Origin of the sequence: Pseudomonas sp. CFBP 13602 (assembly GCF_014842725.1) — a bacterium.
GTDB lineage: Bacteria > Pseudomonadota > Gammaproteobacteria > Pseudomonadales > Pseudomonadaceae > Aquipseudomonas > Aquipseudomonas baltica.
In genome coordinates, this window is the sequence record NZ_JACYVT010000006.1 from 168,325 (window position 1) to 225,728 (window position 57,404).

At 62.7% G+C, this 57,404-nt stretch carries 48 protein-coding genes and 2 pseudogenes (2 of these 50 only partly in view); 33 read left to right on the forward strand and 17 right to left on the reverse strand.

Features of this window, described 5'->3' with window-relative positions:
• Positions 1–502, forward strand: partial view of a DUF72 domain-containing protein gene (locus IFU31_RS14160; protein WP_446731039.1) — the 3' portion only. 227 nt of this gene lie to the left of the window's left edge; only the last 502 of its 729 coding nucleotides appear in the window; its start codon lies beyond the left edge, outside the window; its stop codon occupies positions 500–502.
• Between the two features lie 281 nt (positions 503–783).
• Here the strand turns inward: IFU31_RS14160 and IFU31_RS14165 are convergent, their stop codons facing one another.
• The gene (locus tag IFU31_RS14165) at positions 784–1,938 is read right to left on the reverse strand and encodes a MalY/PatB family protein (protein ID WP_192103354.1); all 1,155 of its coding nucleotides are present in this window, start codon (positions 1,936–1,938) and stop codon (positions 784–786) included.
• A gap of 214 nt (positions 1,939–2,152) precedes the next feature.
• On the opposite strand from IFU31_RS14165, the gene IFU31_RS14170 reads away from it, so the two are divergent.
• Complete coding sequence (locus IFU31_RS14170) at positions 2,153–3,181, forward strand: hypothetical protein (RefSeq protein ID WP_122715619.1); 1,029 nt, start codon at positions 2,153–2,155, stop codon at positions 3,179–3,181.
• A 116-nt stretch (positions 3,182–3,297) separates the two neighbouring features.
• Here IFU31_RS14170 and IFU31_RS14175 read toward each other — a convergent pair whose 3' ends face one another.
• Both IFU31_RS14175 and IFU31_RS14180 read right to left on the reverse strand, forming a co-directional pair.
• Positions 3,298–3,648 (reverse strand): helix-turn-helix domain-containing protein, encoded by a 351-nt coding sequence (locus IFU31_RS14175; protein ID WP_122477607.1) that lies wholly within the window; start codon positions 3,646–3,648, stop codon positions 3,298–3,300.
• Entirely contained in the window at positions 3,648–3,947 is a 300-nt protein-coding gene (locus IFU31_RS14180; RefSeq protein ID WP_185793154.1) for a type II toxin-antitoxin system HigB family toxin, read from the reverse strand. Before IFU31_RS14180 ends, IFU31_RS14175 begins: the two co-directional genes overlap by 1 nt.
• A 285-nt stretch (positions 3,948–4,232) precedes the next feature.
• Here IFU31_RS14180 and IFU31_RS14185 point away from each other — a divergent pair, with 285 nt between their 5' ends.
• The 5 genes and pseudogenes from IFU31_RS14185 to IFU31_RS14205 all read left to right on the forward strand — a co-directional run bounded on the left by IFU31_RS14185 (position 4,233) and on the right by IFU31_RS14205 (position 8,864).
• Positions 4,233–6,332, forward strand: coding sequence for a TonB-dependent receptor family protein (locus tag IFU31_RS14185; RefSeq protein ID WP_192059773.1), 2,100 nt, complete (start codon positions 4,233–4,235; stop codon positions 6,330–6,332).
• 35 nt (positions 6,333–6,367) lie between these two features.
• Positions 6,368–6,781 (forward strand): NUDIX hydrolase, encoded by a 414-nt coding sequence (locus tag IFU31_RS14190; RefSeq protein ID WP_122477614.1) that lies wholly within the window; start codon positions 6,368–6,370, stop codon positions 6,779–6,781.
• 73 nt (positions 6,782–6,854) lie between these two features.
• Positions 6,855–7,292: pseudogene (locus IFU31_RS14195) on the forward strand (NUDIX hydrolase); the annotation flags it as partial.
• Between the two features lie 21 nt (positions 7,293–7,313).
• A pseudogene (locus IFU31_RS14200) lies at positions 7,314–8,264 on the forward strand (GNAT family N-acetyltransferase); the annotation flags it as partial.
• A gap of 72 nt (positions 8,265–8,336) precedes the next feature.
• Positions 8,337–8,864 (forward strand): GNAT family N-acetyltransferase, encoded by a 528-nt coding sequence (locus tag IFU31_RS14205; RefSeq protein WP_240998783.1) that lies wholly within the window; start codon positions 8,337–8,339, stop codon positions 8,862–8,864.
• A gap of 111 nt (positions 8,865–8,975) precedes the next feature.
• On the opposite strand, the gene IFU31_RS14210 is transcribed toward IFU31_RS14205, so the two are convergent.
• Positions 8,976–9,650, reverse strand: a complete 675-nt coding sequence (locus tag IFU31_RS14210; protein WP_043190299.1) for an MgtC/SapB family protein — start codon at positions 9,648–9,650, stop codon at positions 8,976–8,978.
• 598 nt (positions 9,651–10,248) lie between these two features.
• Between IFU31_RS14210 and IFU31_RS14215 the strand changes: the two genes are divergently transcribed.
• The 10 genes from IFU31_RS14215 (at position 10,249) to IFU31_RS14260 (ending at position 26,118) form a co-directional block, all read left to right on the forward strand.
• Complete coding sequence (locus IFU31_RS14215; RefSeq protein WP_192103356.1) at positions 10,249–12,444, forward strand: TonB-dependent receptor family protein; 2,196 nt, start codon at positions 10,249–10,251, stop codon at positions 12,442–12,444.
• 536 nt (positions 12,445–12,980) lie between these two features.
• Complete coding sequence (locus tag IFU31_RS14220) at positions 12,981–15,128, forward strand: TonB-dependent receptor family protein (protein ID WP_244657678.1); 2,148 nt, start codon at positions 12,981–12,983, stop codon at positions 15,126–15,128.
• Positions 15,129–15,142: 14 nt separating this feature from the next.
• A complete protein-coding gene (locus IFU31_RS14225) occupies positions 15,143–16,861 on the forward strand; it encodes an ABC transporter substrate-binding protein (RefSeq protein ID WP_192103360.1) in 1,719 nt (572 codons plus the stop codon).
• Complete coding sequence (locus IFU31_RS14230; RefSeq protein ID WP_192103362.1) at positions 16,858–17,793, forward strand: ABC transporter permease; 936 nt, start codon at positions 16,858–16,860, stop codon at positions 17,791–17,793. Before IFU31_RS14225 ends, IFU31_RS14230 begins: the two co-directional genes overlap by 4 nt.
• A 49-nt stretch (positions 17,794–17,842) precedes the next feature.
• A complete protein-coding gene (locus IFU31_RS14235) occupies positions 17,843–19,129 on the forward strand; it encodes an acyl-CoA dehydrogenase family protein (protein ID WP_192059765.1) in 1,287 nt (428 codons plus the stop codon).
• A 20-nt stretch (positions 19,130–19,149) separates the two neighbouring features.
• Positions 19,150–20,481 (forward strand): LLM class flavin-dependent oxidoreductase, encoded by a 1,332-nt coding sequence (locus tag IFU31_RS14240; RefSeq protein ID WP_192103364.1) that lies wholly within the window; start codon positions 19,150–19,152, stop codon positions 20,479–20,481.
• A gap of 33 nt (positions 20,482–20,514) precedes the next feature.
• The gene (locus IFU31_RS14245) at positions 20,515–21,567 is read left to right on the forward strand and encodes an NADP(H)-dependent aldo-keto reductase (RefSeq protein WP_192103366.1); all 1,053 of its coding nucleotides are present in this window, start codon (positions 20,515–20,517) and stop codon (positions 21,565–21,567) included.
• Between the two features lie 27 nt (positions 21,568–21,594).
• The gene (locus IFU31_RS14250; RefSeq protein ID WP_192103368.1) at positions 21,595–22,485 is read left to right on the forward strand and encodes an ABC transporter permease; all 891 of its coding nucleotides are present in this window, start codon (positions 21,595–21,597) and stop codon (positions 22,483–22,485) included.
• Positions 22,482–24,140 (forward strand): dipeptide ABC transporter ATP-binding protein, encoded by a 1,659-nt coding sequence (locus tag IFU31_RS14255; protein ID WP_192103370.1) that lies wholly within the window; start codon positions 22,482–22,484, stop codon positions 24,138–24,140. The genes IFU31_RS14250 and IFU31_RS14255 overlap by 4 nt, the downstream gene beginning before the upstream one ends.
• A gap of 154 nt (positions 24,141–24,294) precedes the next feature.
• On the forward strand, positions 24,295–26,118 hold the full coding sequence (locus IFU31_RS14260) for an ABC transporter ATP-binding protein (protein WP_240998763.1): 1,824 nt from the start codon (positions 24,295–24,297) through the stop codon (positions 26,116–26,118).
• Between the two features lie 109 nt (positions 26,119–26,227).
• Here IFU31_RS14260 and IFU31_RS14265 read toward each other — a convergent pair whose 3' ends face one another.
• Both IFU31_RS14265 and IFU31_RS14270 read right to left on the reverse strand, forming a co-directional pair.
• A complete protein-coding gene (locus IFU31_RS14265; protein WP_122477635.1) occupies positions 26,228–26,512 on the reverse strand; it encodes a type II toxin-antitoxin system RelE/ParE family toxin in 285 nt (94 codons plus the stop codon).
• Entirely contained in the window at positions 26,502–26,744 is a 243-nt protein-coding gene (locus IFU31_RS14270; protein WP_122477637.1) for a CopG family ribbon-helix-helix protein, read from the reverse strand. Before IFU31_RS14270 ends, IFU31_RS14265 begins: the two co-directional genes overlap by 11 nt.
• Positions 26,745–27,058: 314 nt before the next feature.
• On the opposite strand from IFU31_RS14270, the gene IFU31_RS14275 reads away from it, so the two are divergent.
• Genes IFU31_RS14275 through IFU31_RS14295 form a run of 5 tightly spaced genes read left to right on the forward strand, consistent with a single transcriptional unit; the run spans position 27,059 to position 33,551 of the window.
• A complete protein-coding gene (locus IFU31_RS14275; protein WP_192103372.1) occupies positions 27,059–28,726 on the forward strand; it encodes an ABC transporter substrate-binding protein in 1,668 nt (555 codons plus the stop codon).
• The gene (locus IFU31_RS14280) at positions 28,723–29,715 is read left to right on the forward strand and encodes an ABC transporter permease (protein ID WP_192103375.1); all 993 of its coding nucleotides are present in this window, start codon (positions 28,723–28,725) and stop codon (positions 29,713–29,715) included. Before IFU31_RS14275 ends, IFU31_RS14280 begins: the two co-directional genes overlap by 4 nt.
• Positions 29,712–30,575, forward strand: a complete 864-nt coding sequence (locus tag IFU31_RS14285) for an ABC transporter permease (RefSeq protein WP_192103376.1) — start codon at positions 29,712–29,714, stop codon at positions 30,573–30,575. The genes IFU31_RS14280 and IFU31_RS14285 overlap by 4 nt, the downstream gene beginning before the upstream one ends.
• Complete coding sequence (locus IFU31_RS14290) at positions 30,572–32,284, forward strand: dipeptide ABC transporter ATP-binding protein (RefSeq protein ID WP_122477644.1); 1,713 nt, start codon at positions 30,572–30,574, stop codon at positions 32,282–32,284. The genes IFU31_RS14285 and IFU31_RS14290 overlap by 4 nt, the downstream gene beginning before the upstream one ends.
• Positions 32,285–32,330: 46 nt before the next feature.
• Entirely contained in the window at positions 32,331–33,551 is a 1,221-nt protein-coding gene (locus tag IFU31_RS14295) for an acyl-CoA dehydrogenase family protein (protein ID WP_192103378.1), read from the forward strand.
• 157 nt (positions 33,552–33,708) lie between these two features.
• On the opposite strand, the gene IFU31_RS14300 is transcribed toward IFU31_RS14295, so the two are convergent.
• On the reverse strand, positions 33,709–34,809 hold the full coding sequence (locus tag IFU31_RS14300; RefSeq protein WP_192059752.1) for a sigma-54 interaction domain-containing protein: 1,101 nt from the start codon (positions 34,807–34,809) through the stop codon (positions 33,709–33,711).
• 473 nt (positions 34,810–35,282) lie between these two features.
• Between IFU31_RS14300 and IFU31_RS14305 the strand changes: the two genes are divergently transcribed.
• From IFU31_RS14305 to IFU31_RS14320, 4 genes are all read left to right on the forward strand, one after another.
• A complete protein-coding gene (locus IFU31_RS14305) occupies positions 35,283–36,095 on the forward strand; it encodes an energy transducer TonB (RefSeq protein WP_192103380.1) in 813 nt (270 codons plus the stop codon).
• Between the two features lie 80 nt (positions 36,096–36,175).
• Positions 36,176–36,901 carry a MotA/TolQ/ExbB proton channel family protein gene (locus IFU31_RS14310; RefSeq protein ID WP_192103382.1) on the forward strand — a complete coding sequence of 242 codons (726 nt, stop codon included), beginning with the start codon at positions 36,176–36,178 and terminating at the stop codon, positions 36,899–36,901.
• A 1-nt stretch (position 36,902) separates the two neighbouring features.
• Positions 36,903–37,304, forward strand: coding sequence for an ExbD/TolR family protein (locus tag IFU31_RS14315; RefSeq protein ID WP_122477651.1), 402 nt, complete (start codon positions 36,903–36,905; stop codon positions 37,302–37,304).
• A gap of 326 nt (positions 37,305–37,630) precedes the next feature.
• Positions 37,631–38,089 carry a YfcE family phosphodiesterase gene (locus tag IFU31_RS14320; protein WP_192103384.1) on the forward strand — a complete coding sequence of 153 codons (459 nt, stop codon included), beginning with the start codon at positions 37,631–37,633 and terminating at the stop codon, positions 38,087–38,089.
• Between the two features lie 10 nt (positions 38,090–38,099).
• Here IFU31_RS14320 and lldD read toward each other — a convergent pair whose 3' ends face one another.
• On the reverse strand, positions 38,100–39,233 hold the full coding sequence (gene lldD, locus IFU31_RS14325; RefSeq protein WP_192103386.1) for an FMN-dependent L-lactate dehydrogenase LldD: 1,134 nt from the start codon (positions 39,231–39,233) through the stop codon (positions 38,100–38,102).
• A 255-nt stretch (positions 39,234–39,488) separates the two neighbouring features.
• Here lldD and uvsE point away from each other — a divergent pair, with 255 nt between their 5' ends.
• Both uvsE and IFU31_RS14335 read left to right on the forward strand, forming a co-directional pair.
• Entirely contained in the window at positions 39,489–40,508 is a 1,020-nt protein-coding gene (gene uvsE / locus IFU31_RS14330) for a UV DNA damage repair endonuclease UvsE (protein ID WP_122477657.1), read from the forward strand.
• A 148-nt stretch (positions 40,509–40,656) separates the two neighbouring features.
• On the forward strand, positions 40,657–43,014 hold the full coding sequence (locus tag IFU31_RS14335; protein ID WP_192103388.1) for a glycoside hydrolase family 65 protein: 2,358 nt from the start codon (positions 40,657–40,659) through the stop codon (positions 43,012–43,014).
• Between the two features lie 24 nt (positions 43,015–43,038).
• On the opposite strand, the gene IFU31_RS14340 is transcribed toward IFU31_RS14335, so the two are convergent.
• Positions 43,039–43,737, reverse strand: coding sequence for an SOS response-associated peptidase family protein (locus IFU31_RS14340; protein WP_192055370.1), 699 nt, complete (start codon positions 43,735–43,737; stop codon positions 43,039–43,041).
• Between the two features lie 95 nt (positions 43,738–43,832).
• Here IFU31_RS14340 and IFU31_RS14345 point away from each other — a divergent pair, with 95 nt between their 5' ends.
• Both IFU31_RS14345 and umuC read left to right on the forward strand, forming a co-directional pair.
• A complete protein-coding gene (locus tag IFU31_RS14345; RefSeq protein ID WP_122477662.1) occupies positions 43,833–44,261 on the forward strand; it encodes a LexA family protein in 429 nt (142 codons plus the stop codon).
• The gene (umuC, locus tag IFU31_RS14350; RefSeq protein WP_192059741.1) at positions 44,248–45,525 is read left to right on the forward strand and encodes a translesion error-prone DNA polymerase V subunit UmuC; all 1,278 of its coding nucleotides are present in this window, start codon (positions 44,248–44,250) and stop codon (positions 45,523–45,525) included. Before IFU31_RS14345 ends, umuC begins: the two co-directional genes overlap by 14 nt.
• 59 nt (positions 45,526–45,584) lie before the next feature.
• Here umuC and norR read toward each other — a convergent pair whose 3' ends face one another.
• On the reverse strand, positions 45,585–47,171 hold the full coding sequence (gene norR, locus IFU31_RS14355; protein WP_192103390.1) for a nitric oxide reductase transcriptional regulator NorR: 1,587 nt from the start codon (positions 47,169–47,171) through the stop codon (positions 45,585–45,587).
• Positions 47,172–47,295: 124 nt separating this feature from the next.
• Here norR and hmpA point away from each other — a divergent pair, with 124 nt between their 5' ends.
• Both hmpA and IFU31_RS14365 read left to right on the forward strand, forming a co-directional pair.
• Positions 47,296–48,483: an NO-inducible flavohemoprotein gene (hmpA, locus tag IFU31_RS14360; protein WP_192103392.1), complete on the forward strand. Its 1,188-nt coding sequence runs from the start codon at positions 47,296–47,298 to the stop codon at positions 48,481–48,483.
• A 55-nt stretch (positions 48,484–48,538) separates the two neighbouring features.
• Positions 48,539–49,618, forward strand: coding sequence for an NAD(P)H-dependent flavin oxidoreductase (locus IFU31_RS14365; RefSeq protein WP_192103394.1), 1,080 nt, complete (start codon positions 48,539–48,541; stop codon positions 49,616–49,618).
• Between the two features lie 108 nt (positions 49,619–49,726).
• On the opposite strand, the gene IFU31_RS14370 is transcribed toward IFU31_RS14365, so the two are convergent.
• Both IFU31_RS14370 and IFU31_RS14375 read right to left on the reverse strand, forming a co-directional pair.
• Entirely contained in the window at positions 49,727–50,764 is a 1,038-nt protein-coding gene (locus IFU31_RS14370; protein WP_192103396.1) for an LLM class flavin-dependent oxidoreductase, read from the reverse strand.
• A 72-nt stretch (positions 50,765–50,836) separates the two neighbouring features.
• Complete coding sequence (locus IFU31_RS14375) at positions 50,837–51,322, reverse strand: flavin reductase family protein (RefSeq protein WP_122477673.1); 486 nt, start codon at positions 51,320–51,322, stop codon at positions 50,837–50,839.
• A 236-nt stretch (positions 51,323–51,558) separates the two neighbouring features.
• On the opposite strand from IFU31_RS14375, the gene IFU31_RS14380 reads away from it, so the two are divergent.
• On the forward strand, positions 51,559–52,962 hold the full coding sequence (locus IFU31_RS14380) for a purine-cytosine permease family protein (protein WP_192059734.1): 1,404 nt from the start codon (positions 51,559–51,561) through the stop codon (positions 52,960–52,962).
• Between the two features lie 85 nt (positions 52,963–53,047).
• Here IFU31_RS14380 and IFU31_RS14385 read toward each other — a convergent pair whose 3' ends face one another.
• The 5 genes from IFU31_RS14385 to ribBA all read right to left on the reverse strand — a co-directional run.
• Complete coding sequence (locus IFU31_RS14385) at positions 53,048–54,202, reverse strand: ABC transporter ATP-binding protein (protein ID WP_192055362.1); 1,155 nt, start codon at positions 54,200–54,202, stop codon at positions 53,048–53,050.
• Positions 54,203–54,211: 9 nt separating this feature from the next.
• On the reverse strand, positions 54,212–55,021 hold the full coding sequence (locus IFU31_RS14390) for an ABC transporter permease (protein WP_122477679.1): 810 nt from the start codon (positions 55,019–55,021) through the stop codon (positions 54,212–54,214).
• A 6-nt stretch (positions 55,022–55,027) separates the two neighbouring features.
• A complete protein-coding gene (locus IFU31_RS14395; protein WP_122477681.1) occupies positions 55,028–55,966 on the reverse strand; it encodes an ABC transporter permease in 939 nt (312 codons plus the stop codon).
• Positions 55,951–56,976 carry an ABC transporter substrate-binding protein gene (locus tag IFU31_RS14400; protein ID WP_122477683.1) on the reverse strand — a complete coding sequence of 342 codons (1,026 nt, stop codon included), beginning with the start codon at positions 56,974–56,976 and terminating at the stop codon, positions 55,951–55,953. The genes IFU31_RS14395 and IFU31_RS14400 overlap by 16 nt, the downstream gene beginning before the upstream one ends.
• A 95-nt stretch (positions 56,977–57,071) precedes the next feature.
• Positions 57,072–57,404: the final stretch of a bifunctional 3,4-dihydroxy-2-butanone-4-phosphate synthase/GTP cyclohydrolase II gene (ribBA, locus tag IFU31_RS14405; protein WP_122477684.1), read on the reverse strand. 816 nt of this gene lie beyond the right edge of the window; only the last 333 of its 1,149 coding nucleotides appear in the window; its start codon lies off the right edge, out of view — the gene reads right to left on this strand; its stop codon occupies positions 57,072–57,074.

The following is a 57,404-nucleotide window of genomic DNA, read 5'->3' on the forward strand; positions in this document are numbered from 1 at the left end:
GCTTGAAGAGTGCGCTGTGGCCTTGGACGAATTCCTGGCGCAGTGCGGACAGCTTGGCGACAAACTCGGTTGCCTGCTGGTGCAGTTGCCGCCTTCGCTGGTGTTCGACGCTCAGGTTGCCGAGGACTTTTTCAGTTGCCTGCGCGAGCGATTTGTCGGGCCGGTGGTGGTCGAGCCTCGTCACCTTTCCTGGGTCGAGGCCGAGCCGCTGCTGCAGGCGCAGCGTATTGCGCAGGCGGCTGTCGATCCTTCGCGCATCGCCACCGACCCCACCCCCGGTGGCTGGCGCGGCTTCCGATATTGGCGGCTGCATGGCTCGCCGCGCATCTACCACGACGCGTACGACGCCGAATATCTCTCACGCTTGCGCGTGATTCTGGCTGAGGCCGCCGCAGACGCCGAGGTCTGGTGTGTGTTCGACAACACCGCCTCGGGCGCCGCGCTCGCCAATGCATTGGATATACGGTATCCGCCCCGGCGGTGCTGCGGTGTGTCTGGGTAAACGCGTTGAAGCCGGACGCGGCTCGCGCCGCTGCTACAGGGGGTGCGTCGGGTGCGGATGCGGCTGCTGTGCGTGTAGCAGCGGCGCGAGCCGCGTCGGCGGTGCCTGCGGTGTGTCTGGGTGAACGCGTCGAGGCCGGACGCGGCTTGCGCCGCTGCTACAGGGGGTGCGTCGGGTGCGGATGCGGCTGCTGTGCGTGTAGCAGCGGCGCGAGCCGCGTCGGCGGTACCTGCGGTGTGTCTGGGTGAATGGGTTGAAGCCGGACGCGGCTCGCGCCGCTGCTACAGGGGGCGGTTTTGCAGGCTGCGTTCGATGCGGGCGAGGCCTTCGGTCAGCAGCGAGCGCGGGCAGCCGAAATTGAGCCGCACGAACTGTTCCAGGCCTGCACCGAAATCCGTGCCGGCGCTCAACCCCACGCGCGCCTGCTGAAGGAAAAAGCGCTGCGGGTTTTCCAGGCCCAGGGCCGAGCAGTCCAGCCAGGCCAGGTAGGTACTTTGCGGCGCATGGACGACGATGCCCGGCAGGCGCGCGCGAATCGTTTCCAGCAGATAGTCGCGGTTACCCTGCAGGTAGATTTTCAACTGCTGCAGCCACTCGCCTGGCTGCGCATACGCGGCGTGGGTAGCCTCCATGCCCAGCGGGTTGACGCTGTCGACCATGCCCACCCGCGCAGCATCGAAGCGCGCGCGCAACTCAGCATTCTGAATCACTGCGAAGGCCGTCTTCAACCCGGCCACGTTGTAGGTCTTGCTGGCTGACATGAGGGTGATGGTGCGCTCGGCGACCTCAGGCGACAGCGAGGCAATCGGGACATGACGGCGGCCGTCGAACTGCAGGTCGGCATGGATCTCGTCGCTGATGATCAACACATTCTGCGCTACGCAGGTGTCGGCGATGGCCTGGAGTTCGTCGCGCGAATAAGTCTTGCCCAGCGGATTGTGTGGATTGCTGAGAATGAACGCTGCGCTGTCGCCCAGCGACTGTTGCAGGCGGTGCGGGTCGCAGGACCATTCACCTTGCGCATCGGCGGTCAGCGGGACTTCGATGCTGCGCATCTTCCAGTGCCCGGCCGCTTCGCGCAGCGGCGGGTAGTTTGGCGTATGCACCACCACGCCGGCGCCTTCGGCCACCAGACCATGCAGGGCCATGTTGACCCCCGGAACCACGCCGGGCAGGACCACGATGTCCTGCGTCTGCACCTGCCAGTCATAGTGATCGCGCAGGTAATCGACCAGCACCTGACGCAGCGCTTCGGACGGCATGCTGTAACCCAGGACAGGGTGCGACAGCCGCGCCTGCAGCCGTTCGATGACTGCCGGTGGCGCAGCAAAATCCATGTCGGCCACCCACATGGGCAGCACGTCTTCCGGGTAGCGGCTCCATTTGGTGCTGCTGGTGCCAGTGCGGTCGAACAGCGTGTCCAGGTCTGTGCTCATCATGTGCTCGGGGCTGCAATACGTGAAAATTGAAGGGCTTGTAGCGGCATACTACTCAGCGCAAAGGTGACAGGCTACCGATGGCGGACGATATGGCACATTCGTACGTAAAAAGATATTCAGGGTTTTTTTCAAACTTTTTCACTTGCGCCTGGGTCATTGCAGTAAGCGGGTGCTCATACCCGCTCTGCCATTGACCCCAAGGACTACCATCATGATCCGCGATGACCGTATCGCTCCAGACGGCTACACCACCCCGGTCTACCATGACCACGCCACGACCGCGCCGTTGCTCAAGCGAATTTCGTGGAGTGCCATTCTGGCCGGTGTGGTACTGGCCATGGTTGTTTCGCTGTTGTTGAACCTGTTGGGTACGGCCATCGGTACGGCCACCATCGATCCGATGCAGGAAGCCAATCCGCTGTCCGGGATCGGTACCGGTGCCGGCATCTGGGTAGTTGTCAGCGCCGTCATTTCGCTGTTCGTAGGTGGTTGGGCTGCAGGTCGTCTGGCACAGCGCGAAGGCGCGTTTCACGGTCTGCTGGTATGGGCAAGCGTTTCGCTGATCACCGTCTACCTGGTGTCCAGTGCAGTCACCGGTGTCGTCCGTGGCGGCCTGAACCTGGCCGGCAGCGGCATGTCGGCGCTGGGTAGCGGTATCGCCCAAGTAGCTCCAGCGCTGGGCGACAAGATCCAGGATCAACTGCGCGCACAGGGCATCGACTTCAACCTGGACGATATCCAGGGTGAAATCGAGTTGGCCATGCGTCAGACCGGCAAAGCCGAACTGAACCCCGACAACGTCAAGCAGGAAGCTCAGGCTACTCAGCAGGATGCTCAGAACACTGCTCAGCGCAGCGCCGAGAATCCTCAGCAAGCCGACAACCAGTTGGGTGGTCTGATGGACCGCATCAAGGCCAAGGGTGACCAGGCTTGGGATGCTGCCGACCGTCAAGCACTGGTCAATCTGATCAAGGCTCGTGGCAACAAGACCGACGCCGAAGCCAACCAGATCGTCGATCAGGCTCAGGCCAGCTATCGTCAGGCTTACGCCAAGTATCAAGAGCTGAAGGCTCAGGCCGAGCAGAAAGCCCGTGAAGCTGCCGAAGTGGCTGCCAAGCGTGTTTCGCAAGGCGCCTGGATCCTGCTGATCACCCTGGTGATCTCGGGTCTGGTATCGGCCGGTGCCGGTGTACTGGGTCGTCGCACTCAGCCACCTGCCAAGGTTGTTGCTGCGGTCTAATTGATCTGCGCAAATAACACGGTTGTAGAAAAGCCCACGCTGACCTGGTCAGCGTGGGCTTTTTCTTGGGCTACGAACATGCGATTCGAAGCCAGTAACATTCGACTGAAGAAAGGCTAGCCCAGTAGGCTTTCGTAGGGAATGTTCATCCCGACATGCAGGCGCTTGATCATCGCAAGACTCAAGGAGCGTTTGGCGTTCAATACCTCAGACACACGCCCACTCGAGCCGATGAAGGGCTCCAGATCGCGCATACTCAGGCCTTGCTGGTCCATTCGAAATTTTATCGCTTCGATAGGATTGGACGGGCCGATAGGGTAATGCTGGTCCTCGTATTTCTCGATAAGTATAGCGAGGACTTCCAATTCGTCGGCACTAGCAGTACCGGGCTGCGCACCCCACAGCTCCTCCATGCGAACAAATGCCTTCTGAAGGTCTGTCTCGTTACGGATGGGTTTGAGATTCATCAGATGGTCTCCACGTCGATCTGGTCATACTGGGCATGAGTGCCAACGAACTTTAACCATGCAATCTGGTGGTTGTAGTCGATCGCTACGACCAAGCGATATTTGTTGCCTGCTATGTTGAAAACGACCCTGCCTGCTTTGATGATGCTCGCTGTGCCGATCTCAGCTTTTAGCGCCTGAGGGGTAAGCCAGTTGGCGTTGATCATGAGATTGTGCCACTCAATCAACGGCCGTTGCGCGTCACCGTGTCCGCTCCGCTCCCAGAATTCCCGCAATGTTCGCTTGGCAATGACTCTCATGATAGATGCGGATCTCCCTTTTTGGGAGGATTTTCTGGATCAATTGCATGAGGGTCAAGTGGTGTTCTGGTGCCGCATGTGTCCCGACCGATCCCTTTGCACCGCCGGTACTGTCGCTGAGCCAACAGCAGAAGGACAGGTTGCACGATAACGATCGCTGCGCTGCTATCGCGAGCCCAGCCTATGGGGTTTTACCTTTGGCACGATAGCTGCTGAAGCCCCCTGCGAGCGCGACTATACGAATAGAGGCTCCTTCTCTTTTCGTAGCGTTCAGGAGCTTCATTCATGGGTTCAACATCGGGCCGCAAGCCCAGTGGTTCATATCGTGCTTTTGTATCGAGCAGCGTGGCATTGTTCACCGCCACCAGTTTGGGTCTGGCCCACGCGGAGGATACGCAGCTGTCCACGGTGGTGGTGACGGGCGCGGCGCGCAGCGAGGCGCAAAAGGCCAAGGTCGAACTGGACAAGACTCCCGGTACCACCGCAGTCGTCGACATGAAAGAGGTCGAGAAAGGCCGTGCCTCCAATGCCGAAGACGTACTTGCGCTACAACCGGGGGTGTTCGCGCAGGCCACCAGCGGCACCGGTGCCAACAAGATTTCGATTCGCGGTTCGGGTTTGAATACCTTCTATCAGGGGTATGCCCTGGGCATCAAATTCCTCTACGACGGACTGCCGATCACCGGGCCGGGCGGGACTCAGGAAGACCTGCTGAACATGGCCGCAGTCGATCACACCGAAGTGCTGTACGGCGCCAACGCCTTCAAGCACACGGCGCTGTCGCTGGGTGGCGCGATCAACTTCGTCAGCCGTACCGGACGCACGTCCCCAGGCAACTACGCACGGTTCGAAGTCGGCAGTTTCGGCTACCGCAAGCAGCAACTGAGTACCGGTGGCGTGGTCGGCGACAGCGACTACTACGTCAGCGTGCTGCACAACGAACGCGACGGCTATCAAGACAATACGGCCAACAAGGGCCGCGACCTGATCGCCAACTTCGGCCATGTGTTCAGCCCCAAACTGGAAACGCGTTTCTTCCTGCGCTACCGCGAAGAACAGCTCACCAATGGCAACACCCTGACCCGAGCGCAGCTCAAGCACGATCCGCGCAGCAATGACGTCCCCACTGGTCGCAAGAAGGACGGCACCACCTTGCTGGGCAGCAACACCACCTACAGGTTCGACGACGACTCGACCCTGGAAGTGGGCCTGGGTTACAACGACTACCCGTTGCTCAACGGCTGGCGGTATTCGGTCTCGCCGCAGGACTGGCGCTCCAAGGACACCAGCGTAGTGCTGCGTTATCGCCGCGCCCACGATGAACTGTTCGGCCTGCCCAGCGACAGCAGCATCACCTTCAGCAATACCCTGGCCTACCTGGGCGATGTCAAATCCCACAGCCGCAGCACCGGGCAACTGTTGCAGTACACAAAGTACACCGGCTCGCGCGACAGCGTGCTGGCGCTGGGCAACGAGTTGCAGCTCAACGACAGAACCTGGCTGTCCACGGGGCTTTCGTTCATCAACATCAAGCGCAAGGCCGAGATCGAATACACCACCGGGGTGAACACCAGCGAGTTTCCCGATGGCGTGAACTACTCCGAATGGGACACCGCGCCGCGGCTGGGGCTGCGGTATGAACTGACTCCAGACATCCAGCTGTTCGGCAACGTCAGCCGCTCCATCGACCCGCCCGTGACCTGGCAGCTGGGCAGCACCGGCTCGCCGTTCATACGCGACGTCAAACCGCAGAAGGCCACCACGGCCGAGCTGGGCGTGCGTGCCAGTGCCGGGATTTTCGATGGCAGCCTGACCTTCTATCGCTCCTGGATCGATGACGAGATTCTGTCCGTGGTGGTGCGTCAGGCCTCGGCCAATCAAGACCAACTGGTGGCTTCGTCCAACGCCAGCCCAACCATTCACCAAGGCGTCGAGGCGGGCTTGAATGCACTGCTGTGGGAAGGCGACAACGGCGATACGCTGAACCTGCGCCAAGCCTACACCTTCAACGATTTCTACTATCGCCACGACAACACCTTCGGCGGCAACGAGCTGCCCAGCCTGCCACGCCACGTGTACCAGGCCGAGCTTCAGTACCAACAGGCCGGAGGCTTTTACGCCCAGCTCAACCTGCGTTCGGCCTCCAGTTACTTCGTCGACTACGCCAACAGTTTCAGCGCACCGTCCTACACCATTCTGGGCGCCCGCGTAGGCTTCGAAGCCCCGAGCAGACGCTGGGACGTGTTCCTGGACATGCGCAACCTGACCGACGAACGCTACGCCACCGCGGCCAACACCACCTACGACGCCCGCGGGCAGGATTCTGCCAACTTCTATCCGGGGGATGCGTTCAACGTCACGACTGGCGTTGCGTTTCGGTTTTGATAGGGCCCTGCTTTGACGATGCATGAGGGACTCGAATGAAGGCTTGCCCGGTGGTCATCCGCTATAGAGAAGGCTTGGAGGTTCTCGCCTTCGAGCACCCTCTAGCAGGGCTGCAGTTGGTGAAAGGGACCGTAGAGGAGGGTGAGACTTCGGCCGCGGCGGCTGGTCGCGAATTGTTCGAAGAGGCGGGCATTCGAGCAAGGGTGGTGCTTGATTTGGGTACTTGGCAGTACACAGGCACCGGTGAGATATGGATGTTTCATCAATGCGAAGCCATTGGTGAACTTGCGGATCACTGGGTGCATTATTGTCAGGACGACCAAGGACATCGTTTTCGTTTTTTCTGGCACCGGCTTGCCAGCCAGCCCGATGAGCGATGGCATAAGACTTTCAGAGACGCACTGCATTTCTTGCGTAGCCGGTTGGCGGTCGAAACCTGTCGCGAATGATTTCTGGGATCTGTAGGCTCAGCACACACCGTCTGCAGGATTTAACGCAGTTACAGCAGAGAGAGAGGATGACATGCGAGAGCGCAAGGCAGCGCGCTGGTTGGTGATAGATCCAGAAGGGAGGGTTCTTCTTTTCAGGTTTCACCATACGGCCGGACCGTTGGCGGGGCAGGACTATTGGGCCACGCCAGGCGGTGGCGTCGAGGAAGGTGAATCCTTCGCGTCGGCGGCAATACGGGAGCTACACGAGGAAACCGGAATTCACGTTGTGACGGCAGGTCCTGTTGTCGCCGAGCGGGATTTTGTGATGCAGATGCCTGATGGAGAATATGTACTTGGCTTGGAGCAGTATTTTGCCGTACGCGTCCTACTGCAGGAGCTGTCTCGTGAAGGGTGGACCCCGCAGGAAGTCGAAGTCGTCGCCGAGTGTCGCTGGTGGTCTGCTGACGAACTCCAGTCTACGCAAGAAACCGTGTGGCCCGAGAACCTGAAAGAGTTGCTTTCGAAGTCCGACAGCGCTGCCTCGCCCGTGGTGATTCGCGTTGCCGCCAGCACGGATGCGCGCGCCTTATCCAGCGTTCATCTGGCCGCCTGGCAGGCGGCCTACCAAGACCTTCTTTCACCGTCCTACCTGCTGGCGCTTGAAGACAAGCTGGAGCAGCGGGCAAACGTGCTACGCGAGGCGATCGTTCAGCGGACAATGTCGTTGTGGGTGATCGAGCGAAGCGGGCAAGTCCTGGGTTGGGCCTCTTTCGGGCCCAGCAGGGATGCTGAGGCGGGTTCGGCTACGGCCGAACTGCGCGCTATCAATCTGCTGCCCGAGGTCTGGTCGCAAGGTCTGGGTCGCCAGTTGTGGGAGGTCATCCAGGAAAACCTCACGCGCGACGGCTACACCGACGTGACCGCGTGGGTATTGGCGGGGAACGAGCGGGCAATCGGGTTCTATCAGGCCATTGGGTTCGTCCGCGAACCTGGCAGCGAGCGAACGGTGGTTGAGGATGGGGAATCTCTGTCACTGGTGCGTTATCGCACCCAGTTGATCCCGCCTCTGGTGCAGACGCCGCTGCTGACGCCTCGTCTTGAAATAGTCGCCCCGAATGTTGCCCTGGCACAGCTCTTGGCGGATGCCTTGAACGCGAGTTACGAAACCCATCGTCTGTTTCTGGTTTGGAGCCGGCCCCGCTGGGAGCTGACCGATACGCTGGACACCCTGCAGCGAGCGCAGAGCGATTTCGTCCGCCACGATGCGGAGAAAAAGTTCTTCCTGCTGACTCGCGAGCACCCGCAGCAACTGGTGGGGTGTATCGGCTTCACCCCCAAGGCCGATGGCTCCCACGAAATAGGCTACTGGGCGAACCAATCGTTGCAGGGCCGGGGTTTGGTGCGCGAAGCATTGACGGCACTGATTGCCCAGTTGCCTGGAACACGTGTGTACCTGACGACGTCTTCAGCCAACGCCGCCAGCCGCCGGCTCGCGGAGTCGGCCGGGTTTCGCCTGGTTCGCACCCTGGTCGGTGATCGTCGATCGGATGTCTTCGGGGTGTGTGACACGCTGGTGTTCAACTGGCCCGTAGTGCGGCCTGCAGCATTCGAAGATGCGGCGCAGATCGCCGATGTGCATATCCGCAGTTGGCAGCAGGCGTATCGTAGTTTGATGGATCAAGCTTATCTGCACGGACTGGACCAGACCTTGCTGCAGAGACAGGCAAACTGGGAACAGAGCATCACGGGGCACGATTCGCAAGTGCAGGTCGCCTCGTTGGCGGACGCTGTCGTTGGCTGGATATCGTTCGGGCCCAGCCGCGACCACGATGCAGACCCTCAACAGGTAGGCGAAGTGATGGCCTTGTATGTGCTCGCCGAGCATTGGGGCTCAGGAGTGGGGCGGCGGTTATGGCTGGCAGCCCTGGCCTGGCTGGCCGAGCAGGGCTATGAAAAAGTCACGCTGTGGGTACTGGTCGAAAACGTACGGGCGATCAGGTTTTATCAAGCTGCTGGACTTGCAGAGGAGCCGGAAACACGACGAACGCTCGAACGCGGCGGGACGAAATTGCAAGAAGTCCGGTACAGCGGCCGTCTTTGACTGAGCGAGGTAGGTTTCATGCAGTTGTATGTCGTTCGTCATGGCGAAACATAGGCCAATGCCGAGCATCGGTATGGAGTACACGCCGTTGCAACTTGACGACCAGGAACATCACTGGCTGGAAGCATCCTCCTGAACCCCATCAATGGTCAGCAGTTGCTCCAGTATCTGCTTGGCCTGCGCGCCTGAAGTGCGTTTGAGTTCGATGGTGATGCTGTCGGTGTCGTCACGGTTGCCTTTTTCGACGATGAACTGCCTGACCTTGCCCGCGCGGTTGCCCATCACCTCGTTGACCTTTTTCAGGGACAGGGTCTGCGATGGCGCGATGAGTTTAATGACGTGGACTTGCACGCGGTTGCGGTAGACCCGTTCCATGGGTTTTATGGCGATCAGGATCACCAGAATGATAAAGGTGGCGGCGGTGCTGACCACGTACAGCCCACCGCCTACCGACAGGCCGATGGCGGCGACCGTCCAGAGGCTGGCCGCCGTGGTGAGTCCGCGAATCACTTCGCCGCGCAGCAGGATCGAGCCGGCGCCCAGGAAACCGATACCTGAAACCACCTGCGCCGCCACCCGCGAGGGGTCGAGTTCGGTGTGCGCCATGGCCAGGGCATCCTGAAAGCCGAACGACGATACGATCATGAGCAGGCACGAGCCCACGCACACCAGCATGTGAGTACGCAGGCCTGCGGCCCACAGCAGCCGCTCGCGTTCGAGTCCGATCAGGCTGCCGAGCAGAGCAGCCAACAGCAGGCGGATACACATTTCCCAATCGGTGAGCATGGTTGACCTCCTTGATAAGGGTGAAGCCCGCCGTCGATGGCGTCGGGTTCCAAATTGACGATAGGCATGCTGACGACTCCAGGCGCTTATTGTTCACGATAAATAGGTGAAGAATTCTTCGCGGACGATGATCACGCCCACGGATGAGTGCGATTGTATTTTTTTTGTAGGAGCGGTCCCCGGCCGCGAAAGGATCGCTGCGGTATGTCAGGTAAGTTGCGGTAAAGCCTTCGCGGCTGATGACCGCTCCCACGGATGAGTACGATTGTATTTTTTGTAGGAGCGGTCCGCGGCCGCGAAAGGATCGCTGCGGTGTGTCAGGCAAGTTGCGGTAAAGCCTTCGCGGCCGATGACCGCTCCCACGGATGATTGATATCAGGTGTTTGTTGACAGGGCTGTAGTGAAGTTTCAAGTGTTCGAATCGAGGCAGTCGTTCATCACCAAGTGTGTGCTGGCGGCCACTTGGCCGCTCTAATGTACGGTTTTAACGAGTTTCAGCCGCCCAATAGCTGGCACGCTCTCTGCTATCACCCTGTTGCCAATAAATAAGCACCGTCTTTTTTCAGGGCGGTGTTATATGAGTCAGCAGGAGCAGGGAATGAACGGGGAAGTCATTGCAACAACCACGGCACGCAGTCGCTTGCCGTCGGCGCTGGGCGCTGGGGCGACATTGCTGTTTATCGGCCAACTTCATGCCGCACAAGTCAGCGAATCGGCCGAGCAGAAGTCGACCAGTCAACTCAGTACCGTAGTTGTTCAGGGTGCCAGACTGGACGAGAACCAACGCGCCGAAACGGCTTTGAAGGAAGTGGCAGGCGGGGTCAACTATGTCGATTCCGCGACCATTGAAAAGGGGCGCGTGTCGACCAGTACCGATATCTTCGCTCTGCAGCCCGGCGTAATCGCCACCCAGGGCGGCGGCAGCAACGACGGCACACGGATTTCCATTCGCGGGTCGGGTATCAACAAGGGCGTGGGTTATTTCCGCGCCGGCATCTTCTACCTGTTCGACGGCCTGCCGGTGTCCGGGCCTGGCGGTACCCCCTATGAACTGTTCGAGCCGTTGGGCCTGAGCCATACCGAAGTGCTGCGCGGCGGCAATGCTTTCGATATCGGCTCGTTGTATCTGGGGGGTGCAATCAACTACGTGACCAAGACCGGCTACAATTCCGCGCCCTTGCAAGTGCGCTATGAGGCCGGTAGCTATGGCTATCAAAAGCGTCAGATCAGTTCAGGGCAAGTGCTGGGCCCGCTCGACTATTACGTCAGCCTCACCGACTCGGCGTCGGACGGCTTTCAGGATCAGACCCAAGGCAAGAGCGCCGGTTTTGTCGGTAATGTCGGCTATCAGTTTTCGCCGCAGTTGAAATCCCGTCTGTACTACCGCTACCGAACCACCGACAACGAGACGCCGGGTTATATCACCCGCGCGCAACTCAAGGATGACCCCGAACAAGCCAACCCGGCCAGCGTGAACGTGCGCGCCCATCGCAAACAGCCAGGCTCGACCTGGGTCGCCAGCAAGACCCAGTACACCTTCGATGACGATTCCAACCTGGAAGTAGGATTGGTCTACCACGACTATCCAATCGACGCGCGACAGGGTGTCAATCGCACGGCCTGGGGCTTCAGCGATTACTCCGCCAGTTTGAAATACGACCGCCTGGATACCCTGTTCGGCAAGAACAGCATCACCCGGTTCAACGTGCTGCGGACCGAGCATTTGAATGCCTATGCCAAGACCAAAGTGCGGATTCCTTCAGGTATCACCGCCAACCTGCCGTCCGGCGCGTTGGTGCGCAAGGCTGAGTACGAAGGCTCCGATACCGTGTTGAGCGCCAGCAACGAAACCGAGTGGATCGACAACACATTGTGGTTGAGTGCAGGACTTTCCGCCGTGGAGTTCCAGCGCAAGGCCAAGGTGTCGTATCCGGTGGGTGGCGAGGCCGACAACCCCAACAACCCCATCGAAAAGAACGACTGGGAGTTTGCGCCCAGGCTGGGGGTGCGTTATCAGATCAACCCCAACTGGCAGCTGTTCGGTAACCTTAGTCGCACGGTCGAGGCGCAGCAGTCGTGGGCTTATGTGTCCGGTGCGCAGGTGTTCACTTCGGGGCCGGCCACCGGGCTCAATTCCGGTGGGCAGAAGCTCGAGCCGCAGATCGCCGATACGTTGGAGTTCGGTACCCGTGGGCAGTTGGGCAACAACACTTGGGACCTGACGTTCTATCGCTCCCATGTGCAGGATGAACTGCTCTCGGTGATCATCAGGGAGGCGACTTCCAGCGCCGATGCATTGACCTCCGAATACAACGCCAGCAAGACCATTCATCAGGGTGTGGAGCTGGGTCTGGATTCTCTGCTGTACCAGAACGACGGCGATGCGTTGCACCTGCGTCAGTCCTATACCTACAGCGACTTCTTCTACCGCGACGACGAGCAGTTCGGCAGCAATCGGTTGCCGGGTATTCCCAAGCACAACTATCAGGCTGAACTGCGTTATGACTTCAGCAATGGCGTGTATGTGGGGGTGAACACTTACTACGCTTCCAAGACGCCGATGGACTTTGCCAATACCAAGGATGCCGGCTCCTACAACCTGTGGGGCGCGATCCTGGGATGGGACTCGCCGAAGAAGGATTGGAATGTCTATCTGGACCTGCGCAACCTGACGGACGAGAAGTATGCCGCGTCCATCAGTCCGGCGTTCAATGCCGGCGGCAATGATGTGCGGGCAATCATCCCAGGGGATGGGTTCGGCGCATATGCCGGGGTGCAGTACAGTTTCCGGTGATTCAATGCCTGCGCAGGAGCGGTCTTCGGCCGCGAAAAGGGCGCTGCGGTGTGTCAGGCATACCGAATCGCGCCCTTCGCGGCCACGGACCGCTCCTACAGGGTCATTTGCCTATCGTGGTAGGAGCGGTCGTCGGCCGCGAAAAGGGCGCTGCGGTGTGTCAGGCATACCGAATCGCGCCCTTCGCGGCCACGGACCGCTCCTACAGGGTCATTTGCCCATCGTGGTAGGAGCGGTCATCGGCCGCGAAAAGGGCGCTGCGGTGTGTCTGGTGTATTGCGGGACCTTCTTCGCGGGCAGAGCCCGCTCCCACAACGGTGATAAGTGTTGCTGGAACAGCAGTCATTAAGCAGTTGCAGCCATTTCAAACATCCAGCCGCTACCTGATATCAATGAAGTTCCCTGTTCAGGGCACTTGGCGATTGGCACGAACACTGCAATCTACAACGTTATCGATGGCGTCGCAGACCTCATCACTCGAGTCCGACTATACCAATAGAAGCTCGCCTTATACTCATTGGGTGGGAGCAACACATTTGAAGTTACATGCCTATACGCCGTCGTTGAACAGTCGGCGCAGTACCGCCTATCGCTATACCGAATTCGCTTCAGGCCTGAGTGCCTGCCTGTTGTTCACTGTCGCTCCTGCCTTCGCCGATACACCAGAGCAACGCTTGCAAACGGTCACTGTGCAGGCCGCCAAGGCGACACCGGTCGAGCAATCCCGTGCGCAGCTCAAGGAAGTGCCCGGGGGCACCAGCCTGGTCGAACAGGCCGAGGTCGACAAAGGGCGCTCCGCCAGCCTCGAAGACACCCTGGCTTACCAGCCAGGGGTGTACGCGCAGTCGGCCGGTGGCAACGACGCGGTCAAGATTTCCATCCGCGGCTCCGGCGCCAATGCATCACCGGGCTACTTCCGCGAGGGCACCAAGTTCCTCTTCGACGGATTGGCATTGACCGGCGCCGGCGGTACTCCGTACGAGCTGCTGGACGGGCAGGGCTTGCAGTACACCGAGATCCTGCGTGGCGCCAATGCCTTCGAGTACGGCGCCTTGTCTCTGGGTGGCGGCATCAATTTCATCACCCATACCGGCTACAGCGCGCCGGGCAGCCAGATCAAACTGGAAGGTGGCAGTTTCGGTTGGCAGAAACAGACCCTTCGCACCGGCGGTGTGGTCGGTGATGCAGACTATTTCGTCAGCGTCGACAACGCTCGACGCGATGGTTATCAGGATTACACCTTCAGCAAGTCCAAGGGAGTCGTGGGTAACTTCGGCTACCGGTTCAATCCGAAACTTCAGACGCGTCTGATCGTGCGCTACCGCGAGGAATTTCACGAGAACGCCGGTGCGCTGACGCGCGCCCAGCTCAAGCACGACAGCACCCAGACCAACGCGGCCACGCGCGCCAGCCGCGGCGACTCGACCAAACGCGGCTCTACCTGGATAGCCAGCAAGACCACCTACACCTTCGACGACGACGCCACCCTGGAATTCGGCGTTGGGTACCACGACTATCCGCAGATATTGAACCGTCGCAGCACGGTCAACCCCAACTACTGGGACTGGAGCGACATCAACGCATCGCTCAAATACACCCGCTACGACCAACTGTTCGGCCTCGACAGCACCACCACCCTGGGCTTCACCAGCACCGAGCACTTGAACGCAGGCGCCAAGACCTATCGCGGCGACAAGGACCTTGGGCTCCTGCAGAAAAACGTCAAGTACGACGGCTCCTTCGACCATGTGTTCACCGTCGGCAACGACCTGGGCCTGACCGATCGGTTGTACCTGACCACCGGCGTCTCGGCGATCCAGATCAAGCGCGACATCGACGTGTCTTTCAGCGATCGGCCCAACACCAGCGGCTTTCCCACGCGCTACGACTACGACGACTGGTTCCTGGCACCGCGTGCGGGGCTGCGTTTTGAACTGACCCCGAACTTGCAAGTGTTCGGCAACGTCAGCCGCTCCGTCGATCCGCCCAGTTCGTGGTCGATCTCCAACTCCGGGGTGACCAACAACTACATCAAGCCGCTGGTGCCACAAACCGCGAACACCGTGGAATTCGGTGTCCGCGGCCAGTCCGAGCGTTTCGACGGCAGCCTGGTGCTGTACCGCTCCTGGGTCAAGAACGAGTTGCTGACCACCCAGATTGCCGCCGCCACCGGCACCAGCGCGGCGATTGTCTCGACATCCAATGCCACCCCGACCATCCACCAAGGTATCGAAGCGGGCCTGACCACCAAGCTCTGGCAGGGCAGCAACGGTGATGTACTCAGCTGGCGCCAGGCCTACACCCTCAACGACTTTTACTACCGCCACGACCCTGCCTTCAGCAAGAACGAGTTACCGGGCCTGCCCAAGCATATCTACCAGGCCGAACTGCAATACCAGTACGCCAATGGTTTCTACGCCGGCGTCAACGTTCGCTCCGCGTCGAGTACGGCGGTGGACTACGCCAACACGTTCAACGCACCGTCGTACACGATCTTCGGCGCACGCCTGGGATACGACGCGCCGAGCAAGAAGTGGCAGGCCTACGTGGACCTGAAAAACCTTGGCGACAAGGATTACGTGACCGCCATCGTACCGGGCTACAACGCTCAGGGGCAGGACACTGCAGCGCTGTATCCGGGGGACGGCTTCGGTGCGTTCACCGGCGTGACCTACAACTTCTGATGGCTGCCCGACCCATGACCTCGACCTTCTTCGGCTGCGCCTTGATCGGCGTGCTGTTCACGCTCTCGGCCTGTTCGCCCGCTGCCGATGCGCCAGCCACACCGGTGGCGCAGGCACCGAGCACCGACGGCATCGTCAATGGCGATCTGATCAGCTACCCCGCTTCCGACTACCACGAAGAGGAACCCGGCAAGCGCGGCGGGACGCTGCGCGTGACCACGGCCGCCGACACCGGCACCTTCGACGTCCATTCGATTTCCCATGGCAACGTGCAGTGGTTGGGGCGAGTGCTGTACGACTGCCTGGTTTACCAGGACGAGGAGGGCAGGGTCTCGCCCTGGCTGGCAAAATCCTGGGAAGTGTCCGAAGACGGCAGGACCTACACCTTTCACCTGCGCGAGGGCGTGACCTTCAGCGACGGGGAGAAATTCAATGCCCAGGCGGTGAAGATCAACCTGGAACACATGCGCGATCCCGCGACCAAGTCGCCCTTGGCGGCAGCCTATATCGCACCGTATGACCAGGGTCGGGTGATCGACGAGTACACCTTCCAGGCGACTTTGCGCGAACCCTATTCGCCGTTTCTCGACGTGCTGGCGCAGTCCTGGCTGGGGATGATTTCGCCGAAGCAGATCCTCGAAGCACCCAAGTCGATCGCCGAGCACCCCGTCGGCTCCGGGCCGTTCGTGCTGCAGAGCTATACCCGCGACCAGGGTGCGGTGTTCACCCGTCGCCCCGGCTACGACTGGTCGCCACCGGTGACTCGCCATCGAGGCGAGGCCTACCTGGATCGCATCGAACTCAGCTTCGTGCCCGAGGCGATGATCCGCTTCACCTCACTCCAGGCTGGGCAGTCGGACCTGACGCTGGATGCGCCGCCGCAGAACGCCAAGGCCATTCGCGCCTCCACCGACCTGACCCTGCGCAGCCGCATTCGCAAAGGCAACCCATTTCGCAGCCTGACGTTCAACGTCGAAAAGGCGCCGTTCGATGACGTGCGGGTACGTCGCGCGGTAGCCAAAGGCATCGACCGCGAGGGCCTGGCCTGGATCATCGGGTTCGGCGAATACCGGGTGAAGGCGGATTTTCTCGCCGCCAATACGCGCTACTACGACCCCATGTACAAGGATGTGCTGGCCTACGACGTCAAGGCCGCCAACGCCTCGCTCGACGACGCCGGCTGGACCGCGCGCGACGAGCAGGGCTATCGCACCCGCAACGGTGAGCGGCTGGGCGCGACCCTGCTGGCAACCGAAAGCGCGAGCTTCTCCAGCAGTGTTGCGGTGGCGATTCAGGCGGACCTGAAGAAGCTCGGTTTCGAGTTGCGCATCGAACTGCTGCCGCTGGCCCAGGTTACCGACCGCCGTTATGCCGGCAACTTCCAGGTCATGGGCGGTGGTTACTGGCACACCAACACCCCGGACGGTCTGTACATCCTGTACCACAGCGATTCCATCACTTCGGAAAAACGCATCGGCCAGAACGGCGGGCGTTTTCGCGATGCCGAACTGGATCGACTGTTGGCCGCAGCCCGACGCAGCCACGACCCGGCTCGTCTCGAACGATTGTACAGCAAGGCCCAGCAGCGCCTGGCCGAACAAGTGCCGGTGGTGCCTTCGTTCGAGAGCCATGTGCTGGTCGCCTACTCGAACCGCCTTGCCGGGGTGATTTTCGACACCTCGCACAACACGGTCTTTCTGCCCAGCCTGTGGCTGCAAACGGAGGCGAAATGAACACTGCTCTGCGCAAGGTGCTCTGGCGCCTGCTGGCTGGTATCGGCGTCCTCTGGGGAGCCGCGACCCTGACTTTTCTGGCCATCAACCTGAGTGCCGGTGACCCTGCACTGGCCATTCTCGGCGGTCCGGAATCCATGCCGACCCCAGAGATGATCGTGCGGGTACGCGCCGAATACGGCCTCGATCAGCCGCTGATCGTGCAGTACTGCCACTATATCGCTCGCTTGGCTCAAGGCGATCTGGGCGAGTCCTATCGTCTGCGCATTCCGGTCACCCGCGCCATTGGTGCGCAGATCGGCGCCACCGTGCAGCTGTCGATCTGCGCGGCGCTGGTGGCGGTGATCCTGTCGGTCATCAGTGCGATCACCACGGCCAAGCGCAGCCCATGGGTGCGCTCGCTGGTATCTGGATCTGAGCTGGTGTTGTCGTCGGCGCCCTCGTTCGTCATCGGCATTCTCCTGCTGCTGGTGTTCGCCTTTCACTGGCACGTGCTGCCACCTTCGGGGTCGGGCAGCTGGCAGTCGTTGATCCTGCCGACCCTGGCGCTGGCCCTGCCGATTGCCGCCGTACTGACCCAGGTGTTGCGCCAGGAGCTGGAAGACATTCTCGACCAGCCTTTCATTGCCATGGCCCGCGCCCGCGGCATGTCCGAGACCGGTGTGCGCCTGCGCCACGCCCTGCGCCATGCCCTGGTGCCGCTGGTGACCCTGGCCGGTTTCGTCTTCGCCAGCCTGCTCGGCGGGGCGGTGGTGGTGGAGCTGCTGTTCTCCCGCCAGGGCATCGGCCGGCTGATGCTCGATGCGGCCAATGCCAAGGACGTGCCCATGGTGCTGGGCATCACCCTGTTGGCAGCGGCGATCTATGTGGCGGTGAACCTGGTGGTGGACCTGGTGAACCACTGGATCGACCCGCGAGTGAGGCCCGCATGACCCGAATTTTCACGGCTGCCAGGCAGCCCGATGACGCAAGGAAAAGACCATGAGTGTTGAACAGCGTACCGGCGGTTTCCCGCTGGCCCCGGACTATGCCCGCCTGCGTGCCCCTTTTGCGCCAATCTTCACGCGCATCGAGGAGACTGCACTGGCCCGCGAACAGCAGCGCGAACTGGCCTTCGAAGCGGTGAGCTGGCTGCGCGAGGCCGGTTTTGGTGCCTTGCGTGTGCCAAGCGAGCAGGGCGGCGCGGGCGCCACCCTGCCGCAGTTGTTCGAGCTATTGATCGAGCTGGCCGAGGCGGACTCCAACCTGCCGCATATCCTGCGCGCGCATTTCGGCTTCGTCGAAGGCCGCCTGTCCCGCGATGAAGCCGAGTCGCAGGCGTACTGGCTGGCCAAGGTGGTGGCCGGTGACCTGTGGGGCGCGGCCATGGCCGAGCGCACCGACACCAGCAAACAGAGCGTGACCCTGACGGCCGAAAGTGAGCAGCGCTGGCGCCTGGACGGCAAGAAGTTCTACTGCACCGGCACCCTGTACGCCGACTGGATCGCCGTGTCGGCGCTGACCGGTGAAGACTTCGTCAGCGTCTCGGTGCCCACCACCGCGCCAGGCGTGAGCCGCGACGACGATTGGGACGGTTTCGGCCAGCGCCTGTCGGGCAGCGGCACCACGCGTTTCGACAATGTCCCGGTGCCGTCCGAGTACGTGTTGCGTCGCTATGCGGCCGGCGAGCAGCGTCCCGAGTCCTATATTTCTGCCTTCTATCAGCTGTTTCACCTGGCGACATTGGCCGGCATTGCCCGCGCGGTGCTGCGCGACGCCAGCGAGTTCGTCCAGGGCCGGACCCGTGCCTTCGGTGTGCCGGGCCAGTCCAGTCCCAAGGACGATCCACTGGTGCAGCGTGTGGTCGGCCGCCTGTCGAGCCTGGCCTATGCCGCGCAGACCCAAGTACTGGCGGTGGCGCAGGTGCTGCAGAACGTCCACGAAGCCGAACGCGCCGGGCAGGCCAGTGAAGCCCACTACACCGAGGCCGAGGTGCGCGCCTTTCAAGCCCAGCAGATCGTTCTGGAGCAGGTACTGGAAGCCACCACGTTGTTGTTCGAGGTGGGCGGTGCATCGGCCACCAGCCAGTCGCGGCGCCTGGACCGGCACTGGCGCAACGCGCGCACGCTGGCCTCGCACAATCCGGCGATCTACCGCGAACGGGCGCTGGGCAACTACTACCTCAACGGCATCAGCCCGAATGCCGCCTGGCGCGCTTCGCAGGCCGAGCACGCCGCCGCCCGATCCGAGCCGGTCGCTGCTCTGCACGACGAAGCCAGCGCCGTCTGAACCGTCTTCAAGGAACCACCATGAGCCCCAAACCGCAAATGAGCATCGGCATGAACATCCTCGGCTTCGGCTCGCACTCCGCCGCCTGGCGAATGGGCGAGGTGCCGGCCAATGCCTACCTGGATGCCGAGTACTACTGCAACATCGCGCGCATCTCCGAGCGTGGCACGCTGGACGCGATCTTCCTCGCCGACGGTCCGGCATTGGGCGGCGACGTGGCGCAGCACCCGGCCGGGCGCCTCGAGCCCACGGTACTGCTGACGGCCGTGGCCCTGGCTACGCAACGCATCGGCGTGATTGCCACGGCATCGAGCACCTATAACGACCCGTTCAACCTGGCCCGGCGTTTCTCTTCGCTGGACCATATCAGCGGCGGCCGAGCGGCGTGGAACGTGGTGACCAACGCTGGCGATGCCGCCGCGCAGAACTTTGGCCTGGCCGGTGCGCCGCTGCACGTGGACCGCTATGCACGCGCCGACGAGTTCATCGACATCACCCTCAAGCTGTGGGACAGCTGGGAGGACGACGCCATCATCGGCGATGCCGTCAGCGGCCGTTTCGCCGATCCGGCCAAGGTGCACGCGCCCGATTTCGTCGGCAAACACTTTTCGGTCAAGGGTCCGCTCAACCTGCCGCGCTCGCCCCAGGGCCGGCCGGTGTTGGTGCAGGCCGGCTCGTCCGAAGGTGGCAAGGCGCTGGGCTCGCGTTATGCCGATGCGATCTTCACCACCCAGACCACCCTGGAAGACGGCCAGGGCTTCTATCAGGAGATGAAAAACCGCGCCCGGCAATGGGGGCGCAACCCGGCGCACCTGAAGATCATGCCAGGGCTGTCGACGGTGATCGGCAGCACCGAGGCCGAAGCTCATGCACGTTTCGATCGCCTCAACGATTTCTACGGCGAAGAAGGCCTGCTGTATCAGGTGGCCGCGCGGGTGGGGTTGAGCGTCGCCGAGCTGGACCCCGATGCGCCGTTGCCCTGGGACAGGATCGGCCCGGTGGCATCCTTCGAGCGCGGCTCGCACGGGTTTCTCGAAGCCCAGCTGAACCTGGCGCGCCGGGAAAACCTGAGCATTCGCCAATTGTCGCGGCGCATTCTGGTCGGCCACCGCTTGCTGGTCGGCACCCCGGAGCAGGTCGCCGACACCCTCGAGCATTGGTTCCTGGCCGGTGCTGCCGATGGCTTCAACATCATGCCGGACATGTTTCCGTCCGGCGTCGAAATCTTCGTCGATGAGGTGGTGCCGCTGCTGCGCCAGCGCGGTGTTTTCCGCCACGAGTACAGCGGCCACACCCTGCGCGATCACCTGGGCCTGCCGTATCCGGCCAGCCAGTACGCACGCAGCGCCTGAACCTTTCATGCCCGCAACGGACCGATTCGAACCATGAAATATCGCACCCTTGGCAATACCGATCTCAACGTCAGCCTGCTGGGCCTGGGCACCATGACCTGGGGGCATCAGAACAGCGAGCAGGACGCCCATCGGCAACTGGACCTGGCCCTGGCGCACGGCGTCAATCTGATCGACACCGCAGAGATGTACCCCACCCCGACCCATGCCGAGACCTGGGGCAGCACCGAGCGCTTCATCGGCACCTGGCTGCAGCGCAGCGGGCGCCGCGCCGACATCGTGCTGGCCAGCAAGATCATCGGCCCACCGCGCCAGCCGGGCACCGGCGGGCATATCCGCGACGGCCTGACCCGCCACGACCGTGCCAACATCACCGCAGCACTGGACGGCAGTCTCAAGCGCCTGCAGACCGATTATCTGGACCTCTACCAACTGCATTGGCCCGATCGCACCACCAACATCTTCGGCCAGCGTGAATACCCGTACGTCGACGACAGTGGCAGCGTCGCCATCGAAGAGACCCTGGAGGTGCTCGGCGAACTGGTCAAGGCCGGCAAGATCCGTCACATCGGTGTGTCCAACGAGACCCCTTGGGGCGTTGCGCGCTTTCTGCAGCAGGCCAAGCAGCGCGGGCTGCCGCGCATCGCCAGCGTGCAGAACCCCTACAGCCTGTTGAATCGGCTGTACGAAGGCGGGCTGTCGGAGTTCAGCCATCGCGAAGGGGTAGGGCTGCTGGCCTATTCGCCGCTGGCGTTCGGCACGCTTACCGGCAAATACCTGAACGGCGCGCGACCCCAGGGCTCGCGGCTGACTTCGGTGTACCGCACCTTCAACCGCTACGACAGCGAGTCGGCCAGCCGCGCCATCACTGCCTACGTGCAGTTGGCCAATGACTATGGCTACACCCCTGCGCAATTGGCGCTGGGCTTCGTCGCCCGGCAGCCGTTCGTCAGCAGCGTGCTGACCGGGCAGACCAGCGAAGCGCAGTTGCAGGACAACTTCAGCGCGCTGGACATCGAGTTCACCCCGACCCTGCTGGACAAGATCGCCGAGATCCATCGCGCGACCCCCAACCCGGCGCCTTGATCGGTACCAGCCCTACGGAGAATCGCCATGGCAATCAGCTCATCACTCACGGTGCTGGGTCCTGTACCCGCAGGTACCCTGGACGCCGGTATCGGTCATCGTCGCGCTCGCACGCGATTGCGACCCGGCCTGGTGCTGGCCGGTGCCTTCGTCCTACTGCTGGTGGTGGCGGCGATTGCACCGGGCCTGCTAACCACGGTAGACCCGCTCGACGCCGTGGCACGCCATGCGTACCGAGCGCCCGACGCCGTGCACTGGCTGGGCACCGACGAAAACGGCCGCGACGTGCTCAGCCGCCTGATCCATGGCGTGCGTCCGTCGCTGCTGCTGGGTTTGGCGGCCACGGCCATGGGTTTGGCGCTGGGCACCTTGCTGGGCCTGGTTGCAGGCCTGGGGCCGCGCTGGCTCGACGCCGCAGTGATGCGTGCGGTGGACGTGCTGCTGGCGTTTCCGGATCTGTTGCTGGCCTTGGTGATCATCACCTTTTTTGGCCAGGGCACGTTGAACATGATCATTGCCGTCGGGATCGCCAGCGTGCCGCGCTACGCCCGCCTGGTGCGTGCGCAAACCCAGGTGGTGCGCGGTGCTGGCTACGTGGAAGCGGCGACGACGCTGGGCCTGGGTCGCGCGGCGGTGATCTGGCGACACGTGCTGCCCAATGCGATCAAGCCGATCCTGATCCTGGCCACCATCGGCATCGGCGGCAACATCACCGCTGGGGCGGCCTTGAGCTTCCTGGGTTTCGGCGCGCCGCCGCCCGCGCCGGAGTGGGGCACCATGCTCGCCATCGGCCGCAACTTCCTCGCCAACGCATGGTGGCTGGTGGCCTGGCCGGCGCTGGCGATCACCTTCACCGTCATCTCCATCACTGCCATTGGCCGTGAACTGCTGCGTCGCAGCGAAGGAAAGCGCTTATGAATGCCATCGTCCACCCGTCGCAGCCGCTGCTCGACGTGCAAGACCTGCACGTGGCGTTCAGCGCCCACGCGCAACCGGTGATCCGCGGCATCAGCTTTCAGCTGGCCGCCGGCGAATGCCTGGCGCTGGTGGGCGAGTCCGGCTCGGGCAAGAGCGTCACCTCGCGTACCTTGGCCGGACTTACCGGCGCGCATTCCGAAGTGCAGGCCCGGCGCTTGTCGTTCGCCGGGCGTGATCTGCGCACGTTTCGCGAAAAGGACTGGTTGCAGCTGCGCGGCGCCCAGTTGGGTTTCGTCATGCAGGATGCGTTGGGGGCGCTGGACCCGCTGCGGCGAGTCGGTCAGGAAATCGCCGAGCCGTTGCGCCTGCACACCGAGATGAAGCGCCGGCAGCGCGAGTTGCGTGTCATCGAGCTGTTGCGTTCGGTCGGCGTTCCCGAGCCCGAACTGCGCGCACGCCAGCATCCGGGCCAGTTGTCGGGAGGGCTGCGCCAGCGCGCGTTGATTGCCTCGGCCATCGCCTGCAACCCCCGCTTGCTGATCGCCGACGAACCCACCACGGCGCTGGACGCGACCGTTCAGGCGCAGGTCATGAGCCTGCTCGAATCGCTGCGCGGCGAGGACACCGCCATGCTCATCGTCAGCCATGACCTGGCGGTAGTCGCGCGCCTGGCCACCCGCATAGCAGTGATGTACCGCGGGGTGATCGTGGAGCAGGGCAGTGTCGACCAGATCCTGCGCGACCCTCGCCATCCCTATACCCAGAGCCTGTTGGCAGCCGGTACCGCGGTGCATTTCCGCCGCGCCTACGGCGACTCGGCCGCGGCCGCTGCGACGCCTGCAGCCGGTGAAGTCCTGCTGCGAGCCGAGCACCTGAGCAAGTCTTTCCAAGGCCCGGACGGGCGTGTGCGCACGGTGGTGGCGGATGTTTCGCTGCGCCTGGAGCGCGGTCGTACGCTGGGTATCGTCGGCGAGTCCGGTTCGGGCAAGACCACCCTGACGCGGATGATCCTGGGGCTGGAGCGTCCCGACAGCGGCGACGTGTGGATCGACGGCCAGCGCTGGTCCGATCTGGACAACGCCCAGCAAGCTCGGGTCCGGCACAGCATTCAGGTGGTGTTCCAGGATCCGCTCGGCTCGTTCGATCCGCGCTATACCGTGCAACGGGTCTTGTTCGAAGCGCTGCAAGTGGCGGGGCATCCACGGGCGACCTGGGACGCTCGGGCCGAGCGCTTGCTGGCGCTGGTGAAAATGGATGCTGCGGTGCTCGATCGGCGGCCCATCGAATTGTCCGGCGGGCAGCGTCAACGCGTTGCGATCGCCCGCGCACTGGCGGCCGAGCCACAGATTCTGGTGTGCGACGAGCCGGTGTCGGCGCTGGATGTGTCGGTGCAGGCGCAGATTCTGCAATTGCTCGACGATCTCAAACACCGGCTGGGGCTGGCGTGCCTGTTCATTTCCCATGATCTGGGGGTGATCAACCACGTCAGCGACCATGTGCTGGTGATGAAGGACGGCGAAGTGGTGGAGGCGGGCGCAGTGCGCCAGGTCCTCGACCGGCCGCAGCACCCTTACACCCAAGCCCTGCTCAGCGCCGTACCGACCTTGCAGACCGGCGCCCTGCGCGCGCTCACCTATCTGCCCCTGGCGATCTGAACGAACACCCCGGACGCGGCTCGCGCCGCTGCTACACGGTTTGCGCGTTCCTCTGTAGCAGCGGCGCAAGCCGCGTCGGCGGCATACGCGGTGCACCAGTAGAAACGCAACACCCCAAACGCGGCTCGCGCCGCTGACACTTGGAGACTATCGTTTGAAACCCTCGTACAAGGATCGTCAACACGCCCTGCGCAGCTGGAACATCCAGTCGCTGCCGGACACGCCCTTTGCCTTTGCCCGCTTCTTCGTCGGCCATTTCCGCGGTTGGTACCTGGCGATTCTCCTTTTGCAGGTCGTGGCGGTCACTTGCACGGTGCTGGTGCCCTGGGTGCTGGGGCAGATCACCCGGGTGGTGAGCAACGCCAGCGCGGCTACCCTCGACTGGCAGACATTGAGCCAACCTCTGCTGCTGTTCGCCGGCCTGTTGCTGCTGGAAATGCTGTGCACCCGCGGCGCCACCGGTGCGCACATCCGGGTGCTGCCGCTGCAGCGACGCACCGTGACCCATGCGGTTTACGCTTACCTGCAGCGTCACTCCCATCGCTTCGTCAGCAGCGAATTCGCCGGCGCCCTGGCGCACAAGATCTCCGAAGTCTCCATGGGCGTAGGCCAGGCGCTGGCGCTGTTGCTGTTCGACCTGATTCCGTTGCTGGTCACCCTGACGCTCGCCGTGGCGGTGCTGGCTACGGCCTCGGTCTGGCTGGCGCTGTTCATGTTCGGCTGGTCGGTGGCGTTCATTGCCGTGTGCTATTTCCTGGCCAAGCGCAGCCATCCGTTGTCCCAGCAATACTCGGCAGCGCGCAGCACCAGCAACGGCAAGGTGGTGGATGCGGTGTCCAACCTGACCAACATTCGCCTGTTCGCCCGGCACTCGTTCGAGCATCGCTACCTGGGCGATTACCTGGACCGCGAGCTGAAAGCCGCAGGCCGTTCGTTTGGCTACATGGAGAAGATTCGCTGGTTCCAGTCGATCTGCGGGTTGTCGCTGAAGGTCGGCATGCTGCTGATCGCCCTGTACCTGTGGCGCCTGGGCAGCATCGACATCGCGACCTTCGTGATGGCTACCAGCCTGTCGCTGTTGATCATCACCGACGTGGCCAACCTGTCGCGGCGCTTCCTGGACTTCTTCGAGGCCACCGGCAACATCGCCAATGGCGTGCGCACCCTGATCCGCCCCCATGAAGTGGTGGATGAGCCCGATGCCCAGCCGCTCGCCGCCGTGCGCGGCGCCATTGAGTTTCGCGACGTGAGCTTCGGCTATTCACCGCAGAAACCGGTGTTCGAACACCTGCAGTTGTCGATCCCGGCGGGACAGCGGGTGGGTTTGGTCGGCACGTCCGGTTCGGGCAAGTCGTCGCTGCTCAATCTGCTATTGCGCCTGTACGACGTCAATCAGGGCCAGGTGTTGATCGACGGCCAGGATGTGCGCAGCGTGACCCAGCATTCGCTGCATCAGCAGATTGGCCTGATTCCTCAGGAGCCGGGCCTGTTTCACCGCAGCATCGCCGAAAACATCAACTACGGTCGTCTGGATGCCAGCCCGCAGGAACTGGCACAAGCCATCCACCGCGCCGGCGCCAGCGCGTTCATCGATGGTATGGACCAAGGCGCTGATTCGCTGGTCGGCGAACGCGGTGTGAAGCTTTCCGGCGGCCAGCGCCAACGGATCGCCATCGCCCGCGTGCTGCTCAAGAACGCACCGATCCTGGTGATGGACGAGGCGACCTCGGCGCTGGACTCGATCACCGAGCGTTTCATTCAGGAGAAACTCGACGAAATCATGCAGGACAAGACCGTGATCGTCGTGGCCCACCGGCTCTCGACCGTCGCCCACCTGGACCGCATCCTGGTGTTCGAGGACGGCCGTATCATCGAAGACGGCTCCCACGATGACCTGCTGGCAAAGCAGGGCCAGTACTTCCGCCTATGGAGCCGCCAGGCACAGAACGCGTACGACGAAGAAGTCGCATCGGCTTAGCCTGATCGTGATTCGCCGCAGAATAGCGGTGTGTGGGGCGAGTTATGTGCCTGCTGAAGCTATTGCACAGCGAGGGCATTCAGGATTGCCCTCGCCAAGGTCGTGCACGTCACCAGTTGGAGCGTGGCCGCTGCCTTGTGTGGAAGATCCCGAGGATCTGCAGGCGATCGCCACAAATCCGGTACGGAATCAGATAGGACCAGTTCGGAACCGCCCACTCGCGTGTGTGTTTGACCCGACCCTCGCGTCCCATCGTAGGAAACTGCGCGAGTTTATCAACACTTGCGAAGATTGCATCTGCGAAATCATCTGCAGCTTTCGGATTTTCCAACGCAATGTAGTTGGCTTCGTCCTCTAGGTTCTTGAGGGCCTTTTCCAGCCATTCAACCCTCATTCCGACTCCAACGCCGGGCACGCATGGCCGCTACTCGTTCCTCATCGGCAAATTTGCCGTTGTCGGCTTCCTTTACCGCCTGCTCGATTTGCGCTGTCAGTGTTTTTTCATGTTCGATGTAGTCGCGAAGGACGTCCATGGCTAGATAGCTCGCGCTCTGGCCATGGCTCTTGGCAAGGTCCGAAAGAGAGTTGGACAGATCTTCCGGAAGGTTCAGCGATATACCGGTCATGGCAACCTCGGCGTTGAGTGGTGGTGAATATATTACACCGCAAAACCCCTTGAGCATTGGCGGGTTGTCGCGAGGTATGTATGAAGCCGCTCGCGACAGCGGCTTTTTCCGACGGTAGTCAAATCAAATAATCCAGCACTCCAAAGGCTCCGGCGCAGCAACTGTCTGCCAGGCAACACCCATTCAACAAAATGCCTCGTCCCTTCATTCACACAGCGCTGGAAAGCCCCGCAACAACGGGGCGGAGCAGTCGGCATGGCTTGTGCAATCACCCCTTGTGAGCTTCAGCATCGACACAAGGCGCAGCCCGACCCATGCCAGACATTCATCCGCGTTCTTCTGCAAGGCCCCATGGCGGTATCGCGTGGGCCGGTTTGTTGGCCGTCAGCTTGCTGCTGGGCGGTTGCGACAACCATCCCACCAATGCCGCACGCACCGACACCCCCGTCAGCGGCGGCACGTTGATCTATGCCACCGACCGCGAGCCGACCTGCCTGGACCCGCATGTAGCCGGCGACATGCCGCAAGTGTTTCTCGCCCAGCAAGTCCTCGATTCACTGGTGTCGATGGATGCCGAAGGTCATATCGGGCCATGGCTGGCGAAAAGCTGGGAGATCTCTCCCGACGGCCTGACCTACACCTTCCACCTGCGCGACGACGTGCGCTTCACCGACGGCACGCCGTTCAACGCCGCGGCGGTGAAGGCCAACCTCGACCACATGGCCAACCCCAAGACCCAGTCGAGCACCGCGGGCGGCTACATCCGTCAATACCAGCGCACCGATGTCCTCGACGGCTACACCGCCCAAGTGCACCTGGCCACACCCTACGCGGCATTCCTGGAAGTGCTCGCGCAAGGTTTTCTCGGCATCGAATCCCCCGAAGCGCTACTGCGCTCGCGTGATGTGAACTGCGAAAGCCCGGTAGGCACCGGCCCCTTCAAGGTGGTGCGCTGGGACCGTCAAAGCCAGGTCGTGCTTGAACGCAACCCGCACTATAACTCGGCGCCGCCCACGGCCCGGCACCAGGGGCCAGCGTATCTAGAGCGCATCGTCTGGAAGTTCATCCAGGAGCCGTCCGTGCGTTTCGCGTCGCTGCAGGCCGGTGAAGTGGACGTGATCGAAGCGCTGCCACCCGAATCCCACGAAGCGGCGCGGCGCAACCCGGACTTGCAACTGATCATTGCCCAGCGCCCCGGCAACCCCACCAACGGCACCCTGAACATCCGCCGTGCGCCGTTCAACGATATCAAGGTGCGCGAGGCCTTCGTGCGCAGCGCCGACATCGAAGGTGCCTTGAAAAGCGTCTACTTCGGCGAGTTTCCCCGCGCCGGTGGTCCGCTGAGCAACGCCACGCGCTTCTACAGCCCCGACTTCGAACACGCCCAGGATTACGATCCGGCGCGCGCGGCACAACTGCTCGAGGAAGCCGGCTGGACCCGTCGCGACGAGGACGGCTATCGCCTCAAGGACGGCAAGCGCCTGCAGGTGAGGGTGATCCTCGGCAACCGCACGCCGCCATCGGAATTCACCTTGTGGGAGCAGGTTCAGGCCACCACGCGGCAGGCCGGCATCGAACTGATCATGGAGCAGATGAGCGATGTGCAGGCGACCAAGCGCCAGGCCGATTGGGACTACGACATCCGCGTCGGCTACTGGAATACCAACACCGCCGACGTGCTGCGGATCATCTTCAGCAGCGCGTTCATCCAACCTGCGGGTGTCGGCGGCTATCACCAGAACACCGCAGGCTTCAGCGATCCGCAGTTCGACGATCTGGTGCAACAGGCACTGGCCACTCAGGACGCCAGCCAACGCCAGGCGTTGTACCGCCAGGCGCAAGCCGTTGCCTCCAGCCACTACCTGCAACTGACCACCTACCCGCAAAGCACTCGGCTGGGCATCTACAAGACGACCCAGGGGGTTCGTCTGGAACCCTCGCTGGCCGTGACCTACCTCTATGACGCCTGGGTGAACAAATGACCACGACACGCGTAACCGTCGCGCCGCCGGACCCGCGCCGCCAGCGTTTGCTTCGCCTGGGCCGCCGCGCGGCCGTGCGCCTGGGCGGTGGACTGCTGGTGTTATGGGCGGTCGCGACGCTGACCTTCTTCGCCCTGCGGCTGATGCCGGGCGATCCAGTGCAAGCCATTCTGGGTGGACCCAGCGGCAACCCGACCCCGGAAACCATCGCCGAGGTCACCCGCGAGTACGGCCTGGACCGGCCCCTGGCGGTCCAGTACGGGCTGTATCTGCTGCGCCTGGTGCAGGGCGATCTGGGCGTTTCCTACTCCCAGCACATGCCGGTCACGCGGGTACTGGCCGAGCAGGCCGGGGCAACCCTGGAACTGACGCTCAGCGCGCTGCTGCTGGCGTGGCTGCTGGTGCTGGCCCTGACCGTGTTCAGCGCAGGTCGTCGCAGTTGGGTCGGGCGCCTGGCGTCCCTGGCTGAAACCCTGTGCGCCGCCCTACCGCATTTCTGGCTGGGCATCGTGCTGCTGGCGGTGTTCGCCTTCGGCCTGCGCCTGTTCCCACCGGCAGGCAGCGACGGCTGGCGGACCCTGGTGCTGCCGACGATAGCGCTGGCGGTACCGCTGGCTGGGTTCATCGGCCAGGTCACCCGCGAATCCCTGGAGCTGACCCTGGAGCAACCCTTCGTGCTGACCGCGCGCACCCGTGGCCTGAGTGACGTGGCGGTGCGCTTCAAGCACGCGCTGCGCCATGCCGTCTTGCCGGGGGTGTCACTGTCGGGCTGGGCGATCGGCGCGCTGATCAGCGGTGCCGTGGTGATCGAAGTGATCTTCTCGCGCAGGGGGCTGGGCCGTCAGTTGTATCAGGCGGTGCAGCTTCAAGACTTGCCGTTGACCATCGGCATCAGCCTGGTGGTAGCCGCCGGTTACGTGCTGGCCAACATTCTCGTCGACCTGGTGTACCAGTGGATCGACCCACGGCAGAAGGAAACCCTGGCATGAGCGATCTGACCCTCGAAAGCCCGGCGCGGCCGCTGCGTAGCCAACGTCGACCGCGTCGGATTCACCTCGGTGCAAGCCTGTCTATCGCCTTCCTGGCGCTGGTGATCGTGGCCGCGCTGGTACCGCAGCTGTTCGCTCACGGCGACCCGCTGGCCATCGTCCCGCGCGACGCCTTTCATCCACCTGGGTGGGCGCATTGGTTCGGTACCGACCAGTCCGGTCGCGACATCTATTCACGGGTGATCCACGGCGCGCGCCTGTCGCTGTTCGTTGGCCTGGCCGCGACGGCCCTGGCGATGAGCATCGCCATTGCCCTCGGTCTGCTGGGCGGCCTGGGCGGGCTGCGCACCGACCGCGGCGTGGGCTGGTTGCTGGAAGTGCTGTTCGCCTTTCCCAGCCTGGTGCTGGCGTTGCTGTTCGTGGCCATCTTCGGCAGCGGTATCGGCCCGCTGATCATCGCCACTGGCCTGGGCGCGGCGCCCGGGTATGCGCGGATGGTCCGTGGCCAGGTGCTGGCGGTGCGCAACGCCGGCTACATCGAAGCGGCGCGCGCCCTGGGCCACCCGACTCGCCGCATCATCCGGCGACAGCTGCTGCCCAACGCCATGCGCCCACTGATCGTGACCCTGACCATGGGCGTCGGTCAGGCCATCGTCTGGGCCTCGGCGTTGAGCTTCCTCGGCCTGGGCGCGCGGCCGCCGACGCCGGAGTGGGGCACCATGCTGTCGATGGGCCGCGACTTCATTGCCAACGCCTGGTGGCTGACGTTTTTCCCCGGGCTCTTCATCGTTCTCACCACCTTGTCGACCACCGTTGCCGGTCGCTATCTGCAACAACGCCTGGAGGGTCGCCTGACATGAGCCACAAGACGCTGATCGTCGAAGGCCTGAGCGTCGAGTTCGCCGGGCAGAGTGTGGTGCGTAACCTGTCGTTCACCTTGCCGCCGGGCAAGACCCTGGCCTTGGTCGGCGAATCCGGATCGGGCAAGAGCGTCACTGCGCGCAGCCTGATCGGCCTGGCCGGGGAGGGCGCGCAGGTGCGGGCACGGCGCCTGCAATATGGCGATCTCGACCTGCTGGCCTTGAGCGACCGCCAGTGGCGTCGGGTGCGCGGCAAGGACATCGGCTTCGTTCTGCAGGATGCCTTGGTTTCGCTCGACCCGCTGCGGCCGGTCGGCAAGGAAATTCTCGAAGTATTGCAGACCCATGGTTGGGGCGACCGTGCCTCCCGTGCCGGGCGGGTGCTGCAACTGCTGGAACGGGTCGGCGTACCGGAACCGGCCCTGCGTGCCCGCCAGCGCTCTGGCGAGTTGTCCGGCGGCCTGCGCCAGCGTGCGTTGATCGCCAGCGCCCTGGCCCTGGATCCTGGGCTGGTGATCGCCGACGAGCCGACCACCGCACTGGACGCTACCGTCCAGGCGCAGATTCTCGGGGTACTGCAGGAGATCAAAGCCCAAGGCAGTTCGTTGCTGATCATCAGTCACGATCTGGCGGTGGTGGCGCAATTGGCCGACGAGGTACTGGTGCTGCAGCACGGTGAAGTGGTGGAGCAGGGCAGCATGCATCAGGTGCTGACCGCGCCGCGCCATCCCTACACGCGCAGCCTGCTCGATGCGGTGCCGGCCGAGCATGCGCGTGGCACTCGGCTCAGCCCAGGTGAGCGTACCGCCACGATCGCCCGCACGCCGTGCCTCGATCAGCCGGTGCTGTTACACGCCCGTGGCCTGGGCAAGCGCTACGTAGGGCCTGATCAACAGGTACGCCAGGTGGTCGACGGCGTCGATTTCGAACTGCGTGCCGGCCAGACCCTGGGCATTGTCGGCGAATCCGGTTCGGGCAAGACCACCGTGGCGCGCATGGCCCTGGGGCTGCTCGAGACAGACGATGGCCAGGTGCGTTTCCTCGATCAGCCGTGGAACGGCAGCGCCGACGCACGGGTCGCCGAAAGCCAGCGCCGAGCGCTGCGGCGTGACATCAGCGTGATCTATCAGGACCCGCTCAGTTCGTTCGACCCGCGCTGGAACGTCGGGCAGATTCTTGCCGATGCGCTGGACGTGGCCGGCGTCGTCACCGCCGAACAAGCGCCGCACATCCGCCGCCTGCTGCAACAGGTGCGCCTGCCTGCCGAGCTGGCCGCGCGTCGGCCCCTGCAGTTGTCCGGTGGCCAGCGCCAGCGGGTGGCGATTGCCCGCGCCATTGCCAGCAACCCCAAGGTCATCGTCTGCGACGAGCCGGTATCGGCACTGGATGTCTCGGTACAGGCCCAGGTGCTGGATCTGCTCGCTGATCTGCAAGCCGAGCTGGGCCTGGCCTACCTGTTCATTTCCCATGATCTGGGCGTCATCCGCCATGTCAGCGACGAGGTGCTGGTGATGCGCCATGGCCAGGTGGTCGAGCACGCGCCGGTCGAGCAGTTGTTCGAGTCGCCACAGCACCCGTATACGCAACGCTTGCTGGGAGCGGTGCCACGGCTGCCCAGTGCCGGCGTGCCGTTGCAGGTGCCCCCACTGGAGCCGGAAAACGCCGTGCTGCTGTTCGATGAATCCCGCTTGTGGAAGATCGCCATCTGAAGGCGTCGCGCTGCTCCTTACACCCATTTCAAGACAGGAACCGTTCATGACTCAAGCTGCGAAAGTCACCCCTTCCACTGCACCCGAAGCGCCGCTGAGCGTGGCACAGTTGCTGGCACGCGCGGAGCAACTGCTGCCGGACATCGCTGCCGGCGCCGCGGCGCGCGAACGTGATCGTCAACTGCCTTACGAGGCCGTCGCGCAGATTGCCCAGGCGTTGCTCTATACCCTGCGTATTCCCGCTCGTTACGGCGGCCCTGGCGGCTCGGTCAAGGACGTCATCGGCCTGCTGGTGCGCATCGCTTCGGCAGATTCCAATGTGGCTCAAGCGCTGCGGCCAGGTTTCGCTTTCATCGAAGGGCTGCTGGTGTCCCGAGCCGAAGGCGCCGAGCAGGAACGTCAGCTCTGGTTCGCCCGTTACCTGCAAGGGGCAGTGCTGGGCAATGCCGGATGGGAAGTAGGCGGTGTCAACGGCGCGATCAGTGCGCGCATCGTGCGCGAAGGCGACCACTACCGCGCCAACGGCAGCAAGTTCTACAGCACCGGGTCGCTGTACGCCGACTGGATCAGCGCGGTGGCGTTGGACGAGCACGACCAGCCAGTGTCATTCATGCTGCCCCGTGACCGCGAAGGGTTGGTGCTGCTGGATGACTTCGATGCCATGGGCCAACGCTTGACCGCCAGTGGCACGACGCGCCTGGACAACGTGCAGGTGTATGCCCATGAAGTACGCGCACGCACGGTGGAAGAGGGCAAGCGTACGCTGGTGACGCCGTTCCTGCAGTTGTTCCTGGCCTCGGTGCAGGCCGGGATCGCGCGCAATGCGCTGAACGATGCAGTGGCGTTTGCGCGCAATCATGCGCGTCCGATCAAGCACAGCAGTGCCGCTCAATCGGTGGATGATCCGTATGTTGCGTTGAGCGTGGGCGAGATTTCAGCGCGCGCCTATACGGCCGAGGCGTTGGTGCTCAAGGCCGCCGAAGCGATCGATCGCGCCTGGGGGGCCGGGCTCGACCCGGCGGCGGTGGATGAGGCGGCGATCGAGGTCGCGCAGGCGCAATACATCGCCGCCGAATGTGCGCTCAAGGCGGCGGAACGGGTATTCGATGTGGGCGGTGCCTCCACCACAGGGCGTGGTCACAACCTTGACCGGCATTGGCGCAATGCCCGCACGGTGGCCAACCACAACCCTCGCGACTGGAAGGCCGCAGCGGTGGGCACCTGGCAGCTCAAGGGCACGCCACCGCCAACCTCGGGATTGTTCTGAAAGACAGTCGACCCGACATCCACCGTAGGAGCGGTCAGCGGCCGCGAAGGCTTCACCGCGCAGTGCCTGCTACACCGCAACGTCCTTTTCGCGGCCGATGACCGCTCCTACGATTTTCTCTGTATGCAGGAACGGTCAGCGGCCGCGAGTGGCTGGTTCAGATTGACAGCCTGAACACCCGAGCATCGGGCTGATCGGAAACAGCACGCCTTTTGTTCACCGCCAGTTCGCCCATCTTGATCAGCCTGGTGCGGGTCACGTTGCGGCTCAGGCCCAGCAGGTTGGCCGTGTGCACCTGGTTGCAATGGCTGAAACGATAGGCCGAGCGCAGCAGGGCCTCTTCGACTTTCTCGTGGAGATCGCCGACCTGCTCGTCGAACAGCCGCTGGAACAGCCGATCCAGTGAAGCCTCCACCGAATCGTCCACTGCCGGGCTGTCATCGGCGCGTTCGATGCGCATGTTCGACAGGCGCAGGTCGTCGCGCTCGATCACGCCGTTGCGGCAGATCAGCAAGGTGTGGTGAATGACGTTCTCGAGTTCGCGAATATTGCCTGGCCAGCTGTAGTGCAGCAGCTTGTGCTCAGCCTCGGGTGACAGCGTCGCCTGTTTGTAGCCCAGACGCTTGCAGTACACATCGAGGAAGTGCCGGGTCAACGCGATGATATCGCCGGGCCGTTCGCGCAGTGGCACCAGCTCCAGGCTGACCACGTCCAGCCGGTAATAAAGATCCTCGCGAAAGTTGCCGGCATTGATGGCTTTTTCCAGCAGCACATTGGTCGCCGCCAATACCCGAACATCAATGGGGATGCTCTTGCGCGAACCCAGGCGTACCACTTCGCGCTCTTGCAGTACGCGCAGCAATTTGACCTGGATGGGCATCGGCAGGTCGCCGATTTCATCGAGAAACAGAGTCCCGCCGTTGGCCTCCTCGAACCATCCGGCTTTGGCTGTCAGCGCGCCGGTGAAAGCGCCTTTTTCGTGACCGAACAGCTCGGCTTCCACCAGCGACTCGGAAAACGCTCCGCAGTTGACGGCCACGAACGGCTTGTTACGCCGCCCACTGAGGTTGTGGATATGGCGCGCGACCAGCTCTTTGCCGGTGCCGGTTTCACCGATGATCAGCACGCTCGCCTCGCTGGGCGCAACTTGCTCCAGATGCGCCAGCAAAGCCTTGGACTTCGGGTCTTCGAACACCTGGGCAGTGGCGCGAATGGAGGTGGCGAGGGCAGGCGATGGGGGGAGTGTCAAAAGCTGCATGGCGACGCCTTCAAAGTGCAGAGTAAAAAGAATGAGTCGATCTAAAGCCACATCTGCGCTGCCTGGGCAGCCACTGCGACACTGAAGGGGATACTAAAGGATATAAAAAACGATCGTTAAATACCTTATGAGCATTAGCTTATGTCGTGACGTAAAAAACGTGACGGTCCGTCGATGCACCTGCTCGGCTTGCAAGGTCGTTGTCGGTAGAGCGCAACTGGTTAATTCTGCTGGAGAAATGAATATTTCTCGAATCAACCCGTTGTTGCCTGCGCAACAGCTAAGTTGTTCAGCTGTTCTGCAGTCAACAGTGAATTGCACGCGCTAAATCACAAACTTTCCCTTATGCCAGATAGGCAGTTTGGGATAACAAACAATTACTTTTCGAACCCGTCGAGTTTGAACATCATTCGCCCGCCGAAGAGGCCGATTGGACTTGTCTCTTCACGATCACCCGTCAACAGGAGTAACTGATGAATAACCTCAAGGCCGCCCTGGAGGTGCGGTGGCATCCGGTACCCGGCGATGTGCTCGACCTGGGCCGGGTGTTCCGCGAGCCCTTGGGCGAGCTGCGTCTGCAACGTGCGCCGAAGCGTATCCTTGGTCGTCGCGAGGGCGTGCTGCTGGGGGTGTTCGCGCTGGTGCTGCATGGGGCGGTGATCTATTGGATCAGTCAGACCCCGACACCGGCGCTGCCTACAGTGCCGCCGGAAATCCCACCCATGACGATCGAGTTTTCGCAGCCAGCGCCACCGCCGGTGGTGGAGACGCCGCCGCCACCGCCCGAGCCGGTCGCACCGGTTGTCGAACCGCCACCGCCTGTCGAGGATGAACTGGCGGCCAAGCCAGCACCACCGCCGCCGCCCAAGCCCAAACCCCAGCCCGTGGTCAAGAAACCGGTGCCAAAGCCTGCGCCCAAACCGGTCGTGCAACCGCCTGCGCCGCCGCAACCCGTGGCCGCACCGACGCCGCCCACGCCGCCTGCACCCCCTGCGCCGCAACCGGTGACACCGGCCTCGGCCAATGCCGGCTACCTGCACAATCCGGCGCCCGAGTATCCGGCCCTGGCCATGCGTCGCAACTGGGAAGGGACCGTGCTATTGCGCGTTCACGTGCTGGCCAGCGGCAAGCCCAGCGAGGTTCAGGTACAGACCAGCAGTGGTCGCACCCAGTTGGACGACGCTGCGCTGGCAGCGGTGAAACGCTGGAGCTTCGTCCCGGCCAAACGAGGCTCCGACCCAGTCGACGGCTGGGTCAGTGTGCCAATCGATTTCAAACTGCGCTGAACAACGTTTCTTGCACCAAGCGGGCTACCTGACCAAAGGCGCGTCGCATTACTTATTGCCTTGCCACAGAGAGCCTCACCATGAATCTTCTGACAGAATCGCCTTTCACTTCCGTCGAGCACTCGGTCATCTGGCTGCTCATCCTGTTCTCCGTTGCCACCTGGGGCTTGGCCTTGCTCAAAGGGATGCAGTTCGCCCGGCTCAAGGGCCAGGATCGCAAGTTTCACAAGCAGTTCTGGGCCGCTTCCAGCCTCGATTCGGCCGCCCACCTGGCGCAGGAACAACCCGGTGCAGCGGCCCGTGTCGCGCAGTCGGGCTATGCCGCCATTCAGGTCAACGAGCAGGCGCACACCGATCTGAGCCAGGCCATCAATCATCAGGATCGGCTGGAGCGTGCCCTGCGTCAGCAAATCGTGCGTGAGCGGCGCTCGCTGGAGACTGGCCTTGCGGTACTGGCCAGCATCGGCAGCACCTCGCCTTTCATCGGCTTGTTCGGCACGGTGTGGGGGATCATGTCGGCGCTCAAGGGCATCAGCGCAGCCGGTTCGGCCAGTCTGGAAACCGTGGCAGGTCCCATCGGCGCAGCCTTGGTGGCGACCGGCGTGGGGATTGCCGTCGCGGTGCCGGCGGTGCTGGTCTACAACTATCTCCTGCGGCGCCTGAAGCTGACCGCGGCAGACCTCGATGACTTCGCCCATGACTTCTACAGCCTGGCGCAGAAGCACTCCTTCCGCGTACTGCAACATCCGGCGTTGGCTCGCAGTGGTGCTGCGGCTTCCGGCCACAAAGTGAAGGAGGCATCCTGACATGGCCTTTTCGACTCAGGACACGGACGAAGTGCTCAGCGAGATCAACGTGACGCCGCTGGTGGATGTCATGCTGGTGTTGTTGGTGGTGTTCATCGTCACCGCGCCGTTGCTGACCAATTCGATCCCGATCAACCTGCCCAAGACCGAAGCGGTGGCGCCTGCCGAGCAGAAGGATCCGCTGGTGGTCAGCATCGACGGGCAGGGGAAGCTGTTCATCAACAAGGACGAAATCCAGCCGGACCTGCTTCAGGTCAACCTGCAGAACGCCCGGCAGAAGGATCCTGATGTGCGGGTGCAGCTGCAGGCCGATGACGGCGTCAACTACGGCGAAGTGGCCCGGGCCATGGCCTCCATCGAAAAGGCGGGCATCACCAAATTGGCGGTGATCACTGCCAAGTAGTGTTATCCCCCTGTACCTGACACACCGCAGCGTCTGTTCGCGGTCACTGACCGCTCCTACAAAGGTATTGGATCCCCCGTAGGAGCGGTCACCGGCCGCGAAGGGCTGAACGCAGGATACCTGACACACCGCAGCGCCTGTTCGCGGCCACTGACCGCTCCTACAGAGGTATTGGATCCCCCGTAGGAGCGGTCACCGGCCGCGAAGGGTTCACCGCTCAGTAGTGGCAGGATTGCGGTAGGTTTTGCGGTCGATGGATGATCTTGGGGGAACCTGCCCAGGTAGATCACAGTCCAGATCCGCACAGCTCACCCAGGATATCGACAGTGAAAGTAGGCATCATTTCCGACACGCACGGCCTGTTGCGGCCCGAAGCGGTGGCGGCACTGCAGGGCTGCGAGCGCATCGTTCATGCCGGCGATATCGGCAAGGGCGACATCGTCCAGCAACTCTCCGCGATTGCCCCGGTGCAAGTGGTGTCGGGCAACAACGACGTCGGCATGACCTGGGCCGACTCGCTCGCCGAGGTACTGCATTTCGAGCTAGAAGGCTGGCCCACCTTGTTGGTACACGACATCGCCGATGTACCCGCGGCGCTGCGCGAAGATACACGCCTGGTCATCACCGGTCATTCGCACAAACCGCTGATCCAGTGGCGCGGCGAGTGCCTGTACATCAACCCCGGCAGTGCCGGCCGTCGCCGCTTCAAGCTGCCCGTCACGCTGGTGGTGCTCGACGTCCAGCCCGACGCGGTGCATCCGCAACTGGTCCACCTGCTGCCGTGATGCCTACCGCTCAACGCACCAGCGAATCCGAACCGATCTCGCTGATCGACTTGGCCCCGGTCAGCACCATGGCCACCCGCATCTCCTTCTCGATCAACCCCAGCAGATTGCTCACACCCGCGCCCCCGGCCACCGCCAGGGCGTAGATGAATGCCCGACCCAGCAGCACCGTGTCGGCCCCCAGCGCGATCATCCGTACCACGTCCAGCCCGCTGCGAATCCCCGAATCGGCCAGGATTGCCAGATCGCCCTTCACCGCATCGGCAATCGCCGGCAAGGCCCGTGCGCTGGACAGCACGCCGTCGAGCTGACGCCCGCCATGGTTGGACACCACGATACCGTCGGCACCGAAGCTCACGGCGTCGCGGGCGTCCTCGGGATCCAGAATGCCCTTGATGATCATCGGCCCGTCCCAGAACTCACGAATCCACTCCAGATCCTTCCAGGAAATCGACGGATCGAAGTTGCTGCCCAGCCAACCGATGTAGTCGGCAAGCCCGGTGGGATTGCCGCGGTAGGTGGAAATGTTGCCCAGATCGTGCGGACGACCGTGCAGGCCAACGTCCCAGGCCCACGCCGGGTGCGTCACGGCCTGCCACATGCGCCGCATCGGCCCATTGGCGCCGCTCATGCCCGAATGCGCATCGCGGTAGCGGGCGCCGGGCACCGGCATGTCCACGGTGAAGATCAGCGTCTTCACCCCGGCGGCGCGGGCGCGCTCCAAGGCGTTCTTCATGAAGCCGCGATCCTTGAGCACGTACAGCTGAAACCACATCGGCCGGGAAATGGCCGGAGCAACTTCTTCGATCGGGCAGACCGACACCGTCGACAAGGTGAACGGAATGCCCTTGGCATCCGCCGCCTTGGCCGCCTGCACCTCGCCACGACGGGCGAACATGCCGCACAGGCCGATGGGCGCAAGCGCCACCGGCATGGCCAGCGTCTCGCCGAACAGCTGGGTTTCCAGGCTCAGCTCGGACATGTTGCGCAGCACCCGCTGACGCAGGGCGATGTCCGCCAGGTCACTGACGTTGCGTCGCAAGGTGTGCTCGGCGTAAGCGCCGCCGTCGATGTAGTGGAACAGGAACGGCGGCAAGCGGCGCTGCGCCGCGGCGCGATAATCGGTAGAGGCAGAAATGATCATGGGCGCGCCATCTCCCGGACGTGAAGAACGGCGCAGGCAGGACTGTTCGTTGGCATGGGTCGGATTCCCTGATTGTTGTTGGAGATCTGCCGGGAGCAAGCTGAATTGGTAATACCAATTTACAATGTGTTGGCTACAGATTAAGAGTGGCGCAGGGCGTCTGTCAATTTGTGCAGTCGCGTGCACGGTTGCGGGGAAGGAACGGCGCGCGTCGTTGTCTATCGGCTACCCATTGAATGCCAGGCTCCTATCCCAATGACCATTCCGCGCATCGGCTTCGCCTGCCAATACCGACACGCGATCCGCGCCCTGACCCTCGCTGAACTAAAGCTCATCGAGGGCGCCTACAACCCTCGGACCACCACCTTGCGCTGGATGAACAGCGTTGCCACGCAAGTGGCTCACGAAAAGCTGCAAGAGGTCGTCCGCCACAACCTGCAGGCGCAACTGCAACTGCTCGACTATGTGGCGCAACTGCCCGAAGCCATGCGCATGCTGCGCCTGAGCAGCGACCTGCTGCCGTTCTACAGCCACCCGCAGGTGGCGGCGTTCTACCAGCAGCCCGAGCGCCAGGCGTGGCTGGCCGAACGCTTCGCGGCCATGGGCCAGTTGGCACGCGATTCAGGCATCCGCCTGTCTTTCCATCCCGGCCAGTTCTGCGTGCTGGGCTCGGACAAGCCACCGGTGGTGGAAAACAGCCTGGCGGAATTCGAGTACCACGCCGACATGATCCGCATGATGGGCTACGGTGTGCAGTTCCAGGACTTCAAGTGCAACGTGCACATCGCCGGTCGCCTTGGCGCCGAAGGCATCCGCGCGATCTGGCCGCGCTTGTCCAGCGTGGCGCGCCACTGCATCACCTTCGAGAACGAAGAGAAAACCTACGGCGTCGACGACTGCCTGCAGCTCGCCGACCTGGCCCCCGTGGTGCTGGATATCCACCACTGCTGGATCAACGAGAACGACTACATCGACCCGAACGATTCCCGCGTGGACCGCATCATCGACAGCTGGCGCGGCGTGCGCCCGGTGATGCATTACTCGCAGCCCCAGGAGCGCCTGCAGGAACTGGGCTTCAGCGCCGAGCAGAAGCTGGAGATGCAAGCGCTGCTGCAGGTGGTGTCCAAGCGCGACCTGTATGGCCACAGCGAGCTTATGTGGAACCACTGGACCAACCTCTACGCGCTGCAGTTTCTCGAGCGCTTCGACATCATGTTCGAGGCCAAGCACAAGAATCAGGCCACCCTGGAGTTCCATCGGCGTTACATGATGTAACCACTGCGCACCCCCCAAGAGGCCGAACCTAGAGCCTCGGCATGGGTCTGCATTGAGGACTATCGACGCCTGCACACTCGAGGAATCCTTGCATGACGCTTACGCCGGTTACCGCTCTCGCCCCGTTGCACGCTCGTGGGCAACGCCCATGAAGGATCGCCCGACCCATTCCCTGGCCTTCGACCATTTCGACCTCGACGACGAACAGCGCCGCGAAGCGCTGTTCACCCTGGCCAACGGCGTGATCTCGTGGCGCGCCTGTTCGCCCGAGGCCTGCGCCGTGCCACGGCCCGAAGGGCATTACCCCGGCCTGTACCGGGCGGGCTGGTACGACGATGCCGCACGCCAGGTCAACGGCACCACCACCCATACCGCGGCGTTGGTCAACCTGCCAGACCCCTTCGGCTTGACGCTGTCGCTCAATCACCAGCCGTGGTTAGAGCTTGGGCCGGACACCCTGCAGTCCTATCACCAGCATGTCGACATGCAGCGCGGTGTTCTGACCCGTCGGCTGTCGTTGCTGCTGGACGATGTTCCGGTCGAACTCGTCGAGACCCGTTTCGTCAGCCTCGCCAATGCACAACTGGCGGTGCTGCGCTGGGAGCTGCATGCCCAGAAACCGCTGACCGGCCTGCGCGTGCGTACGACGCTGGACAACAGCCGCGGCAATTATCTGATCGAACGCGACCGTGACTACGAAGGGCGCCGTTTGCACAGCCATCGCTGGGAACACCTGGTAGATGGTCGGGCAGGGGTCGTGGCGACCCTCGATGACTCGTCGCGCAAGGTCGCCGTGGCCGTGCAGACCTGCGCCCCGTGCCAGTGGCAGGGGCAAGTGGCGGACGACCGTCTGGTGCAGGAAGCTGATGTCGAGTGGCCCGAGCACGGCCCGCTGGTACTGGAAAAGCGTGTCATCGTTCAAGTCGACGACGAGTTTCACGGACTGTCGAGCAGCATGGCGGCACTGCCCGACGCCAGCCATGCGCAATTGCTGGCTGCCCATGAGCAGGCGTGGCAGGACACGTGGGAATACGGGCGCATCCGCGTTGCCGATCCGGCTGTCGACCACCCCCTGCAGTTCGCCGGCTGGCATATCCAGCAGACGGTTTCTCCACTGAGCATGAGCCATGACCTGGGGTTTCCGGCGCGCGGCTGGCAGGAGGGCTACTTCGGCCAGGTGTTCTGGGACGAGCTGTTCGCCTTTCCGTTGTTCGCCACCCACCGTCCGCAGCTGGCCAGCTCGTTGCTCGACTATCGCCATGCGCGTCTGCCGGCAGCACGGCGCCGAGCCGCTCGGCTGGGCTGTTCCGGCGCAATGTTTCCGTGGCGCAGCGCCCACGATGGCGAGGAACAGACCCCGCCGTTCCAGTACTACCCCCTTTCCGGCCATTGGGTGCCCGACCCGACGCACCTGCAGCGTCACATCGGCTCGGCCGTGGCCTATGACGCCTGGACGCTGTACCTGGCCACCGGTGACGAACAGCAACTGGCCGGAAAGATCGGCGACCTGATCATCGAGGTCGCGCGCTACTGGGCCAGCGTGGCGCGCTTCGACGAATCCCGGCAGCGCTACGTCATCGAAGGCGTGATCGGCCCCGACGAATACCACAACGCCTATCCCCATGCCGAGCAACCGGGCCTGGACAACAACGCCTACACTAACCTGATGGCAGTGTGGACGCTGTGCCGGGCACTGGACGTGCTGCAGCGATTGCCGACGGCGCTGCGCGAAGACCTCGTCGAACGCCTGGCACTGCGTCCCGACGAGGCATCGCACTGGGAGCATGTCAGCCGCAACATGTTCTTGCCATTCACCGCCGACGGTGTGCTCGATCAGTTCGAGGGCTTCGAACGATTGCAGCCGGCGCCGGATGAGTGGAAAAGCGAGGACAACCCACGCCTGGACTGGATGCTCGAAGCCCGCGGTGATCATTGCGACCACTATCAGGTCAGCAAGCAGGCCGACACCCTCATGCTGTTCTACCTATTGTCCAATGAGCAGTTGCACGCCCTGTTCGCTCGCTTGCGCTACCCGTTCGACGACGACATCGCACGGCGCACCATGGACTATCACCTGGGCCACGTCTTCCACGAATCCAGCCTGTCGAAAACCGTCTGCGCCGGTGCGCTGGCTCATACCGACAGTGATGCCTCGTGGATGTACTACCAGCACTGCCTACGTACCGACCTGGACGCCAAGCCCGACAGTGGCGTGCGCGAAGGGGTCCACCTGGCAGCCATGTCCGGCGCCCTGGACGTCATGCAGCGACATTACCTGGGTGTGTGTCCGGCCGTGGAAGGGCTGCGGGTGTTCCCGGCGCCACCGCCCGGTCTGGGCGACGTCAGCCTGGCAGTGCAGTTTCATGGGCAGTGGGTGGATGTGACGCGTATCGATGAAGTGATCACCGTGCACTTGCGTGCGCTGTCGACCCGAGCAATCACCTTGATCCACGCGCTGGGCACGGAACAGCTCGAACCCGGCTCGTCGGTCAACGTCAGCGGCTGAGTTCAGCAGGCGGCGAGCACGGCATCAGGACGCCTCATCAATGGGCGCAATCAGCTCCGCACCCTGGTTGCGCACATTGCCAACGGCCTTGCTCACCGTATGCCATCGGAAGTCGGCCACCGGCCGGCCTTCATGCTGGGCGATCTCCAGACTGCGCTCGGCACTCACGTCGGCTTCCAGCCATTCCCGCGCCTGCTCCGGTGCCAGCACTACGGGGCGGCGATCGTGGATATCGACCATGCCTTCGTTGCTGGCATCGGTGATGATCACGAAGCCATCACCTTCACCAGGCTCAAGCCCAGGCGTGACTTGCGCCAAGGCGGCGAAGAACATCGGTGTCTCGTCCGCAAGATGAATGAACCACGGCTGCTTCTTTTTCGGGTCGTCGGCATCCTTGACCCACTCGTACCAACCGTTGGCCGGCACCAACACACGCCCATTGGGCCACAGTTGCTTGAAGAACTTGCCGGTGGCCACGGTTTCGACCCGGGCGTTGATCGGGGCAGGGCGCTTGCCCTGAGCCCAGAACGGCGCCCAGCCCCATTTCACCGAATCGATCAGCAAGCCTTGCTCAGTACCCTGCAGCACCATGGCGCGCTGCGTCGGCGCAATGTTGTAGCGTGCCTGCGGCTGTGGGTCGACATAGCTGATGACCTGCTGACGCGGGGCCAACTCGCGCAGATAGACCTCCATCGCTTCGTACATCGAGTAGCGACCACACATGGTGTTCTCCGTCAGATTGTCGCGGTCTTTGGTTGACCTCGAGGTTCTTACAAAGTTAACTGTATATTCGTACAGTATCAATACCAGGCAATCCCATGATCACCATTCTTGGCCCGCTCGCCCAGGGCAGCACCGCGCATCCGCTGTATTCGTTCAAGGTCCCGGCCGGTTTTCCCTCGCCTGCGGCTGACCACATGGAACAGCGCATTTCGCTGGACGAGCTGCTGGAAATCCGCGCACCGCACATCTACCTGGTGCGCATCCAAGGCGACAGCATGCAGGGCGCCGGGATCTTCTGCGGCGACCTGGTGATCGTGGATCGCTCGATCGAGGCCGAGCATGGCCATGTCGTCATCGCCGCAGTGAACAGCGAACCGGTGTGCAAGCGCCTGCACAAGCGGGGACGCGAGGTAATCCTCAAGTCGGCCAATCGCGATTACCCGCCGCGCTACATCATGGAAGGCGACGAGCTGCTGATCTGGGGCGTGGTGACCTTCAGCGTACGTGCCCATGAAAAGGAATGAGCCGGTCTTCGCGCTGATCGACTGCAACAGCTTCTACGCCAGTTGCGAGCGGGTGTTTCGCCCGGACCTGGCGAAGACCCCGATCGTGGTCCTGTCCAACAACGATGGCTGCGTGATCGCTCGATCCGCCGAAGCCAAGGCGCTGGTAAAAATGGCCTCGCCTTATTTCCAGATCAAGGACCTGCTGCGCCAGCATGGCATCGTGGCGTTTTCCTCCAACTACGCGCTATACGGTGATATCAGCGAACGGGTGATGTGCATCATCGAGTCCATGGTGCCGGCCCTTGAGGTCTACAGCATCGACGAAGCGTTCGCCGACCTCACCGGCATGCACCAGGACCTGGACGCACTGGGCCGAGACATTCGCGAACAGGTCTACCGGCGCACTGGCATCCCCGTAGGCGTGGGTATCGCCGGCACCAAGACCCTGGCCAAGCTGGCCAATCATGCCGCGAAGAAATGGCATAAACAGCTGGGCGGCGTGCTCGACCTGCGCGAGGCGGGACGCCGCGATCGTCTGTTGAAAGTCACCCCGGTGAGTGATGTGTGGGGCATCGGGCGCAAGATGAGCGCACACCTGCAAGGCATGAACATCGCTACCGCCTGGGACCTGAGCTGCGCCGACCCTGCGCTGTTGCGCAGCCGATTCAGCGTAGTGATCGAAAAGACCGCCCGTGAACTGGGCGGCACGCCCTGCCTGGCGCTCGAAGACCCCGATCCGCCCAAGCAGGAAATCTGCTGCAGCCGGATGTTCGGCAAGCGCCTGACCGAGATCGCGCCGATCCGCGAGGCGGTGGCCAGCTACGTGATGCGCGCTTCGGAAAAACTGCGGGCGCAGCATTCGTTGTGTCGGCAGCTGCGCGTGAGCGTGCGCACCGGCATGCTCAACCCGCTGGAAGCCAAGTACGCCAACGGCGTGGTGGTGCAGCTGCCATACCCCACCGACGATGTACGCCTGTTGACCAAGGCAGCGGTGCAGGGCCTGGAATTCATCTTTCGCAGCGGCTTCACCTACAGCAAAGCGGAAATACTCTTGCTGGGCCTGTGCCAGCGCGGCGAGTTCACCGACGACCTGTTCGCCAGCGCGCAACCGGCCGCCGCCGAGCGGCTGATGCAGGTGCTCGACCAGGTCAACGGTCGCTGGGGCAGGGGCACGCTGCGCCCGGCTGCGGTGCCGAGCAACCCCGACTGGAGCATGCGTCGGGAGATGATGAGCCAGAGCTATACCACGCAGCTCGAGCAGTTGTGGACGGTCAGGGGGTGAGCGTTCCATCGTGCCGGTAGCTAGGCGCTGCAAAAGACGCGGCACCCGGCGCTTCGTTCCTACAGGCGCTGAACGCTGACACCAAGCCGTGCCGCAAGCCTTGCCAGATTGGCGCGATCCAGACCAAGGCTCTTGGCCGCAGCGGTGATATTGCCGCGGTGCTGCATCAATGCGCTTTCCAGGAGCTCTTTCTTGTAGTCATCAACGGCGGCCTTGTAGTCGAGGGGCATCGACCGAACGGAATCGCTTGAACGCACGGGCTCGGTTTCCAGGACTCTGGCGGTGGTCGGAAGGTCGAAGTCGTCTGCCAGCAGAACGAGCAGGTCTTTGCGGTTTGAACCCGACAACCGCTTTTTCGCCTTCAACACGGCCCTAGCGATCTGGTGCTCCAGCTCGCGAACATTCCCCGGCCAGGCGTATTGCCCGAGCGCCTGTTTGGCTGGGGCGGCGAACCGCACTGGAGGCAGTGCCATGCGGTACCGGTTTTCCTCGGCGAACGCGCCTGCCAGAAGAAGGATGTCCTCCTTGCGCTCTCGCAGCGGCGGCACGCGCAGCGGATACACCGTCAGGCGATGATAGAGGTCGGCGCGAAATCGCCCTGTCCGAACTTCTTCGGCCAAGTCGCGGTTGCTCGCTGCCAGCAAACGAATATCCACCACGTGTGAACGGTCGGAGCCCACGCGCTGCACATCACCGCCTTGCAGCACCCGCAGCAGCTTGGCCTGCACCGACAGCGGCAGCTCGCCGATTTCATCGAGGAACAGCGTGCCCCCACTGGCCATCTCGAATTTGCCGAGGCGGTTTTCGACGGCGCCTGAGAACGCGCCTTTGACGTGACCGAACAGTTCGCTTTCGACAAGGTGTTCCGGCAAGGCGGCGCAGTTGACGCTGATCATCGGCTTGTCGGCACGGTGAGAGTGGCTGTGGAGCCGACGCGCCACCAGCTCTTTGCCCACGCCCGTTTCACCGGTAATGAGTACCGTCAGCTCGCTGGGTGCGACCAGGTCGATTTCCCCCAGCAACTGTTTGAATGCCTCGCTGGTACCGATCATCCGTTGAGGTCCGCCTTGGTGGGCCAATCGGTAGGCATCGGCCCGCTTGCGTTCGCCGTCCAAGGTGCGCATCAGCTCGTCGAAATGCCCGGCGGCCACTACCGTAGCGGCAGCCAGGCGCGCGAAGGTTTCCACCGTCTGCAGATCGTCCTCGGAAAATTGACCCACCTTCAGCGCGTCCAGGGTCAGAACACCCCAGATTCTCTCGTTGATGCGCAGGGCGCAGCCCATGCAGTCGTGCACAGGCAACGCGCTGGCGCCGATCAGGCCGTCGTAGGGGTCCGGATAAGGACAGTCGGGCGCAAACAATATCGCTCCCGGTGCCTCGACGATCGCTTTCAAGCGCGGATGGCTGTCCACCGGGTACCGTCGCGCCATGGCATCCACCGCCAGCCCATGGGCGGCTTCAGGTATCAGAACGTGATCTTCGAGGCGCAGGATGGCAACGGCATCGGTGGGTACCAATTCGCGCAGTGCATCCAGCACACGCTGGTAACGGTGTTCTGCGCTGATCTCCGCAGTGAGATCGCTCAGCAGTGGCAGAAGCGCCTGGAGAGCCCGTGATGACTGAGTCGGAATGACCTTGCCTTTCATATTTGGGTCTTTTTAACCGAGTCTAAAAGACTCTTAAGAATAGATGAAGGACTGATTTTATTGGATTTTCTGTATGGCATAGCGGTTGCTATGAAGATAGCACCCATCTGCATCCGGAGTTCACATGCTCACTCAAGCTCAGCGCGACATCATCAAAGCGACCATCCCCCTGCTGGAAACGGGGGGTGAGGCACTGGCTACGCATTTCTATAACATCATGCTGGATGGCCATCCAGAGGTCAGGCCTTTGTTCAATCAGGCGCATCAGGCAAACGGCTCGCAACCTCGGGCGCTCGCGAACGGTGTGCTGATGTACGCCCGCAACATCGATCGTCTGGAAAACCTGGGACCGCTGGCAAGCCAGATCGTCAACAAGCACGTCGCACTGCAGATCCTTCCCGAGCACTACCCGATCGTGGGTGCTTGCCTGTTGCGCGCGATTCGTGAAGTGCTGGGTGAAGAAATCGCCACTGATGAAGTGATAGCAGCATGGGCGGCAGCCTATCAGCAGTTGGCCGACATTTTGATCAGTGCTGAAGAACAGGTGTACGAAAACGTCGCCGCCGCACCCGGTGGGTGGCGCGGCGGGCGCATGTTCCGGGTCGCCGGCAAGGTGCCTGAAAGCAGCGAGATCACCTCGTTCTACCTGGAACCGGTCGATGGCGAACCCGTCATTGCGCATGAACCGGGCCAGTACATCAGCCTGCGCCTGAACATCGATGGGAACGAGTGCCGGCGCAGTTACTCGCTGTCGGCGCCATCCTCGGGGGTGGGGCTGCGCATCAGTGTCAAGCGCGAGCCCGATGGTGTGGCTTCCAACTATCTGCACGACCAGATCGTCGCCGGATCAGTGCTTGAGCTCTTTCCACCTTCCGGCGACTTCACACTGGCAGCGGATACCAAGCCATTGGTGCTGATCAGTGGCGGGGTGGGTATCACGCCGACGATCGCTATGGGTGAAACTGCGCTGCAGGCAGGTGATCGTCCTGTGGTATTCATCCACTATGCAAAAAATGCCCAGGCTCAAGCGTTCAGAGACCAGCTTCGTGAATGGCAGCAGCGTTTCCCGCAGTTCAGGGCATACATCGTTTACAACGAGGCCAGTGCCGATGCAGGGGCGCAGCCTGATGCCGTCGGCATGCCTTCGATGAAGCATCTGCAGCAATGGTTGCCCGCTGACCGCAACGTGGATGCCTACTTTCTCGGCCCCAAACCGTTCATGGCATTCATGAAGCGAACGCTTCGAGACATGGGCGTACCGGACGGTCAGGCGCATTATGAGTTTTTCGGACCTGCAGAGGCGTTGGTCTAGCACTGGTCAGGTCGGATCGCTAACCGGCACGACCAATCGAGAGGAGGGATGAGAAATGCCGAAACCCGACATGCTGTCCGAATGGGGAATCACGCATCCGATCGTTCAAGCGCCCATGGTAGGTGTCTCGACGCCGCAATTGGCAGCAGCTGTTTCCAATGCCGGTGCATTGGGCTCCATCGGTCTGGGGGCCAGTACGCCAGAGCAGGGGCGTGAGTTGATCCGGCAGACCAGGGCGCTCACCCACAAGCCCTTCAACGTCAACATGTTCTGCCATCGCCCGGCTGCGTTCGACCACGCCAGAAACGATGCGTGGCTGCAGTATCTTTCAAGTTTCTTTCCCGAGTTCGACGCTGCACCTCCGCCGGTCTTGAAAGAAATCTACAAAAGCTTCGTCGATGATCGAGCCATGCTCGAGATGCTCGTCGAAGAAAAACCGTCGGTCGTCAGCTTTCATTTCGGCGCGCCGCCTGTGCAGTGGATCGATGAGCTCAAGTCGGCGGGTATCTGCGTCATCGGTTGCGCAACGACGTTGGCCGAAGCACAGCAGCTGGAGCGCGCAGGCGTTCAGGCGATCATTGCGCAAGGGTACGAAGCCGGCGGGCATCGTGGGGTGTTCGATGATGGGTTCGGGCAAGACCAGCAGATGGGCCTGTTCGCGTTGTTGCGCATCATTGGTGAAACCGTGGATCTGCCGGTCATTGCCGCCGGCGGGATCATGGATGGTGCCGGGATAAATGCAGCGATGATGCTCGGCGCAAGTGCTTGTCAGCTGGGAACGGCTTTCATTTTGTGTCCGGAGTCGTGTGCAACCCCAGAGCACCGGCAGGCGCTGAAAAGCGCGAAGGCGAGTCAAACACGGGTTACCAGCTATGTATCGGGCCGACCGGCCCGCGGGATTCCGAATCGCCTGTACCTGGAGTCCGGAACCGACAGCGTTCCCCTGCCAGCCGAGTATCCGTTGGCCTACGATGTTGCCAAAGCCCTGCATGCCGCGGCCAGCGCCAAGGGATGCCACGATTTTGCAGCCCAGTGGGCGGGTCAGGGCGCACCGCTGGCCAGGGAGCTGCCTGCGCAAAGGCTCGTTCAGGCCCTTGTCGAAGAAATGCAGGCGGCCTCTCGATTCAGCCACTGATGATGTTGTCGGCAAGAGTGACGCCGGTAGCCTGCGCGCGTTGAACACGTTGGCCATCCATGAAAAAACCGGGCAGGTGCCCGGTTCTTTCGTTGCATGCTGCCAAGCCTAGCGAAAGGCCGGCACTACCTCATTGATGAACAGCTCCAACGACTTCTTCTTTTCTGCATGGGGCAGGCTGTTGTCGCACCAGAAGCTGAACTCGTCGACGCCCAGTTCCTGGTAGTACTTGATGCGCGCGATGATTTGTTCGGGCGTGCCGATCATGGTGTTCTTGCGGATGTTCTCCAGTTCGAACTCGGGGCGCTCGGCGAACTTGGATTCCGGGCTGGGTTCCAGGAAGCCGTTGACCGGGGTGGTCTTGTTGCCGAACCAGGCGTCGAAGGTGCGGTAGAAGCGCGAGATCGCCGTGGCGCCGACCTTCCAGCCGTCGGGGTCGTCACTGGCGTGAACGTGGGTGTGACGCAGCACCATCAGTTGCGGCCGCGGTACGTCAGGGTTGTTCGCCAACGCCGTTTCGAACTTGTTCTTGAGATCGACCACTTCCTCGTCGCCCTTCATCAACGGCGTGACCATGACGTTGCAGCCGTTGGCGACGGCGAAGTTGTGCGAGTCGGGGTCGCGCGCGGCGATCCACATCGGCGGCGTCTTGACTGGCTTCGGCACGCTGGTGGAGGTGGGAAACTTCCAGATCTCGCCATCATGGGCGTAGTCGCCTTCCCACAGTTTACGCACCACCGGCACCATTTCGCGCAGGGCGTTGCCGCCACTGCTGGCCGGCATGCCACCGGCCATGCGGTCGAATTCGACCTGGTAGGCGCCGCGAGCCAGGCCGACTTCCATGCGCCCGTTGCTGATCACATCCAGCAGTGCGCATTCGCCTGCAACACGCAGCGGGTGCCAGAACGGCGCGATGATGGTACCGGCGCCCAGATGGATGGTGGTGGTCTTGCCGGCCAGATACGCCAGCAGCGGCATGGGGCTCGGGGAGATGGTGTACTCCATGGCGTGGTGCTCGCCGATCCATACCGTGCTGAACCCGCCTTTTTCGGCCATCAGGGTCAGTTCGGTCAGGTCTTCGAACAGTTGCCGGTGGCTGGTCTTGTCGTCCCAGCGCTCCATGTGCACGAACAGCGAAAATTTCATCTTGCCTACCTCGGATCTGTTGGCGGTGATTCGTCCCGGCCGGGGGCTTGCCGCAGCCTGGGTATGGGAGTGTCAGGCGAAAGCGGGAAGGGCGCCCATTTTGCCGCGGCAGTAGACCAGCGGGCTTTGCGGGGCGCTGGGTACCAGCAGATTCTTCACCGCGCCAACCATGATTGCGTGGTCACCACCCTCGTACTCGCGCCACAGTTCGCACTCGATGACCGCAATGGCATTCTTGAGTACCGGATTACCCAGAGCGCTCATGCTCCACTCGATCCCGTCGGCCTTGTTCTTGCCTTTGCTGGCGAAGGCGTAGGCTTCGGCCTGCTGGTCGCTGGAAAGCAGATGGATGGCGAAGCGCTTGCTGCGAATCAAGTGGGGGTAGGAGTCGGCTTTGTAGTTGGGGCAGAACAGCACGAGGGCCGGATCGATCGACAGCGAGCTGAAGGCACTGGCGGTCATGCCGACCAGTTGGCCTTCGTCGTCCAGCGTGGTGATCACGGTCACGCCAGAGGGAAACGAGCCCATGACTTGTTTGTAGATTTCGGCATCGATCATCAAAGGCACCTCTCGTTTATTCGAATATTTGTTGGTCTGATGGTATACCAAAGAAATGTTTGTGCAACCCTGAATTTCAGTCGCCAGATACACAACTGGCAACGGCTTGGGGTGGCGGGACTGAGCGATCCACTTGCCTTTTCTTGGTATACCGTAATATGGTCTGTCTATCAGAAGCGGGTCGTTGCATCGATCCGGATTCCTACAAGAACAACAACAGACTCGAGTGAAAGACTATGTCCGAGCGTACATCGCAAGACCCATTGATCGAGAGCTACACCGTCGAGCAGGTCCCTTCCACCGAGCGCCATGGGCGGGCTCGGGACCTGTTCACACTGTGGTTCAGCACCAACATTGCGCCCCTGCCGATCGTGACCGGCGCCATGGTGGTACAGGTGTTCAACCTCAACCTCGCCTGGGGGTTGCTGGCCATCGTGCTCGGGCACTGCCTGGGTGGGCTGGTCATCGCCTTGTCCTCGGCCCAGGGGCCGCGGCTGGGCATTCCGCAGATGGTCCAGAGCCGCGGACAGTTCGGCCGCTTCGGCGCGCTGCTGATCGTGTTTTTCGCCGCATTGATCTATGTCGGCTTCTTCATCTCCAACATCGTGCTGGCCGGCAAGTCGATCCACTCGATGGTCGAGCCGATCTCCCTGCCCGTAGGCAGCGTGATCGGCGCCTTGGCCGCCACCGCCATTGGTGTGCTGGGCTACCGGTTCATCCATACCTTGAACAAGATCGGTACCTGGGTGATGGGCGGCGCACTGCTCGCCGGATTCGCCTATGTGTTCAGCCAGCCGTTGCCGGTCGACTTCCTTACCCGTGGTGGCTTCACCCTGGCGGGGTTCATCGCCACGGTGTCGTTGGGAGTGATCTGGCAGGTCAGCTTTTCGCCCTACGTATCGGATTACTCGCGCTATCTGCCGACCGATATCGGCATCGCCAAACCGTTCTGGGCCACCTATGCCGGTGCCACCCTGGGGACCATCCTGTCGTTCAGTTTCGGCGCGGTGGTGGTGCTCGCAACGCCGCCGGGCACCGAAGCGATGACTGCTGTGGCGCAGGCCACCGGGGCGCTGGGCCCGCTGCTGATGCTGCTGTTCCTGCTCAACATCATCAGCCACAACGCCCTGAACCTGTACGGCGCGGTCCTGGCCATCGTCACCGCCGTGCAGACGTTCGTGGCCCACTGGACGCCCAGCGTGAAAGTACGCATCGTGCTGTCGGCGCTGGTGTTGAGTGGCTGCTGTCTGGTGGCGGTGGGCGCCTCGGGTGACTTCATCCAGGACTTCATCGGCTTGATCCTGGCACTGCTGCTGGTGTTGGTGCCCTGGGCGTCCATCAACCTGATCGACTTCTACCTGATCAAATACGGCAACTACGACATCGAGTCGATCTTCGCCGCCGACGGCGGGCAGTACGGGCGCTTCAACTGGCACGCGATCATCGCCTACGCCTGTGGCATTGCCGTGCAGCTGCCGTTCGCCAACACCGCCTTGTATGTCGGCCCCTACGCCCACCTGGTCGAAGGTGCCGACCTCTCCTGGCTGGTCGGCATCGTGGTGACCTGCCCACTGTTCTACTGCCTGGCCACGCGCAAGCAACAGCGCGCAGAGCGGGTACGCGCCGGATACGCCAAGTAGTTCGAACCGACAGAAACAGCACCTGCAAAAAGGCCCCGATCACTCGGGGCCTTTTGCGTTGCGGGGTAGAAGGCGCGTTGCAGGCTCAGTGCGCGCCAGCCGCCTTGTTGAGGTCAGCGTCTTCCCACTGGGTGTACACGCAGGCATCCGCCGCTGCCCAGCGCACCTGGACCTGCTCACCGGCCTGCAAGGGCATGCCGGCTGCAGACAAGGCCTTGACCGTCATCGGCGTGCCACCCTGGGTCACGACGCTGCAGGTCTGGCTCTCGCCGAGAAACAGCGTCTCGGTGACCGTGGCGGCGATCTGGTTCCAGCCCGGCAGCAGCGGTTGCTCTGCAGCCTGCGCGGCGCTCAATGCCTGGGCTTTCTCGGGACGTACCATCAGCAGTACCTGCTGGCCCGTATTGGCGCCGGGTGTCAGGCGCATGCCCAGGCTGGCGCCTTCGAAGCTGCCGGAACCGTTGCTGGTGGTGGTCAGCTTGAGGAAGTTGGAGTTGCCCAGAAACGAGGCCACGAAGGCATTGGGCGGGTTCTGATAAAGGTCGTAGCCGCTGCCCAGCCCGACAATCTTGCCGTGGCTGAAAATCGCGATACGCTGCGACAGGCGCATGGCCTCTTCCTGGTCGTGGGTCACGTAGACGATGGTGATGCCCAGGCGCCGGTGCAGCTGGCGCAGCTCATCCTGCAGGTCTTCGCGCAGCTTCTTGTCCAGTGCGCCCAACGGCTCGTCCATGAGCAGAATGCGCGGCTCGTAGACCAGGGCGCGAGCGATGGCAACGCGCTGCTGCTGGCCACCGGACAGCTGCGAAGGGCGACGGTGTGCGAAGGCCTCGAGCTGCACCAGCTTGAGCATTGCGTCGACCTTGCGATCACGCTCGGCGCGGCCCAGCTTGCGGATGTCCAGGGGGAAGGCAATGTTGTCGCGCACCGACAGGTGCGGAAACAGCGAATAACGCTGGAACACCATGCCGATACCGCGCTTGTGCGGCGGCACGTTGACCAGCGACTGGCCGCTGACCAGGATCTCGCCGGAACTGGGTGTCTCGAAGCCTGCCAGCATCGACAGGGTGGTGCTCTTGCCCGAGCCACTGGAACCGAGGAAGGTCAGGAACTCGCCGTTCTTGATGTCCAGGTCGATATTGTCGACCGCAGCGAAGTCGCCGTAATGACGGTTCAGGCCGCGGAGGCTGACCAGGGTGTCGCCGGCCTGCACGGCCTGTTGTTTGATCACAGCACTCATGTCCAGCTCCTAGGCGTTGACGGGGTTACGGCGACGAATGATTTCGGCAGCCACCATGACCAGCACCGACAGGGCGATCAGCAGCGTCGAGGCGACGGCGATCACCGGCGTCAGGTCCTGGCGCAGGGTGGTCCACATTTTCACGGGAAGAGTCTGCAGGGTGGGGCTGGCCATCATCACGCTGAGGACCACTTCATCCCAGGAAACCAGGAACGCGAACAGGCCGCCGGCGACCATGCCCGGACGAATGGCCGGGAACGTCACCTTGAAGATTGCCTGCAGGCGCGACGCACCACAGATCACCGCAGCGTCCTCGATTGACTGGTCGAACAGCTTCAGCGAGTTGATGATCGAAATGATGGTGAAGGGCAGGGCGACGATCACGTGGCTGACCACGAACGAGAACACCGTGCCGGTGTAGCCCAGCTTGAGGAACAGCGCATACACGGCCACCGCGATGATCACCACCGGCACGATCATCGGCAGGGTGAACAAGGCATAGAGCAACTCGCGGCCCGGAAACTTGCCGCGCACCAGCGCGAAGGCCGTCGGCAGGCCCAGCAGTACCGCGAACACGGTGGTCAGTGCAGCGACTTTCAAGCTCGACCAGGCCGCCGCCATCCACTCCGGGTTGGCGAAGAATTGCAGGTACCACTTGGTGGTCCAGCCCGGTGGCGGAAACACCAGCCACTGGGATGAGCCGAACGACAGCAGCACGATGAAGACGATCGGCAACAGCAGGAACAGGCCGATCGACCCCGTGGTGAGGTACAGGCCCACGCGCAGGCGTCGACTCATGGCATTGGGGGTAAGAAGCATGATGACTTACCTCGAATTGCTGGAGCCGACCGGGGATTCCGGTTGCAGCTTCAGATAGAAATAGAACAGCACCAGGGTGATCAGCACCAACAGTGCGGCAGCAGCGCTCGCCAGACCCCAGTTGAGGAAGGATTGCACCTGTTGCACGATGAACTCGGGCAGCATCATGTTCTGCGCGCCACCCAACAGCGCCGGAGTCACGTAATAGCCCAGCGACATGACGAACACCATCAAGGCACCGGAGAACAGTCCCGAGCGGCACAGCGGCAGGAATACCCGGAAGAAGTTGGTCCACGGACTGGCGCCGCAGATGGCGCCGGCCTGCAGCACCATCGGGTCGATGGCCTGCATGGTGGCCTGCAGCGGCAGAACGATGAACGGAATCATGATGTAGCTCATGCCGATCACCACCCCGGTCAGGTTGTGCACCATCTCCAATGGCTGGTCGATGATGCCCAGGGCCATGAGCAACTTGTTGACCACCCCCGACGCCTGCAGCAGCACCAGCCAGGAGTAGGTGCGCGCCAGCAGGCTGGTCCACATCGACAGCAGCACGATGCTGAAGATCCAGCGGCCCCAGCCGCGTGGCACCAGGGTGATCACCCAAGCCAGTGGAAAGCCCAGCAATACGCTGAACAGAGTCACCAGCCCGGCCACCGAAAAGGTGTTGAACAACACCCGCGCATACGCCGAGTTGGCGAACAGTTCGCGGTAGTTGTCCAGCCCCGGTGTCGGCTCCAGCACGCCGCGCAGCAGCAGGCCAATGAGCGGGGCGAAGAAGAACAGGCCGAGGAACACCAGCGCCGGGATCAGGTTGCTCGACCCGCGCCAGCGCTGGATCAGGCTCGGGCGCGGCTGGGCGGCACGCAGCGCACCAGGGCCGCCGGCGGCGCCCCCGGTGCTGCCGAGGGCGGAGGGCGAGGACAGCTTCACTTGACCAGCCATTCGTTCCACCGTGTCGCGATAGAGGGGCCATTCTTGGCCCAGTAGGCGAAGTCCAGAGTGATCTGGTCGTCAACGTGCGCGGTCGACAGGTTGGGCGCCAGAACCGAGTCCAGGCGCTGCACGCTTTCAGTGTTGACCGGGGCGTAGGCCGTCAGATTGGAGAAATCGGCCTGGCCCTTGGCACCGGTGGCGTTGGCCACGAAGCGCATGGCTGCCTCCTTGTTTTTCGACCCCTTGGGCACGACCAGGAAGTCGGCCATCGCCAGGTTCTGCTTCCAGCTCACGCCCACCGGAGCGCCATCCTGTTGCAGGGCGTAGACCCGACCGTTCCAGAACTGACCCATGGTGACTTCGCCCGAGGCCAGCAGCTGCTGGGACTGGGCGCCGCCGCCCCACCAGACGATGTCCTTCTTGATCGAATCGAGCTTCTTGAAAGCGCGGTCGAGGTCCAGTGGATAGAGCTTGTCGGCAGCGACGCCGTCGGCCAGCAGGGCGATCTCCAACACGCCTGGGCTGGGCCACTTGTACAGTGCGCGTTTGCCGGGATAGGCCTTGGTGTCGAACAGTGCAGTCCAATCCTGGGGTTTGCCGGCGCCGACCTTGCCTTCGTTGAAGCCCAGCACGAATGAGAAGTAGAACGAGCCCACGCCGTAGTCGGAGACGAAGCGCGGGTCCAGCTTGGTGCGGTCGATGACCTTGAAGTCCATGGGTTCGAGCAGGCCTTCGCTGGCCGCACGCAAGGCAAAATCGGCTTCCACGTCGACCACGTCCCACTGCACGTTGCCGCTCTCGACCATGGCCTTGAGCTTGCCGTAGTCGGTGGGTCCATCCATGACCACCGCGGTGCCGCTGCTCTTGCTGAACGGATCGGCCCACGACGACTTCTGCGCGTCCTGGGTGGTGCCGCCCCAGCTGACGAAGCTCAGCGTCTCGGCTGCCACGGCAGTGCCTGCCGTGAACGCCAGGGTCGCTGCGGCCAACGCCGCTATCGCACGTTTTTTGAATACCATCTTGTACGCCCTCATTTGTCATTGTTTGAGCGGGCTGTTTCCACACCCGCGTATCGGGAGCAGTCAGGTCGTGGCGACCTGGACGATCGTTTGTTTCAGATGCCGTTGCCGTCCATGGCGGATGCATCCGGTCCGGGTGCCTGGAATGCGATGCTTTCGACCACTTCGAGGTCGTAGCCCGTGAGACCTGCGTACTTGAGCGGCGGGCCCAGGTGACGCAGTTTTCCGACGCCCAGGTCTTGCAGGATCTGCGCGCCGGTACCGACTTCCGAGTAGATGCGTGTCTGCGTACGCGAATAAGGGCGCACCGGCTGGGTCAGGTGCGGTACCCGCTCGAGCAGGGCCTGGGAAGACTCGTGATTGGCCAGCACCACCACCACGCCCGCACCGTGCTCGGCGACTTTCTGCAGCGCCGCCCACAGCGTCCA

What these genes read in the sequence shown, in the direction of transcription:
- IFU31_RS14215 (WP_192103356.1), top strand. Translation starts at nt 10,249, where the DNA reads ATGAACGGGGAAGTCATTGCAACAACCACGGCACGCAGTCGCTTGCCG.
- IFU31_RS14335 (WP_192103388.1), top strand. Translation starts at nt 40,657, where the DNA reads ATGAAGGATCGCCCGACCCATTCCCTGGCCTTCGACCATTTCGACCTC.
- IFU31_RS14395 (WP_122477681.1), bottom strand. Translation starts at nt 55,966, where the DNA reads ATGGCTGGTCAAGTGAAGCTGTCCTCGCCCTCCGCCCTCGGCAGCACC.
- IFU31_RS14270 (WP_122477637.1), bottom strand. Translation starts at nt 26,744, where the DNA reads ATGACCGGTATATCGCTGAACCTTCCGGAAGATCTGTCCAACTCTCTT.
- IFU31_RS14180 (WP_185793154.1), bottom strand. Translation starts at nt 3,947, where the DNA reads ATGAGAGTCATTGCCAAGCGAACATTGCGGGAATTCTGGGAGCGGAGC.
- IFU31_RS14235 (WP_192059765.1), top strand. Translation starts at nt 17,843, where the DNA reads ATGAGTGTTGAACAGCGTACCGGCGGTTTCCCGCTGGCCCCGGACTAT.
- IFU31_RS14390 (WP_122477679.1), bottom strand. Translation starts at nt 55,021, where the DNA reads ATGCTTCTTACCCCCAATGCCATGAGTCGACGCCTGCGCGTGGGCCTG.
- IFU31_RS14295 (WP_192103378.1), top strand. Translation starts at nt 32,331, where the DNA reads ATGACTCAAGCTGCGAAAGTCACCCCTTCCACTGCACCCGAAGCGCCG.
- IFU31_RS14340 (WP_192055370.1), bottom strand. Translation starts at nt 43,737, where the DNA reads ATGTGTGGTCGCTACTCGATGTACGAAGCGATGGAGGTCTATCTGCGC.
- IFU31_RS14300 (WP_192059752.1), bottom strand. Translation starts at nt 34,809, where the DNA reads ATGCAGCTTTTGACACTCCCCCCATCGCCTGCCCTCGCCACCTCCATT.
- IFU31_RS14230 (WP_192103362.1), top strand. Translation starts at nt 16,858, where the DNA reads ATGAACACTGCTCTGCGCAAGGTGCTCTGGCGCCTGCTGGCTGGTATC.
- IFU31_RS14175 (WP_122477607.1), bottom strand. Translation starts at nt 3,648, where the DNA reads ATGAATCTCAAACCCATCCGTAACGAGACAGACCTTCAGAAGGCATTT.
- IFU31_RS14245 (WP_192103366.1), top strand. Translation starts at nt 20,515, where the DNA reads ATGAAATATCGCACCCTTGGCAATACCGATCTCAACGTCAGCCTGCTG.
- IFU31_RS14310 (WP_192103382.1), top strand. Translation starts at nt 36,176, where the DNA reads ATGAATCTTCTGACAGAATCGCCTTTCACTTCCGTCGAGCACTCGGTC.
- IFU31_RS14400 (WP_122477683.1), bottom strand. Translation starts at nt 56,976, where the DNA reads ATGGTATTCAAAAAACGTGCGATAGCGGCGTTGGCCGCAGCGACCCTG.
- IFU31_RS14255 (WP_192103370.1), top strand. Translation starts at nt 22,482, where the DNA reads ATGAATGCCATCGTCCACCCGTCGCAGCCGCTGCTCGACGTGCAAGAC.
- IFU31_RS14170 (WP_122715619.1), top strand. Translation starts at nt 2,153, where the DNA reads ATGATCCGCGATGACCGTATCGCTCCAGACGGCTACACCACCCCGGTC.
- IFU31_RS14250 (WP_192103368.1), top strand. Translation starts at nt 21,595, where the DNA reads ATGGCAATCAGCTCATCACTCACGGTGCTGGGTCCTGTACCCGCAGGT.
- IFU31_RS14240 (WP_192103364.1), top strand. Translation starts at nt 19,150, where the DNA reads ATGAGCCCCAAACCGCAAATGAGCATCGGCATGAACATCCTCGGCTTC.
- IFU31_RS14190 (WP_122477614.1), top strand. Translation starts at nt 6,368, where the DNA reads ATGAAGGCTTGCCCGGTGGTCATCCGCTATAGAGAAGGCTTGGAGGTT.
- norR (WP_192103390.1), bottom strand. Translation starts at nt 47,171, where the DNA reads ATGAAAGGCAAGGTCATTCCGACTCAGTCATCACGGGCTCTCCAGGCG.
- IFU31_RS14165 (WP_192103354.1), bottom strand. Translation starts at nt 1,938, where the DNA reads ATGAGCACAGACCTGGACACGCTGTTCGACCGCACTGGCACCAGCAGC.
- IFU31_RS14275 (WP_192103372.1), top strand. Translation starts at nt 27,059, where the DNA reads ATGCCAGACATTCATCCGCGTTCTTCTGCAAGGCCCCATGGCGGTATC.
- IFU31_RS14375 (WP_122477673.1), bottom strand. Translation starts at nt 51,322, where the DNA reads ATGATCGATGCCGAAATCTACAAACAAGTCATGGGCTCGTTTCCCTCT.
- IFU31_RS14280 (WP_192103375.1), top strand. Translation starts at nt 28,723, where the DNA reads ATGACCACGACACGCGTAACCGTCGCGCCGCCGGACCCGCGCCGCCAG.
- IFU31_RS14225 (WP_192103360.1), top strand. Translation starts at nt 15,143, where the DNA reads ATGACCTCGACCTTCTTCGGCTGCGCCTTGATCGGCGTGCTGTTCACG.
- umuC (WP_192059741.1), top strand. Translation starts at nt 44,248, where the DNA reads ATGAAAAGGAATGAGCCGGTCTTCGCGCTGATCGACTGCAACAGCTTC.
- IFU31_RS14385 (WP_192055362.1), bottom strand. Translation starts at nt 54,202, where the DNA reads ATGAGTGCTGTGATCAAACAACAGGCCGTGCAGGCCGGCGACACCCTG.
- IFU31_RS14365 (WP_192103394.1), top strand. Translation starts at nt 48,539, where the DNA reads ATGCCGAAACCCGACATGCTGTCCGAATGGGGAATCACGCATCCGATC.
- IFU31_RS14290 (WP_122477644.1), top strand. Translation starts at nt 30,572, where the DNA reads ATGAGCCACAAGACGCTGATCGTCGAAGGCCTGAGCGTCGAGTTCGCC.
- IFU31_RS14265 (WP_122477635.1), bottom strand. Translation starts at nt 26,512, where the DNA reads ATGAGGGTTGAATGGCTGGAAAAGGCCCTCAAGAACCTAGAGGACGAA.
- IFU31_RS14380 (WP_192059734.1), top strand. Translation starts at nt 51,559, where the DNA reads ATGTCCGAGCGTACATCGCAAGACCCATTGATCGAGAGCTACACCGTC.
- IFU31_RS14185 (WP_192059773.1), top strand. Translation starts at nt 4,233, where the DNA reads ATGGGTTCAACATCGGGCCGCAAGCCCAGTGGTTCATATCGTGCTTTT.
- IFU31_RS14315 (WP_122477651.1), top strand. Translation starts at nt 36,903, where the DNA reads ATGGCCTTTTCGACTCAGGACACGGACGAAGTGCTCAGCGAGATCAAC.
- hmpA (WP_192103392.1), top strand. Translation starts at nt 47,296, where the DNA reads ATGCTCACTCAAGCTCAGCGCGACATCATCAAAGCGACCATCCCCCTG.
- IFU31_RS14345 (WP_122477662.1), top strand. Translation starts at nt 43,833, where the DNA reads ATGATCACCATTCTTGGCCCGCTCGCCCAGGGCAGCACCGCGCATCCG.
- uvsE (WP_122477657.1), top strand. Translation starts at nt 39,489, where the DNA reads ATGACCATTCCGCGCATCGGCTTCGCCTGCCAATACCGACACGCGATC.
- lldD (WP_192103386.1), bottom strand. Translation starts at nt 39,233, where the DNA reads ATGATCATTTCTGCCTCTACCGATTATCGCGCCGCGGCGCAGCGCCGC.
- IFU31_RS14305 (WP_192103380.1), top strand. Translation starts at nt 35,283, where the DNA reads ATGAATAACCTCAAGGCCGCCCTGGAGGTGCGGTGGCATCCGGTACCC.
- IFU31_RS14285 (WP_192103376.1), top strand. Translation starts at nt 29,712, where the DNA reads ATGAGCGATCTGACCCTCGAAAGCCCGGCGCGGCCGCTGCGTAGCCAA.
- IFU31_RS14210 (WP_043190299.1), bottom strand. Translation starts at nt 9,650, where the DNA reads ATGCTCACCGATTGGGAAATGTGTATCCGCCTGCTGTTGGCTGCTCTG.
- IFU31_RS14370 (WP_192103396.1), bottom strand. Translation starts at nt 50,764, where the DNA reads ATGAAATTTTCGCTGTTCGTGCACATGGAGCGCTGGGACGACAAGACC.